Origin of the sequence: Micromonospora sp. WMMD754 (genome assembly GCF_049315235.1) — a bacterium.
Classification (GTDB): domain Bacteria; phylum Actinomycetota; class Actinomycetes; order Mycobacteriales; family Micromonosporaceae; genus Micromonospora; species Micromonospora sediminicola.
Window position 1 is genome coordinate 343,280 of record NZ_CP186058.1, and the last position, 55,389, is coordinate 398,668.

The 55,389-nt window shown below is 73.0% G+C and carries 53 protein-coding genes, 1 tRNA gene, 1 other RNA gene and 2 pseudogenes (2 of these 57 only partly in view); 19 read left to right on the top strand and 38 right to left on the bottom strand.

Annotation, left to right across the window (positions count from 1 at the left end; translation table 11 throughout):
• From ACN27B_RS01520 to ACN27B_RS01530, 3 genes are all read right to left on the bottom strand, one after another.
• Positions 1-1,080, bottom strand: the 5' portion of a protein-coding gene (locus ACN27B_RS01520) for an RNB domain-containing ribonuclease (protein ID WP_422743147.1). It extends 357 nt beyond the left edge of the window; only the first 1,080 of its 1,437 coding nucleotides appear in the window; its start codon is at positions 1,078-1,080; its stop codon lies beyond the left edge, outside the window.
• A gap of 83 nt (positions 1,081-1,163) precedes the next feature.
• Complete coding sequence (locus ACN27B_RS01525; protein WP_422743149.1) at positions 1,164-1,847, bottom strand: histone; 684 nt, start codon at positions 1,845-1,847, stop codon at positions 1,164-1,166.
• Positions 1,848-1,924: 77 nt separating this feature from the next.
• Complete coding sequence (locus ACN27B_RS01530) at positions 1,925-2,128, bottom strand: hypothetical protein (protein WP_099164976.1); 204 nt, start codon at positions 2,126-2,128, stop codon at positions 1,925-1,927.
• Positions 2,129-2,495: 367 nt separating this feature from the next.
• Between ACN27B_RS01530 and ACN27B_RS01535 the strand changes: the two genes are divergently transcribed.
• Together ACN27B_RS01535 and ACN27B_RS01540 are read left to right on the top strand one after the other, a co-directional pair.
• A complete protein-coding gene (locus tag ACN27B_RS01535; RefSeq protein WP_091572826.1) occupies positions 2,496-2,867 on the top strand; it encodes a hypothetical protein in 372 nt (123 codons plus the stop codon).
• Entirely contained in the window at positions 2,864-3,349 is a 486-nt protein-coding gene (locus ACN27B_RS01540) for a roadblock/LC7 domain-containing protein (protein ID WP_422743151.1), read from the top strand. Before ACN27B_RS01535 ends, ACN27B_RS01540 begins: the two co-directional genes overlap by 4 nt.
• A gap of 197 nt (positions 3,350-3,546) precedes the next feature.
• Here ACN27B_RS01540 and ACN27B_RS01545 read toward each other — a convergent pair whose 3' ends face one another.
• A complete protein-coding gene (locus ACN27B_RS01545; protein WP_422743153.1) occupies positions 3,547-4,470 on the bottom strand; it encodes a hypothetical protein in 924 nt (307 codons plus the stop codon).
• Positions 4,471-4,571: 101 nt separating this feature from the next.
• On the opposite strand from ACN27B_RS01545, the gene ACN27B_RS01550 reads away from it, so the two are divergent.
• The gene (locus ACN27B_RS01550; protein WP_422743155.1) at positions 4,572-4,847 is read left to right on the top strand and encodes a hypothetical protein; all 276 of its coding nucleotides are present in this window, start codon (positions 4,572-4,574) and stop codon (positions 4,845-4,847) included.
• Positions 4,848-5,188: 341 nt separating this feature from the next.
• Here ACN27B_RS01550 and ACN27B_RS01555 read toward each other — a convergent pair whose 3' ends face one another.
• Positions 5,189-5,659 carry an Lrp/AsnC family transcriptional regulator gene (locus tag ACN27B_RS01555; RefSeq protein WP_422743157.1) on the bottom strand — a complete coding sequence of 157 codons (471 nt, stop codon included), beginning with the start codon at positions 5,657-5,659 and terminating at the stop codon, positions 5,189-5,191.
• 95 nt (positions 5,660-5,754) lie between these two features.
• Here ACN27B_RS01555 and ACN27B_RS01560 point away from each other — a divergent pair, with 95 nt between their 5' ends.
• Complete coding sequence (locus tag ACN27B_RS01560) at positions 5,755-6,687, top strand: SMP-30/gluconolactonase/LRE family protein (RefSeq protein ID WP_422746153.1); 933 nt, start codon at positions 5,755-5,757, stop codon at positions 6,685-6,687.
• Positions 6,688-7,217: 530 nt separating this feature from the next.
• Entirely contained in the window at positions 7,218-8,111 is an 894-nt protein-coding gene (locus tag ACN27B_RS01565) for an IS5 family transposase (protein WP_422743159.1), read from the top strand.
• A gap of 19 nt (positions 8,112-8,130) precedes the next feature.
• Here ACN27B_RS01565 and ACN27B_RS01570 read toward each other — a convergent pair whose 3' ends face one another.
• From ACN27B_RS01570 to rnpB, 3 genes are all read right to left on the bottom strand, one after another.
• Positions 8,131-8,325 carry a helix-turn-helix transcriptional regulator gene (locus ACN27B_RS01570; RefSeq protein ID WP_028189453.1) on the bottom strand — a complete coding sequence of 65 codons (195 nt, stop codon included), beginning with the start codon at positions 8,323-8,325 and terminating at the stop codon, positions 8,131-8,133.
• A gap of 718 nt (positions 8,326-9,043) precedes the next feature.
• Positions 9,044-10,213, bottom strand: coding sequence for a hypothetical protein (locus ACN27B_RS01575; protein WP_422743161.1), 1,170 nt, complete (start codon positions 10,211-10,213; stop codon positions 9,044-9,046).
• A gap of 897 nt (positions 10,214-11,110) precedes the next feature.
• Positions 11,111-11,519, bottom strand: an RNA gene (gene rnpB, locus ACN27B_RS01580) — RNase P RNA component class A.
• Positions 11,520-11,715: 196 nt separating this feature from the next.
• On the opposite strand from rnpB, the gene ACN27B_RS01585 reads away from it, so the two are divergent.
• Positions 11,716-12,477 (top strand): sulfite exporter TauE/SafE family protein, encoded by a 762-nt coding sequence (locus tag ACN27B_RS01585; protein ID WP_099164170.1) that lies wholly within the window; start codon positions 11,716-11,718, stop codon positions 12,475-12,477.
• Between the two features lie 7 nt (positions 12,478-12,484).
• On the opposite strand, the gene ACN27B_RS01590 is transcribed toward ACN27B_RS01585, so the two are convergent.
• Positions 12,485-13,708 carry an MFS transporter gene (locus ACN27B_RS01590; protein ID WP_422743163.1) on the bottom strand — a complete coding sequence of 408 codons (1,224 nt, stop codon included), beginning with the start codon at positions 13,706-13,708 and terminating at the stop codon, positions 12,485-12,487.
• A 57-nt stretch (positions 13,709-13,765) separates the two neighbouring features.
• Here ACN27B_RS01590 and ACN27B_RS01595 point away from each other — a divergent pair, with 57 nt between their 5' ends.
• On the top strand, positions 13,766-14,233 hold the full coding sequence (locus tag ACN27B_RS01595; protein WP_091572765.1) for a MarR family winged helix-turn-helix transcriptional regulator: 468 nt from the start codon (positions 13,766-13,768) through the stop codon (positions 14,231-14,233).
• A 59-nt stretch (positions 14,234-14,292) separates the two neighbouring features.
• On the opposite strand, the gene mctP is transcribed toward ACN27B_RS01595, so the two are convergent.
• The 7 genes from mctP to ACN27B_RS01630 form a co-directional block, all read right to left on the bottom strand.
• The gene (gene mctP, locus ACN27B_RS01600; protein WP_099164168.1) at positions 14,293-15,945 is read right to left on the bottom strand and encodes a monocarboxylate uptake permease MctP; all 1,653 of its coding nucleotides are present in this window, start codon (positions 15,943-15,945) and stop codon (positions 14,293-14,295) included.
• Complete coding sequence (locus tag ACN27B_RS01605) at positions 15,945-16,190, bottom strand: DUF3311 domain-containing protein (protein WP_091572757.1); 246 nt, start codon at positions 16,188-16,190, stop codon at positions 15,945-15,947. The genes mctP and ACN27B_RS01605 overlap by 1 nt, the downstream gene beginning before the upstream one ends.
• Positions 16,191-16,324: 134 nt before the next feature.
• Positions 16,325-17,473, bottom strand: coding sequence for a bifunctional RNase H/acid phosphatase (locus tag ACN27B_RS01610; protein WP_099164167.1), 1,149 nt, complete (start codon positions 17,471-17,473; stop codon positions 16,325-16,327).
• Between the two features lie 5 nt (positions 17,474-17,478).
• Positions 17,479-18,216 carry a zinc ribbon domain-containing protein gene (locus ACN27B_RS01615; protein ID WP_099164166.1) on the bottom strand — a complete coding sequence of 246 codons (738 nt, stop codon included), beginning with the start codon at positions 18,214-18,216 and terminating at the stop codon, positions 17,479-17,481.
• Complete coding sequence (locus ACN27B_RS01620) at positions 18,213-19,079, bottom strand: Nif3-like dinuclear metal center hexameric protein (protein ID WP_422743167.1); 867 nt, start codon at positions 19,077-19,079, stop codon at positions 18,213-18,215. Before ACN27B_RS01620 ends, ACN27B_RS01615 begins: the two co-directional genes overlap by 4 nt.
• Before the next feature lie 89 nt (positions 19,080-19,168).
• Positions 19,169-19,750, bottom strand: coding sequence for a flavoprotein (locus ACN27B_RS01625; protein WP_099164164.1), 582 nt, complete (start codon positions 19,748-19,750; stop codon positions 19,169-19,171).
• A 16-nt stretch (positions 19,751-19,766) separates the two neighbouring features.
• A complete protein-coding gene (locus ACN27B_RS01630; protein WP_099164163.1) occupies positions 19,767-20,999 on the bottom strand; it encodes a helix-turn-helix domain-containing protein in 1,233 nt (410 codons plus the stop codon).
• Between the two features lie 217 nt (positions 21,000-21,216).
• Between ACN27B_RS01630 and ACN27B_RS01635 the strand changes: the two genes are divergently transcribed.
• Positions 21,217-21,888, top strand: a complete 672-nt coding sequence (locus ACN27B_RS01635; RefSeq protein WP_091572730.1) for a bifunctional DNA primase/polymerase — start codon at positions 21,217-21,219, stop codon at positions 21,886-21,888.
• Between the two features lie 265 nt (positions 21,889-22,153).
• Here ACN27B_RS01635 and ACN27B_RS01640 read toward each other — a convergent pair whose 3' ends face one another.
• From ACN27B_RS01640 to ACN27B_RS01660, 5 genes are read right to left on the bottom strand one after another with little or no spacing between them, the layout of a single operon-like run.
• On the bottom strand, positions 22,154-22,879 hold the full coding sequence (locus tag ACN27B_RS01640; protein WP_396823781.1) for an FAD:protein FMN transferase: 726 nt from the start codon (positions 22,877-22,879) through the stop codon (positions 22,154-22,156).
• 47 nt (positions 22,880-22,926) lie between these two features.
• Positions 22,927-23,526, bottom strand: a complete 600-nt coding sequence (locus ACN27B_RS01645; protein ID WP_422743170.1) for an FMN-binding protein — start codon at positions 23,524-23,526, stop codon at positions 22,927-22,929.
• 10 nt (positions 23,527-23,536) lie between these two features.
• A complete protein-coding gene (locus ACN27B_RS01650; RefSeq protein WP_422743172.1) occupies positions 23,537-24,952 on the bottom strand; it encodes a ferredoxin reductase family protein in 1,416 nt (471 codons plus the stop codon).
• A complete protein-coding gene (locus ACN27B_RS01655) occupies positions 24,949-26,322 on the bottom strand; it encodes a DUF1501 domain-containing protein (protein ID WP_253866784.1) in 1,374 nt (457 codons plus the stop codon). Before ACN27B_RS01655 ends, ACN27B_RS01650 begins: the two co-directional genes overlap by 4 nt.
• Before the next feature lie 14 nt (positions 26,323-26,336).
• Positions 26,337-28,424 carry a DUF1800 domain-containing protein gene (locus ACN27B_RS01660; RefSeq protein ID WP_422743174.1) on the bottom strand — a complete coding sequence of 696 codons (2,088 nt, stop codon included), beginning with the start codon at positions 28,422-28,424 and terminating at the stop codon, positions 26,337-26,339.
• A 573-nt stretch (positions 28,425-28,997) separates the two neighbouring features.
• Here ACN27B_RS01660 and ACN27B_RS01665 point away from each other — a divergent pair.
• Positions 28,998-29,255, top strand: coding sequence for a DUF3040 domain-containing protein (locus tag ACN27B_RS01665; protein ID WP_091572710.1), 258 nt, complete (start codon positions 28,998-29,000; stop codon positions 29,253-29,255).
• A 51-nt stretch (positions 29,256-29,306) separates the two neighbouring features.
• On the opposite strand, the gene ACN27B_RS01670 is transcribed toward ACN27B_RS01665, so the two are convergent.
• Positions 29,307-30,314: an SWIM zinc finger family protein gene (locus tag ACN27B_RS01670; protein ID WP_422743176.1), complete on the bottom strand. Its 1,008-nt coding sequence runs from the start codon at positions 30,312-30,314 to the stop codon at positions 29,307-29,309.
• The gene (locus tag ACN27B_RS01675) at positions 30,311-33,571 is read right to left on the bottom strand and encodes an SNF2-related protein (protein ID WP_422743178.1); all 3,261 of its coding nucleotides are present in this window, start codon (positions 33,569-33,571) and stop codon (positions 30,311-30,313) included. Before ACN27B_RS01675 ends, ACN27B_RS01670 begins: the two co-directional genes overlap by 4 nt.
• A gap of 65 nt (positions 33,572-33,636) precedes the next feature.
• Here ACN27B_RS01675 and ACN27B_RS01680 point away from each other — a divergent pair, with 65 nt between their 5' ends.
• Positions 33,637-34,497 (top strand): carbohydrate kinase family protein, encoded by an 861-nt coding sequence (locus tag ACN27B_RS01680; protein WP_422743180.1) that lies wholly within the window; start codon positions 33,637-33,639, stop codon positions 34,495-34,497.
• 3 nt (positions 34,498-34,500) lie between these two features.
• Here the strand turns inward: ACN27B_RS01680 and ACN27B_RS01685 are convergent, their stop codons facing one another.
• On the bottom strand, positions 34,501-35,022 hold the full coding sequence (locus ACN27B_RS01685) for a DinB family protein (protein ID WP_098746787.1): 522 nt from the start codon (positions 35,020-35,022) through the stop codon (positions 34,501-34,503).
• 83 nt (positions 35,023-35,105) lie between these two features.
• Between ACN27B_RS01685 and ACN27B_RS01690 the strand changes: the two genes are divergently transcribed.
• Positions 35,106-35,312: a hypothetical protein gene (locus ACN27B_RS01690; RefSeq protein WP_099164155.1), complete on the top strand. Its 207-nt coding sequence runs from the start codon at positions 35,106-35,108 to the stop codon at positions 35,310-35,312.
• A 10-nt stretch (positions 35,313-35,322) separates the two neighbouring features.
• Here the strand turns inward: ACN27B_RS01690 and ACN27B_RS01695 are convergent, their stop codons facing one another.
• Together ACN27B_RS01695 and ACN27B_RS01700 are read right to left on the bottom strand one after the other, a co-directional pair.
• Positions 35,323-36,468, bottom strand: coding sequence for a polysaccharide pyruvyl transferase family protein (locus tag ACN27B_RS01695; protein WP_099164154.1), 1,146 nt, complete (start codon positions 36,466-36,468; stop codon positions 35,323-35,325).
• 92 nt (positions 36,469-36,560) lie between these two features.
• Positions 36,561-37,139, bottom strand: coding sequence for a TetR/AcrR family transcriptional regulator (locus ACN27B_RS01700; RefSeq protein WP_099164153.1), 579 nt, complete (start codon positions 37,137-37,139; stop codon positions 36,561-36,563).
• Between the two features lie 64 nt (positions 37,140-37,203).
• Here ACN27B_RS01700 and ACN27B_RS01705 point away from each other — a divergent pair, with 64 nt between their 5' ends.
• The 4 genes from ACN27B_RS01705 to ACN27B_RS01720 all read left to right on the top strand — a co-directional run bounded on the left by ACN27B_RS01705 (position 37,204) and on the right by ACN27B_RS01720 (position 40,960).
• A complete protein-coding gene (locus ACN27B_RS01705) occupies positions 37,204-37,800 on the top strand; it encodes a dihydrofolate reductase family protein (protein ID WP_172967947.1) in 597 nt (198 codons plus the stop codon).
• Positions 37,801-37,923: 123 nt separating this feature from the next.
• Positions 37,924-38,871: a phosphotransferase gene (locus ACN27B_RS01710; RefSeq protein WP_099164151.1), complete on the top strand. Its 948-nt coding sequence runs from the start codon at positions 37,924-37,926 to the stop codon at positions 38,869-38,871.
• A 108-nt stretch (positions 38,872-38,979) separates the two neighbouring features.
• Positions 38,980-39,459, top strand: coding sequence for a MarR family winged helix-turn-helix transcriptional regulator (locus ACN27B_RS01715; RefSeq protein WP_422743184.1), 480 nt, complete (start codon positions 38,980-38,982; stop codon positions 39,457-39,459).
• 73 nt (positions 39,460-39,532) lie between these two features.
• Positions 39,533-40,960 carry an MFS transporter gene (locus tag ACN27B_RS01720; protein ID WP_422743186.1) on the top strand — a complete coding sequence of 476 codons (1,428 nt, stop codon included), beginning with the start codon at positions 39,533-39,535 and terminating at the stop codon, positions 40,958-40,960.
• Between the two features lie 23 nt (positions 40,961-40,983).
• Here ACN27B_RS01720 and ACN27B_RS01725 read toward each other — a convergent pair whose 3' ends face one another.
• The 3 genes from ACN27B_RS01725 to ACN27B_RS01735 all read right to left on the bottom strand — a co-directional run bounded on the left by ACN27B_RS01725 (position 40,984) and on the right by ACN27B_RS01735 (position 44,168).
• Positions 40,984-41,781 (bottom strand): alpha/beta fold hydrolase, encoded by a 798-nt coding sequence (locus ACN27B_RS01725; protein WP_099164148.1) that lies wholly within the window; start codon positions 41,779-41,781, stop codon positions 40,984-40,986.
• Between the two features lie 82 nt (positions 41,782-41,863).
• Positions 41,864-43,354 carry an NCS2 family permease gene (locus ACN27B_RS01730; RefSeq protein WP_422743188.1) on the bottom strand — a complete coding sequence of 497 codons (1,491 nt, stop codon included), beginning with the start codon at positions 43,352-43,354 and terminating at the stop codon, positions 41,864-41,866.
• Between the two features lie 229 nt (positions 43,355-43,583).
• On the bottom strand, positions 43,584-44,168 hold the full coding sequence (locus ACN27B_RS01735; protein ID WP_099164146.1) for a helix-turn-helix domain-containing protein: 585 nt from the start codon (positions 44,166-44,168) through the stop codon (positions 43,584-43,586).
• Positions 44,169-44,247: 79 nt separating this feature from the next.
• Here ACN27B_RS01735 and ACN27B_RS01740 point away from each other — a divergent pair, with 79 nt between their 5' ends.
• Together ACN27B_RS01740 and ACN27B_RS01745 are read left to right on the top strand one after the other, a co-directional pair.
• Entirely contained in the window at positions 44,248-45,234 is a 987-nt protein-coding gene (locus ACN27B_RS01740; RefSeq protein WP_422743191.1) for an NAD(P)/FAD-dependent oxidoreductase, read from the top strand.
• 58 nt (positions 45,235-45,292) lie between these two features.
• The gene (locus ACN27B_RS01745; protein WP_099164145.1) at positions 45,293-47,140 is read left to right on the top strand and encodes a glycoside hydrolase family 15 protein; all 1,848 of its coding nucleotides are present in this window, start codon (positions 45,293-45,295) and stop codon (positions 47,138-47,140) included.
• Positions 47,141-47,147: 7 nt separating this feature from the next.
• Here ACN27B_RS01745 and ACN27B_RS01750 read toward each other — a convergent pair whose 3' ends face one another.
• Positions 47,148-47,483 (bottom strand): glyoxalase superfamily protein, encoded by a 336-nt coding sequence (locus tag ACN27B_RS01750; RefSeq protein ID WP_099164144.1) that lies wholly within the window; start codon positions 47,481-47,483, stop codon positions 47,148-47,150.
• 153 nt (positions 47,484-47,636) lie between these two features.
• Between ACN27B_RS01750 and ACN27B_RS01755 the strand changes: the two genes are divergently transcribed.
• Positions 47,637-48,140, top strand: coding sequence for a hypothetical protein (locus ACN27B_RS01755; RefSeq protein ID WP_422743193.1), 504 nt, complete (start codon positions 47,637-47,639; stop codon positions 48,138-48,140).
• 69 nt (positions 48,141-48,209) lie between these two features.
• Here the strand turns inward: ACN27B_RS01755 and ACN27B_RS01760 are convergent, their stop codons facing one another.
• The 8 genes and pseudogenes from ACN27B_RS01760 to ACN27B_RS01795 form a co-directional block, all read right to left on the bottom strand.
• Positions 48,210-48,797, bottom strand: coding sequence for a hypothetical protein (locus tag ACN27B_RS01760; protein WP_422743195.1), 588 nt, complete (start codon positions 48,795-48,797; stop codon positions 48,210-48,212).
• Between the two features lie 121 nt (positions 48,798-48,918).
• Positions 48,919-48,993, bottom strand: a tRNA-Val gene (locus tag ACN27B_RS01765).
• 79 nt (positions 48,994-49,072) lie between these two features.
• Complete coding sequence (locus ACN27B_RS01770; protein ID WP_091572632.1) at positions 49,073-49,540, bottom strand: peroxiredoxin; 468 nt, start codon at positions 49,538-49,540, stop codon at positions 49,073-49,075.
• Between the two features lie 43 nt (positions 49,541-49,583).
• Positions 49,584-50,021, bottom strand: a complete 438-nt coding sequence (locus ACN27B_RS01775) for a DUF3052 domain-containing protein (RefSeq protein WP_091572628.1) — start codon at positions 50,019-50,021, stop codon at positions 49,584-49,586.
• 111 nt (positions 50,022-50,132) lie between these two features.
• Positions 50,133-52,073: pseudogene (locus ACN27B_RS01780) on the bottom strand (thiamine pyrophosphate-dependent enzyme); the annotation flags it as partial.
• Positions 52,074-52,508: 435 nt separating this feature from the next.
• Positions 52,509-52,856 (bottom strand): annotated as a pseudogene (locus ACN27B_RS01785) (transketolase); the annotation flags it as partial.
• A 51-nt stretch (positions 52,857-52,907) separates the two neighbouring features.
• Complete coding sequence (locus tag ACN27B_RS01790) at positions 52,908-53,369, bottom strand: MarR family winged helix-turn-helix transcriptional regulator (protein ID WP_099164140.1); 462 nt, start codon at positions 53,367-53,369, stop codon at positions 52,908-52,910.
• A 21-nt stretch (positions 53,370-53,390) separates the two neighbouring features.
• Positions 53,391-54,812, bottom strand: a complete 1,422-nt coding sequence (locus ACN27B_RS01795; RefSeq protein WP_157779184.1) for an MFS transporter — start codon at positions 54,810-54,812, stop codon at positions 53,391-53,393.
• 87 nt (positions 54,813-54,899) lie between these two features.
• Between ACN27B_RS01795 and ACN27B_RS01800 the strand changes: the two genes are divergently transcribed.
• A protein-coding gene (locus tag ACN27B_RS01800) for an AraC family transcriptional regulator (RefSeq protein WP_098746803.1) crosses the window boundary here: on the top strand, positions 54,900-55,389 show its 5' portion. Its footprint extends 281 nt past the window's final position; only the first 490 of its 771 coding nucleotides appear in the window; the start codon lies at positions 54,900-54,902; its stop codon lies off the right edge, out of view.

Consider the following 55,389-nt stretch of genomic DNA (forward strand, 5'->3'; position numbering starts at 1 on the left):
CAGGGCCAGGCACGCCTCGGTGGCGTAGCGGTCGGCGAGCCGGCGCAGCGGCGCGGTGACGTGCGCGTACGCGGCGGCCACCCCGCCGTGCTCGGGCTGCTCGGGCACCGCGCCGTCGAAGGCGGTGTACGCGGCCCCGCGCATCAGCTCGGCGGCCTGGTCGACGAAGGCGGCGGCCCGGGGTCGCGACGCGTCCAGCCCGGCGAGCACCTGACCGACCGGGACACCGTCCGGCCACGGCACGCCGAGCGGGCCGGCGGCGGTCCGTAGCCGCTCGACCGCCTCCGCGCGGGGACGCGGCATCGTCCGCAGCAGCCCGATCCGGCCGGCGAGCATGATGTCGGCGGCGGCCATGCCGGTCAGCAGCGAGATCTGGGCGTTGTGTTCCTCCATCGCCCCGGGACCGCGCAGCACCAGCCGCCAGCCGTCGCCGTCGGGCTCGACGTCCTGCTCGGGCAGCGGCAGGTTGATCGCGCCCCGGTGCAGACCACGGGTGGTGAGCAGGGCCCCGATCTCGGGCAGCAGGGCGATCGGCTCGGGCAGCCGGCCGGCGTCGGCGTCGCGTTGCACCCCGCCGTAGTCGAGTTTCGCCCGGCTGCGCACCAGGGCACGTTCCAGGGTGACCGCGACCGTGCCACCGTCGGCGTCCAGGTCGATGGTCCAGAGCACCGCGGCCCGGTCGGCGTCGGGCAGCAGGCTGGCCGCCCCCTCGCTGAGCGTGTGCGGGTGCAGCGGCACGTTGCCGTCCGGCAGGTAGACCGTCTGGCCCCGGCGCCACGTCTCCGCCTCCAGCTCACCGCCGGGGCGTACGTGGGTGAACACGTCGGCGATCGCGTACCGCACGCGGTAGCCGCCGCCGGGACGGCGGGCGAGGTGCATCGCCTGGTCGAGGTCGCGCGAGGTCGCCGGGTCGACCGTGACGAACGGGACGTCGGTGCGGTCGGCGACGGCCGGCGGCGGCGCGGCCGCCGCCGTGTCGGCCTCGCGCTGCGCCGCGGCCGGGAAGCTCTCGGGCAGTCCCAGCTCGCGGCGCAGCGCGCCGAAGTCGATGCGGGGCGCCAGTACGCGTCGGATCACCACGCGGTCAATCCTGACAGCGTCCCGCACGTTCCGCTCACCGGCGCGACGGCGTCAGCTCCCGCCGCGCGGGTGAGCGGTCGGGGTCAGGCCCGGCGGGCCGGGGCCTTGCGGGCGGTGGTGGTCCGCTTGGCCGTGGTGGTCTTGCGGGCCGGCGCCTTCTTGGCCGCCGTGGTCTTCTTGGCCGCGGTGGTCTTGCGCGCGGTGGTGGTCTTCTTCGCCGGGGCCTTCTTGGCCGCCGTCTTGCGCGCCGCGGGGCGCGTCGAGGCGGTGGTCTTCTTGGCCGGCGCCTTCTTCGCCGCGGTGGTCTTCTTGGCGGCGGTGGTCTTCTTCGCCGGCGCCTTCTTCGCGGTGGTCGTCCGGGCGGTGGTCGTCTTCCGGGCCGCCGTGGTCTTCTTCGCCGCCGCCGTGGTCTTCTTCGCGGGCGCCTTCTTCGCCACCGTCTTCTTCGCGGTGGCCTTCTTGGCCGGCGCGCTCTTGGCGGTGGTCTTCGTGGCCGGCGCCGTCCGACCGGCGGTCTTCTTGGCCGCGGTCTTCTTGGCGGTCGTCCTGGCCGCCGTGGCCCTGGTGGCGGGCGCCTTGCGCGCCGCCGACACGACCTTCTTGGCGGCGGCCTTCTTCGCCACCGCCTTCTTCGCCGGCGTCCGTCCGGCGCCGGCGCCCGAGGCGTTCGGCGACGCCTTGGTGACCGTCGTCGTCCTGCCCGCGGTGGTCCTCTTCGCGGTCGTCCGTTTCGCGGCCGGGCGGGTGGCCTGCTGTGCTTCGGCCATCTCGGTTCCCTTTCCTGGGGACGTGCTCTCGCCCTCGCGGAGCACGGATCACCTCGACGCGGGCCCTCCCGCGCCGTCTAGCGGCCCTCCCCGGCCCAACGGGCGTCCTCGGCATCCCACGCTTCGTTACGCTCCCGCACCTGCTGCAGGGCGTTCTCCGCGTCGGAGGCTGAGGCGTACGGTCCGAGAACGTGCTTCGCGGGGCACACGTCGGCATCGGTCTCGACCCGGTGGTGTCGCGTGCACCAGTAGTAGTGCCCACCACTTCCGTCGTCGCTCATGCGATCACTGTGCACCGGGAACCGCCCGGCCGCCACCGGAACGCCACAAATAGTCGTCGCCCTCTCCACATTAGACCTGGTCGTGGCGGTCGCGACGGGGAACTGCGGAAGACGGGGTACGCGGGACGACACGTCCCCGCTCTAGCAGCAGGAGGCAGGATCGACCATCCGACGGTGAGTCCCACTTACGGGACCGGCGGCCGAGCCGGGGGCTCCGCTTCGGTGGATCATCGCCCGAGCCGGTGCCGGGCGGACGGCGTTGTGCAAGCCTCGACGGAGCATATTCGCGGGAGACGTCGGCTGTCAGCCCCGCCGGACACCGCGAGCGGGCCCGCCGGCGCATCCCGTCAGACCTGGGGAGAGAACCGTGGGCAATCTTGACGTCGCGTTGAAGAACGCGATGAGCATCGACGGGGCGATCGGAGCCGCGCTCGTCGACTACACCAGTGGCATGACCCTCGGCGTGGCCGGAGGCACCGGCGAGATCGACCTGACCGTCGCCGCCGCCGGCAACACCGACGTGGTCCGGGCCAAGCTGCGCACCATCGAGATGCTGAAGCTCGACGACGAGATCGAGGACATCCTCATCACGCTCGGCAGCCAGTACCACCTGATCCGACCGCTGAGCAACCGCACCGGCAAGGGGCTGTTCCTCTACCTGATGGTGAGCAAGAGCCGGGCCAACCTCGCGATGGCCCGGCACCAGCTGCGCGTGATCGAGGAGACCCTGGAGCTGTGAGTCGGGTGGACGACCTCCCCCGCCGTACGCCGGCCCGGGCCGGCGCCCTGCCACCCCCGCGCACGCTGCCGCCCTCGCTGGCCGGCAACCCGGCCCTGCCGTACCCGGCCATCGGGCAGGAGCTGTCGGCGCTGCGGCTGCAGATCCCCGGGGTGCACGGCTGTGTCCTCGGCGGCGTCGACGGGCTGCTCGTCACGCACAACCTGCAGAACGGCGCCGACCCGGACGACCTGGCGGCGCTGGCCGCCACCATGTTCGGGCTGGGCCGGCAGGTCGGGTCCCGGCTGGGTCAGGGCGACTTCCAGCAGTCCACCGTACGCAACGAGGGCGGCTATCTCAGCGTCTACGCGGTGAGCCCGCAGGCCCTGCTCGCGGTGGTCGGCACGGACAGCATCAACGTGGCGCGGCTGCACCTGCACGCCCCGACCACCGCGGCCCGCCTGGGCGACCTGCTCGACGGCGTCGTCCCGACCACCTCCTGACCGCCTCCGGTCGCGCCGGTCCCCCGGGGCCGGCGCGGCCGTACCCGTGACGGTCCTGCCGCCGACCTCGATCAGGGACCCGTCGGCGTTGCCGCCGTCCTTCTCCGACGGCGCCCCGGCGGCCGACGGTCGGCACAACCACCGGCCCGGACCGGACCTCGGTTCTCGCCGCCTTTCGAGCTGATATCACGAACGACTCAGGCCGCGACCCGTGTCCGCGGGGCCACGTCACCCGCCGGCGTCCGGTGGCGGGCGGCCATCCCCCGGCAGCGGGCGAGCAGGGCCAACGTGACCAGCACCAGCGCGAAGCCGGCGAACTCGTGGTCGAGCAGCCAGAAGAACTGCACCACGACCAGGTGCAGCACCAGAGCGGACATCAGCGCCCCGAGCGCGCGCACCCGCCGGCCCGCCGCCCAGAGGCCCAGCCCGACGGCGGTGACGAGCAACGCGGCGACCGCCGCCGCCACGTGGGTGCCGCGCCACGGCCCCGGCTCACGGGACAACAGCACCAGCGGCCGGCCCAGCGAGAACACGGCGAGCAGCCCGACCGCCACCACGGTGGCACGGTCCCACGCGGGTGTCCCAGTCCTTCCTGACATCAGCTCGACCGGGGTACGCAGACGGTCCGGCCAGCGGAACGCCGGGCGGCGGACGCCTCCCGCCGCCACCGCGTACGCCAGGGCCTGGGCCGCGTTGGCCCGCCGTTCCCGCTCGGTGGGCGGCCGACGGCCCACCACGAGGACCACGAACAGGCACGCGCCGAGAAGCGTGGCGTGGATCAGCGCGGCGACCGGCTCGTAGAAGTAGTCGTGGTCCCGGGTGACGAACTTCCCCACCTCGTCGATGAACAGCCCGAAGCCCACGCCGGCGAGCACGGACGCGGCGGTGCGCACCGCCCGGCCCAGGAAGAGCATCGGGAGCAGGTGCGCGACGAGCATGCCGAGCCCACCCCAGAGCAGGTGCGCCACGTGCAGGTCGCCGGAACCGACCTGCGGGAAGCCGGTGGCCGCCAGGTAGAGCCGGGTCACCGCGACGGTGAGCACGGCGGCGACCAGGAAGAGCCGGAACCGGCGTACGCCGTCGGCGTCCCGCAGCGGGCGGCGCGGTCGGGGCAGGCTCATGCCTCCGATCCTGCGCGGCGGGCACGGCGACCGACATCCGGAACCGCACCCATGATCCCCCTAGGGAGGGGTGACGCGCCGGGGTCGTCATGCTGTCTCCCATGGGCCACCGTGACGACCGGGAGTCCGACGTGCGCCGGCTCCTCGACGAACTCTGCGTCAAGCTGGGCTTCTGCCTGCCACCGGAGGAGAGGCGCCGACTCCGCGAGTCGCCTCCGGCTGGCGTGGACGGCTTCACCGACGAGGTGCTCGCGGCCGAGGGGATGAGCGGCAGCGAGCACCCGGACCTCCGTCGCCAGGTACGGGCGGTCGTCGAGCGGCACACCGGCCGATGGAGGGGAACGGGCGACCACGCCCCCGAAGGCCGGGACCTCTGACCAGCTCGTGGTCGCCCAGCGGCGCGGCACACCCGGCGGAGACGGCCGTCCCGTCGTCGGCCGTGTTGTCAGACGTCCAACTCGAACCCGCTCGCCGCGCCGTCCGTGACGATCAGCCGGAGCAAGGTCATCTCCGAGGCCTGAACCCGTAGGTGGTCCGGGCAAGATCCAGAAGGTCGTCAGGCGCGCGGCCCGCGCGGATGACGTTGGGCGTCCGGGGCCCAGGCCGACGGCGGCACGCGCGCGAGCAGACCTCCGCCCGCGCAGACCTGGCCGAGGCGGCGATGTGCGCGCGTCCGATCGTCGAATGAGCGGGGTGCCGCTCGGCCAGGGCGCTGCGACTACTCCTGGCGGTCGGGGCCCTGGTCGTGGACGTTTACCGGACGTTCGAAGAACGACTCCAGTACGACGATGGTCTGAGTGCTGGTAACCCCGTCGATCGCGAAGATGCGCCTCAGTACGGCTTGCAGATCCTCGGTAGTGGCGGTGCGGATCTTCACCAGTGCGCTCGCCGAGCCGGCGATGATGTGCGCCTCCTGAATCTCGGGTATGGCCGCGAGCGCGTGACGAGTCGCCGCGTCGCCCATCCACGCATCGGCGCCGAGCATCACGAAGGCGAGCACGCCACGGCCGACGACGGCAGGGTCGACGTCCACGGTGGTGCGCCGGATCACGCCTCGCTCGCGCAGCTTGCGTACGCGTTCGTGCGCCGATCCGGCGGACAGGCCAACCGCCTCACCCAAGGCCGCATAGGACTGGGTCGCGTCGCGCTGCAACCGGGCCAACAGGGCGCGATCAATACCGTCAATCATCAGGCGCCTATCATGATTTGGAACACGTACCGCTTGACCATACCACGTTCGGCAACCAGGCTCTTGGTCAGAACTTCGTTCGGAATGGAGATCGCATGTCTGACAGTGTCCCTGCTGAATTCCGGCTGCTCGATGAGAAGTTCCGGTACCTCGACGGTGACTTCGTCATCGAGGTCCTGCATGGTGGCGCCCGCAAGACAGAGGGCCCGGCATACTTCGCGGCCGGCCGCTATCTGGTGTGGAGCGACATCCCCAACGATCGGCTGCTGCGCTGGGACGAGACCACCGGCGAGGTCGGCGTGTTCCGCCAGCCCTCGGGCTACGCCAATGGCAACACCATCGACCGGCAGGGCCGGCTGATCACCTGCGAGCAGGGGAACCGGCGGGTGACCCGCACCGAGCACGACGGCACGGTCACCGTGCTGGCAGACCGCTACGACGGCAAGCAGCTCAACAGCCCCAATGACGTCGTGGTGCGGGCCGACGGCACGATCTGGTTCACCGACCCGATCTACGGCATCTACAGCGACTACGAGGGAAACAGGGCCGAGCCCGAGTTCGGTGGCTCGTGCTACGTGTTCCGGCTCGACCCCGCCACCGGGGACCTGCGCGTCGTCGCCGACGACTTCTGCCGCCCCAACGGCCTGGCCTTCTCAGCGGACGAGCAGCAGCTGTTCATCGCCGACACCCGGCAGGAACCCAGCCACATCCGTGTCTTCGACGTAACCGCCGATGGGGCTCTCAGCGGTGGCGAGATCTTCGCCGAGTGTGACAACGGGCGCTTCGACGGCCTGCGCGTCGACGACGACGGCCGGCTGTGGGCCGCGGCGTGGGACGGCGTGCACTGCTTCGACCCCGACGGCACCCTCATCGGGAAGTTGCTCCTGCCCGAACCGGTCGCCAATCTCACCTTCGGTGGACCGAAACGCAACCAGCTGTACATCACCGCCGGTCGCTCCGTCTACACGCTGCGGGTCACCTTCAACGGCGCCCGCTACCCGGGACCCGCCGACAGCGAAGAGCGGTGAGCCGCGACGTGCACACCCACCGGGAACAGCGCACCGACGCGGCGTCTGGAGCACGGTATCGCCGCGAACTGCGCGTAGACCCGCACCGCGACACGGAGGTACGAGGCGAGGACCTTGATGCTCTTCTCCCCCGCGTCGAGGAGCGCCGAGGCGTAGAAGTGGCGCAGCGACGGAGGACACAAAGCGCGAAGCGCCACCGCCCGGCTCTGAGCTGGTGGGCGACGGACGCTGCCACGCCCCCGATAGCGGTGGTCAAGCATCAGGTGGGCCGCGACTGTCAAGCCCGTCCCGTGACGGGACAGAGTGCCTGGTCGAGCCGATCGCTGTGATCCGACAGCTGATGTGCGACACAGCTCTGCCGGGTGATGTGCGACGGTCCAACAACCTAGGGACCGGTGCAAGACGGGCTTAGGGCGCGTTTCATAAGTCGGGTGCGCCGGGGCGAGGTCACGGCGTGGCGGTGATCGATAACTGAAGAGGTCTCCGGTACTTGGTACAACGACCAAGAAGCACCATGCACCGGAGACCTCGTGGCCACCCTAGCGGTGACGAGGCGGCACGACCTGACCGACGCTCAATGGGCGGCTCTCGCCCCGCTGCTGCCTGCGCGCTCGACCAGGGGACGTCCGCCGAAATGGACAAGACGGCAGCTCATCGACGGGATCCGTTGGCGGATTCGGATCGGATCGCCATGGCGGGACGTCCCGGCCGAGTACGCGCCCTGGCCCACCATCTACGGCCTGTTCCGCCGCTGGCAACGTGACGGAACCTGGGACAGGATCCTGGCCGAGTTGCAGGCCGTGGCGGACGCGGCCGGTCGCATCGACTGGGACGTCAGCATCGACTCGACGACCAGCCGCGCCCATCAGCACGCCGCTGGCGCCCGCCGCGACGGGGACCTGCAGAAAGAACCACCCGGCGGCGTGCACGACGAACCCGCCGATCACGCCTTGGGCCGCTCCCGCGGCGGGCTGACCACCAAGACCCACCTCGCCTGCGAGCAAGGCCAGAAAGTCCTGGCCCTGACCCTGACTGCAGGCCAACGCGGGGACAGCCCACAGTTCATCCCCGTCCTGCGCAAGATCCGCATCGCCCGGATCGGCGGTGGGCATCCCCGCACCCGCCCGGACCTGGTCCTGGCCGACATGGCCTACACCTCGAAAGGTAACCGGGGCCACCTACGCTCCCGCGGCATCAAAGCCTGCATCCCGAGCAAAACCGACCAGGACGCCCACCGCAAAGCCCGAGGATCAAAGGGCGGCCGCCCGCCCGGGTTCGACCCGGCCGTCTACCGCCAACGCCACGCCGTCGAGTGCGGCATCAACCGCCTCAAACGCCAGCGCGGCGTCGCTACCCGATACGACAAGTTGGCCGTCCGCTTCCAGGCCGTCCTGACCATCGCCATCATCAACGAGTGGCTCTGACGGCATTATGAAACGCGCCCTAGTCCAGGTCCCCACGCTTGGCGGCGATCCACGCTTCAACGTCCTCGGCGAGCCAGACGTTGCCCATCTGGAGCGTGGCCACGGGCTCGGGGAAGTCGCGCCGGTTGGTGATCTGGTAGACGCGCTGTCGGGAGACGCCGCCGAGCATGGTTCGGATCTCGCCCGAACCGACCAACCGCAGCTTCTTACCCATGACGCTGACGCTAGGCATCCGCCGACTAGGCACGTACCAAGTTGATGGATGCCTAGTTCATGCATGCCCTAGTCGCTTACCCTTGATGCATGACTAGGTCCAAGTGGTTCCAGCGCCCTGATCATCCGGTCGACTACGTAGCCGGCGAGCCGGTCTCGTCCACGCGCAACTTCGGGTCACAGCGATGGATTGGCCGCGCTGCCGTCAAACCGCCGGAGCCACCCGCAATGCCGAAGACCGGTGCCTGGCGCTCGTCGAGGGCCCTCAAGCGCCGCAACCAGAGGTGAATCATGCTGGTCCCACAGCAGCAGCCGGAGCCTCCGTTCAGGGTCCTGATGGCCGGCTACGTCGTCGATTTCCACCACCGCTCCGCCTGTTCGAAGTGCGCCGACGACGGGTGCCCCCGCCTGGTCGCGGCCGGTGAGACGCTACGCGCGTGGCGGGATAGGAAAAGATCAAATGAAGGCCGGTGATGTGCTCAGCCTAACCCGCACAGCGGGCCCTCAATTTGTGAAGCCAATCCTTGTACGTCTCATAAGAATACGCACAGATATTCACACCTACGACGGCTGGAGATGGATAGAAGGATACGAGTTGGACAAGTGCGGCAACGCCGTCGCACGGCGGGAGCTGTTCGTATTTTCAGCAGGCGTGGTTCTATCTTCCAAGCGCGTAGCTCCGCAGCCCGAAGGGCGCCACAAGGGGGCCAGACAGCGCACTACTTAACGATCAATTTGATCAAGCCTGAGAAGTCTCCACCATTAACGGCGGCATAGAAGGCCAAAGCCACAGCGCCCATTGCGGCGACCGCATTCACTGCCTTGGTAGGCCCGTCAACTAAGTCCAAAACGGCAACAAGTCGATTTATCGACCAACCCGTGCTTCTTGAGGCGAGCAGGTCTTCCTCATCAGACCCTCGCGCAAGTTCATCAACCGCCACGCCTGCCGCGTTCAAAAGCCCTGGATCTCTCGGTTCGGCGAGGCAACTGACTACAAGCTCCAAGGTCGCGCGCATGTCCACTAAGCGACTGGAATCAGGCGGCACAGGTTTGACCAAAATCCGACGAATGGATGCACTCAGCCCGTCCAGTACGCGCGACAGCGGATGCGGCGCTGCCAGCTGACGCAATTCGGGGGCAACCGCAATCGCGGAGGAGTGCATTTGCTGAGCGAGCGCAGCCAAGCCATAGCGCCAGTCCCCCAACGGATCAGGTATGGGCGAGTACTCGCCGTACGATCCCTTGCCCTCACTCGTTCGAGAGGTCTCGCCAAGCAACGCTATCAAGGCCCGCGTGGGCTCCATCTGCCGCCTGACCGTTCGAACCTTAGCCAAAACAACGAGGAAGTAGGCAGCAATGCCAGACCCAACGACACACCAAGAAGCCACGGGAGGAAGGCCGCCAAAGATATCTGCGTTGATTTTCTCCAGGCCTTCACTCTGAGTTGAAATGACACTTAAGAATGACGTAGAAAATAGATAGGTGAAAAAGAACGGCGCCAACCCAAGCAAATAGTAAGAATAGATTGCAATCGAAGATTCCAAGAACGACTGGCTGCTAATTCTCCCACCAGACTTAGAAATTCTTCTCAGCTCTCGCGAGTGCGGAGATGTGGCAATTTTGCTAGCGCCGGAAGCGACGACCGAGAACCCGAATATTGCTGCCGTAGTTGCCGTCGTCGCGATTAGACTAGCTGCCACGTTCTGAACATAGCCTTGCTGATCCGACCCAGCAGCCATCCGCACAAACCCAAAGCCAATTGCATAAGGGACGCCGAAGGCAACGACTGCGAAGAATGCGCCGATTAGACCGAGCCACAGGAAACGTCCGAGGTTGACCCAGACCGCAGCCGCAGGGGGGCCCAGGTTGGCCTCTCGCCAGGAGACCAACTTCCGAACTAAAAATCTCTTAAGATGCTCAGTCGCCAGACGCCCCCTGCCATGCCCGCTAATCCTTTCCAGAAGGTACCTGATAATGGTTCGGACCGCAGGCCGAATTGGATTTAGCCGGTAAGGCTTTGATACAAGAAGCGGAAGCCGGGGAGACAACTTTGCGGGCACCGACACCCGAATTCTCATCATAAAGTAAAACGACAATCGAATCGCGATGTATGGAGCAACGAGACTCAGGTAAAGTCCACTCAGAATCCACAACACGGAACGGCTCCTACGCATGATCGGCCCTGCTCAATCTTGCAGAGGCTGTCAAGGCGCAGCGTCAGGACAGTGTCAAGATGCGGTGGCTGCTGAATCGTTCTGTAGTAGATCAAGGCACCGCGCTCCGCGCGGTGCGGGGCGGCAAGCCCGGCCGGCGGCGAGCCGCCCCGGCCGCCTACGGCGCCGGGGCGGTGAGCCACCGACAGCCGCCGGGACACCGCCCCATAGAGGCCAGGAGGCAACCCAGCGCGGCCGTGACGGAAGCCGGCGGGGCCGCTCTGGTGGGCTGGTTGGGGCTTCCGTCTGCCGCGCCAGTCCAACCCCGGGACTGGCTTGCCACCGGGTCACCGGGTCGCGGCACCAGCTCCACCGCCAGGACGTGCCCGACCCTCCCCCACAGCCGCCGGCCCCGCTCCCGAACGATCGAGCGCCGGCCCCTCAGACGGCCCACAGCGGCACAGCCAACCCCACTCGGGAAGAGGTCAACTGAGCCGGCGCTCAGGGCGTCTCCAGGGCGTCAGGGCGTCGTCAGGGCGTCAAACGCCGGCCAAAGTTGACCAACGACGACCATAGACGCCCGGACATAGAACCAGCTCAGAGCCTTGATCAGGTCTCTGAGCTAGTGGGCGACGGACGAGTCGACCTGTACGCCGGATTCTGTGCCCGGCGCGTCCGAGGACGCGCCGGCGGCGGCCATCCATCTAGGCCTGCCGTCGCCGGCAGGCTCCAGCGGCCTACCCGCAGACATCGGACGGGCAGCCCTCAAGCGTCTGCGCGGGTCGTCATCTTGCGGTGACGGCCCTTTCTTGGCCTTGCTCCGGGTGGGGTTTACCGAGCCACCCCGGTCACCCGGGGTGCTGGTGGGCTCTTACCCCACCGTTTCACCCTTACCGTCCCGTGACGGGCCGGCGGTCTGTTTTCTGTGGCACTGTCCCGCGGGTCACCCCGGGTTGCCGTTAGCAACCACCCTGCCCTGTGGAGTCCGGACGTTCCTCGGCGACGGGCCGGAGCCCGTCGACGCGACCGCCCGGTCGACTCGTCCGTCGCGCTCTCATCCTAACGACGCACCCGTCACGCGCATTTCCGACCCGGGCGCGACGGCGGACCGCGAGTTCGCCGAGGTGGCGACAGCGCGGGGCCGGGGACCCAGCCGCGGGACCCGGCCGGGACCTGGCGCAACCCGAGCCCGAACCAGGCAGGCGACCCGGTCCCGGGCGTACTAGCCTCTGGGGATCATGGATCTCTCGGACGCCGCGCTGCTGCTCGCCGCTGGCCTCGCCGCGGGCACGGTGAACGCGGTCGCCGGCGGCGGCTCGCTGATCACGTTCCCGGCGCTGATCGCGAGCGGCCTGCCGCCGGTACCGGCCAACGTCACCAACTCCGTGTCCGTCTTCCCGGGCTACCTGGCCAGCGTGGCGGGCAGCCGGGCGGACCTGCCGCGCGGGCGGGCCCTGTGGTCGCTGCTGCCGACCGCGGCGGTGGGCACCGTGGTCGGTTGCGTACTGCTGCTGGCCACCCCGGCCCGCGCGTTCGAGCTGGTGGTGCCGTTCCTGGTGCTGGGCGCGACGGCGGTGCTGGCGTTCCAGGACCCGCTGCGCCGGCTGGTGGGCCATCCGGCGCAGCTGAGCCCGCGCCGCCGTACGGTCACCGTGCAGGTCATGGTCGCGGTCGGCAGTGTGTACGGCGGCTACTTCGGCGCGGCGCTCGGGGTGATGCTGGTGGCCGGGTTGGCCCTGGTGCTGGACGCCACGCTGGCCCGGGTGACGGCGGTGAAGAACCTGCTCTCGGCCGTGGTGGGGCTGACCACGCTGGTGGTGTTCGCCCTGTTCGGCCCGGTGAACTGGGTGGCCGTCGCGGTGGTCGCGCCGGCCACCCTGGTCGGGGGGTACGCGGGCGCCCGGCTGGCCCGCCGGCTTCCGGCGGTGGTGCTGAAGACGGTCATCGTGCTGTTCGGCACGACCATCGGCCTCTACCTGCTGTGGCGCGCGCTGACCTGACGATCGGTCAGTACGCCTCCCCCACCGGCTCCTCCGGGGCGTGCTCGGCGGTGCGGGCGGCCCGGTTCCACACCACCCGCTCGCCGTAGCCGGCGGCCATCAGGTGGCCGAAGCCGAGGTAGACGAGCACGCCGACGGCGAGCACCCCGAAGCCGACCCAGAACGGCAGCGCCAGGCCGTGCTCGGCCAGCTTGCCGGAGATGATCGGGGCGGGCGCCGCGGCGCCCCAGCGGACCAGGTTGAACGCGCCGGTGGCGATGCGGCGGTCGGCGGAGCCGAGGCCGAGCGCCAGGTCGGTGAGGTTGGCGTTGGCCAGGCCCATGAACAGGCCGGCGACGACCAGGACGACGAGCGACATGGCGGTGCCGGTGGAGGTGGCGAACAGCACCATGCAGGCCAGCAGGCCGACGATGGCCACGCCGACGGTCTGCACCGCGCCGATGCGGTGGGCCAGCCGGTGCCCGATCAGCAGGATGCCGGCGGCGAGGCCGAGGCCCCAGCCGGTGAACGCCAGGCCCAGCGGGATGACGTCGAGGCGCAGGAACAGCGGTGTGTAGCCGAGCACCACGAAGAAGACGAAGTTGTACGCGGCGGTGACCACGCAGAGCGTGATGAACGCCGGCCGGCGGTAGGTGGCGAAGATCTGGCCCACGCGTACCGGAGCCTGCTTGGTTGTGGGTTCGCGGAGCTTGCGGGCGGCGACGCCGAGCGCGAGCACCATGAACACGCCGCAGACGAAGAACGGCAGCCGCCAGCTCACCTCGCCGAGCAGGCCGCCGATGAGCGGGCCGACGGCGAAGCCGAGGCCGAGCGCGGTCTCGAAGAGGCCGACCACCCACTCCCGGTCGTTGGCGAGGTTGACCAGCACCACCATGGCGGTGGCGAAGAACATCGCGTTGCCCAGGCCCCAGACGCCGCGCAGCACGGAGAGCTGGACGATGTCGTTGCTGAACGAGGCGAGAATGGCGGCCAGGCCGACCACCGAGACGCCGGTGATCAGCACCGGTTTGAAGCCGAACTTTCCGCTGGCCAGAGTGGCCGGGATCATGCCGACGGCCATGACCGCGATGTACGCGGTGAAGAGCAGCTCGACCTGCCAGGCGGTGACGCCGATCGCCTCGCCGATGGCGGGCAGGATCGGGTCCACCACGGCGATGCCGGCGATGGCGAGGAACGCCACGAGCGTGGTGGCGTAGATGGCACTGCGGTTGGGCTCGGATCGGCGATCCACTCCGCAACCTCCCCAGATAGCTGTATCGTACAGGTAATTTTCTTGTATCATACAGCTATGAGCGACGACGCCCACGCGAAAGAGGTCACACTCGGCCGGATCGAAACCGAGGTCGCGCTGCTGATGCGACTGGGCGAGGCCACCCGGCGGGGCACCGGCACCATGGAGCACCGGCTGCTCGACCGCGCCGCGTACGTGATCCTGCGCCACCTCGACCAGGCCGGGCCGCAGAACGTCTCGGCGCTGGCCGCCCGGCTCAACCTGGACGGGTCCACGGTCACCCGGCAGGTCTCCGCGCTCCAGCGCGACGGCCTGATCGCGCGTACCCCCGACCCGGCCGACGGGCGGGGCACGGTGATCTCCGCGACGGCGGCCGGGCTGCAGCGGATGGCGGCCGTGCGGGCCGCCCGCACCCGGCTCTACGGCGAGATGCTGGCCTCCTGGTCCGAGGCGGACCGGGACACCCTGGCGGAGCTGCTGCACCGCCTCAACGAGGCGCTCGACGCGCGCAACCGCCGCCGCTGAGGCGGTTGTTAAGAGGGGCCCCCTCCTCTACCGAATGCGTTAAGAGGGGGCCCCTCCTTTCATGCGACCGGCTCGCGCGCGGCGTCGGCGCTGTCGGCGGAGGTGGTGACCCGCGGGTCCCCCTCGTCGGCGAAGTAGTCGTCCGGCGTGGTGCCGTCCGGCCCGTCGGCCACCTTCGCGGCCCGCAGCACCAGCGTGCCCAGCGCGGCCACCACCAGGTTCACCAGCACCGCGACGATCCCCACGTAGATCGTCTTCTTGGTGTCGAAGCCGAACTCGGAGAGCGGGAACGCCGAACCGGCGAAGTGCTTCTTCCCGGTCGCCGGGTTGCCGATCTGGTAGAGCATCCACATGCCCAGGCCCATGCCGGCCACCCAGCCGGCGATCAGCGCGCCCCGGTGGAACCAGCGGGTGTAGAGGCCCAGCGCCACCGCCGGCAGCGTCTGCAGGATGATCACGCCGCCGATGAGCTGGAGGTCGATGGAGAACTGCGGGTCGAGGAAGACGATGCAGGCCACCGCGCCGACCTTCACCACCAGCGAGGTGATCTTCGAGACGTTGGCCTCCTGGGCCGGCGTCGCGTCCCGCTTCAGGTACTCCTTGTAGATGTTGCGGGTGAACAGGTTGGCCGCCGCGATCGACATGATCGCCGCCGGCACCAGCGCGCCGATGCCGATGGCCGCGTACGCCACGCCGGCGAACCAGTCCGGGAACTGCTGGTCGAACAGCAGCGGCACCACCGTGTTGCCGTCGACGCTGCCCTCCTTCGCGCCCGGCAACGGCTTCACGTTCGCCGCGATGGCCATGTAGCCGAGCAGCGCGATCAGCCCGAGCAGCAGGCTGTAGGCCGGCAGCGCGGACATGTTCCGCTTGATCACATCCCGGTTCCGGCTGGCCAGCACGCCGGTGATGCTGTGCGGGTAGAGGAAGAGCGCCAGCGCCGAGCCGAACGCCAGCGTCACGTACTGGAGCTGGTTGTTGGCGTTGAGCAGGATGCCGTCGTTCGGATTCGGTGAGGCGGCGAACTTCGCGTCCGCGGCGTCGAAGATGCTGCCCCAGCCGCCCAGCTTGTAGGGCAGGTAGACGACCGCCACCAGGATCACCACGTAGATCAGCGAGTCCTTGACGAAGGCGATCAGCGCCGGCGCGCGCAGCCCGGACTGGTAGGTGTAGGCGGCCAGGATGGCGAACGCGATGATGATCGGCAGGTGCCGGGCCAGCGCGCTGTCGCCGGTGACGCCCATGGTCTTGAGCACCGCCTCGATGCCGACCAGTTGCAGCGCGATGTACGGCATGGTGGCGACGATGCCGGTGATCGCCACCAGCAGCGCCAGGATCGGCGAGCCGAACCGGTTGCGCACGAAGTCGGCCGGGGTGACGAAGCCGTGCCGGTGCGAGACCGACCAGAGCCGGCAGAGCACCAGGAACACCAGCGGATAGATCACGATCGTGTACGGCACGGCGAAGAAGCCGGCCGCGCCCGCCCCGAAGATCAGCGCCGGCACCGCCACGAACGTGTACGCGGTGTAGAGGTCACCGCCGACCAGGAACCAGGTGATCCAGCCGCCGAAGCTGCGCCCGCCCAGACCCCACTCGTCGAGGTGGGCCATGTCCTGCGGTCGCCGCCACCGGGCCGCCACGAAACCCATGGCGCTGACCAGGAGGAACAGCAGCGAGAAGACGATGATCTCGGTGAGGTGGTCGCGCCACATCAGCGGTCACCCCGCTTCTTCTTGGTCATCTGGTAGACCAGCGTGGTGGTGCCGACGCCCAGCAGGATCCAGGCCAGTTGCAGCCAGTAGAAGCGCGGGAACCCGAACAGCCGGGGCGAGTCCGCGTTGAAGAAGGCCGGGATCAGCGGCACCACGATCGGGATGAAGAGCAACCAGTTCCAGGGACTCTTGTCCTTCGCCCTGGATCGCGCCGTGTCCAGCGCCTCCGGTTCCGGTGTGGCCATGTGACACCCTCCGGGCAGTCGTAGCGGGCCATGTGACGGCCGGAGGCTACGACCCTGTGAGCGCGGTCACGTTCGACAGACCGACGCCGATGCGCCGAGCGGCCGCCGGCGTGCGCCGAACGGCCGCCCGGGGCTCAGAGGTTCCGCAGGTGCGCGGTGTCGTTGACGAGGCGGACGGCGACGCCGCCGTCCGGGTAGAGGTCCAGGACCGAGACGCCCGCCGTGTCCAGGTAGAGCCGGTGCAGGAACGCGTCGCCGGCGGCGAGGGCGTCGCGCAGCACCAGCTTGATCGGCGAGACGTGGGAGACGACCACCACGGTCTCCCCCGGGTACGCCGACCGCAGCCGGTCCACCGCGCGCCCGGTCCGCTCTGCGACCTCGGCGAACGACTCACCCTGCGGCGGAGCGACCCGGGTCGAGGCGAGCCAGGCGTCCAGTTCGCCCGGCCAGCCCTGGCGCACCTCGGCGAACGTGCGTCCCTCCCAGATCCCGAAGTCGCACTCGATCAGGTCGTCATCGGTGCGTACCGGTGGTTCGCCGACCCGCGCGGCGACCGCCTCGGCGGTGGCCACGCACCGGGACAGCGGCGAGCTGACCACGGCCGCGACCGACGGCGCCAGCTCGGCCACCCGGGCGGCGGTGGCCCGGGCCTGCGCCCGGCCGCGCTCGGTCAGCGGCACGTCGCCCCGGCCGGAGTAGCGCTTCTGCACGGTGCGCTCGGTCTCCCCGTGCCGCACCAGGATCAGCCGGGTGCCCTCCTCGGTCGGGCGGGGCTCCCACGAGGCGGGCGTGGTGGCCGGGTCGGTGCCGGTGGCCCGGGCCACCGTCGCCGCGGGCGGCGGGGTGGCCGCGGACCCCGCCGGAGCGCCGGCGGCCGCCGCGTCCATCGCCGCGTTGGCCAGGGCGTCCGCGTGCCGGTTGCGCTCGCGGGGCACCCAGACGAAGCGTACGGCTGCGAACCGGCCGACCAGCCCGGCGGCCTGGGCCGCGAGCGGGCGCAGCCCGGGGTGCTTGATCTGCCAGCGGCCGCACATCTGCTCGACCACGAGCTTGGAGTCCATCCGCGCCTCGACCTCGACCGCGCCCAGCTCGGCGGCGGCCTCCAGCCCGGCGATCAGGCCCCGGTACTCGGCCACGTTGTTCGTCGCCGTGCCGATCGACTCGGACCGCTCGGCCAGCACCTCGCCGGTCGCCGGGTCCCGGACCACCGCGCCGTAGCCGGCCGGCCCCGGGTTGCCCCGGGAGCCGCCGTCGGCCTCGATCACCACCGCGCGCACCGCCACGGCGACTACAGCCCCGACTCGTTCGTCCGGACCATGATCCGGCGGCACTCCTCGCAGCGGACCACGTCGTCCGGGTCGGCCTTGCGGATGCGGGCCAGGTCGGCGCCGGAGAGCTCCAGCCGGCAGCCGCCGCAGCGGCCCCCGGTGAGCAGCGCCGCGCCCAGCCCGGTGTCCTCGCGGATCTTGTCGTAGAGGGTGACCAGGTCCGCCGGCAGGTCACCGGCGAGCGGCTGGCGGGAGGTGCGCTTGAACTCCTCCTCCTTGGCGATCTCGGCCAGCGCGTCGTCGCGGCGCTGCTCGGCCGCGGCCCGGCGCTCCCGGGCGTCGGCGATCCGGCCCTCGATGCCGTCGAGCACGCCCTGCGCGGTCTCCCGCTGCTCCATCAGCTCCAGCTCGGCGTCCTCCAGGTCGCTCTGCCGGCGGTTGAGCGAGACCAGCTCGTGCTGGAGCGCCTCCAGCTCCCGGGCCGGACCGCTGCCCGAGGCCAGCCGGGCCTCGTCCTTGCTCTTGCGCGCCCGCACCTGGTCGACGTCCTTCTCCAGCCGGGCGATGTCCCGGTCCAGGTCGTCGACCGCCACCTGGGCGCGGACCCGCTCGTCCTCCAGCGCGGACAGCTCCCGCGCGAGCGCCTCCAGCTCGGCCCGCTCCGGCAGGCTCCGGCGGCGGTGCGCGAGCTGGGCCAGGGTGGTGTCGATCGCCTGCAGGTCGAGCAGGCGACGCTGCACCTTCGGGTCAGCCTTCACGGTCGGGGCTCCTTGTCGTCCGGTCGGGGCGCGGCGGCGTGCACGGTCCACGGGTCGGTGTCCAGGTCGGACACCACGGCCTCGACGCCCAGCTCGTCCCGCAGGTGGGCGGCCAGGTCGTCCAGCCAGGGTCGTTCGGTCGCCCAGTGGGCGGCGTCCAGCAGGGCCGGCCCACCGGCGGCGAGGTGCTCACCGGCCGGGTGGTGACGCAGGTCCGCGGTGAGGAACGCGTCCACCCCGGCCGCGGTCGCCTCGGCGAGGAAGCTGTCCCCCGAGCCACCGCTGACGGCGAGGGTACGAACCATACGCCCGGGATCACCCGCGGCGCGAACTCCCCAGGCGGTGACCGGGAGCACGTCGGCGGCCCGCCGGGTCAGCTCGGCGAGGGTCGTCGGGGCGGGCAGCTCGCCGATGCGGCCGATGCCCCGGCCGGGGCCGTCGGCGGGCGAGCCGGGGCGGGGCCGGTGCAGCGGGCGCAACCCGGTCAGCCCGAACCGGGCGGCCAGGGCGTCGGACACGCCGGGGGCGGCCACGTCGGCGTTGGTGTGCGCCACGTACAGGGCGACGTCGGCCTTGATCAACCGGTGCACGATCCGGCCCTTGTACGTGGTCGCGGCCACCGAGGAGACGCCGCGCAGCAGCAGCGGGTGGTGCGCGACGATCATGTCGGCGCCGGCGGCGAGCGCCTCGTCCACCGTCTCCGGGACCACGTCGACCACGCAGGCGACGCGGCGTACCGGGTGGTCGGGCTCGCCCAGCACCAGGCCGACCCGGTCCCACTCCTCGGCCCAGGCCGGCGGGTAGCGGCGGTCCAGGGCGGCCACCACGTCGGCGACGGTGGGCGGCGATCCGGTTGTGCTCACGGCCGGCCAGCTTACCGGCGTCCGGCCGGGGACACGCCCACCGCGGTGGCGCGGGGCCGTCGGACGTCGACGGGCCCCGCGCCCACCCGTCAGCCGACCGGGGCGACCGGCCGCGCCGCGCCGTCCAGGGCGGCCAGGCCGGCGTCCCAGGGGAAGGCGTCCAGGTGCCGCTCACCGGTGCCCGGCGGGTGCAGGCGGACGACGTGCTCGCCGAACACCACCCGGACGCCCCACTCGCGGAGGCGGGCCAGGCTCGCCCGGAACGCCGGGTGCCCGGCCATCGCCTCGTTGGTGTACGGGACGGCCGCGATCGGCACCCCGAGGCCCTGCGCCTCGACCAGCAGGCCGAGCGCCAGCGTGTCGGTGATGCCCACCGCCCACTTGTTGACCGTGTTGACCGTCGCCGGACAGACCAGGATCGCGTCGGCCGGGGGCAGCACGTCCGGGTCGCCCGGGTTCTTGTAGTGCGTCCGGACCGGGTGACCGGTCTGCCGGGCCAGCGCCGTCCGGTCGACGAACTTCGCGCCGTCCGGCGTGGTGACCACACAGACCGTCCAGCCGTCTCGCTGGGCGAGGTCGACCAGCCGGCCGACGTGACGGGCCAGCGGCGAGCCGCAGGCGATGACGTAGAGCACCCGGCGGTGCCCGTTGCTGGTGTGCGGACCGCTCATCCGACCCGACCCGCGCTCATACTCCTACTCCCATGTGCTCAGCCAACTCCGCGATGGGCGGAGGCGGCGCACCCCGTGTGCGACGGAGCACGTCCGACATCACCTCGTGGGCGATGGGCCGGCAACGGATCTCGGAGGGCGCGAGCCGGTCGCCCCGCAGCAGCATGTCGCCGGCGTTGGCGACGTCGCCGATCTGGGCGTAGCCCCGGGCCAGGTCGAGCAGGTGGTGCGCGCGCCGCTCGGGCAGCAGCGCGTTGAACGCGGGCTCGGCCAGCCGGTGGTGCGTCTCCACCGCCCGGCCGCCGTCGCCCAGCTCGACGGCCGCGGCGGCCCGGTGCAGCTCCAGGTTGGTCGGGCCGAACGACGTCCAGTAGTGGTTGTGGTCGGCGCCGAGCAGGGTGGCCGCCTCCCCCGCGCCGGTGAGCAGGTCGTCGACCGTCGCCGAGTCGCCGATCCGGGCGGCGGCCATCGCGCCCTGGAGCAGCAGCATGCCGTAGACGGACAGGCGCTCGGGCCGGACGTCGTTGTCGCCGCCGGGGGCGAGCCGGTTGGCGATCCGCACGTTGAGCTCGAGCGCCGGGCGGGGGCGGCCCATCGCGACGAGGGCGTTGCAGACCCGGGTGGTGGCGATGCCGGCGAGCAGCGGGTCGTCGGCCCGCTGCGCCACCGCCATGGACCGGTCGGCGGCCAGCCAGGCCAGGTCGCACTCGCCGAGCTTGCGCAGCACCGAGGAGGCGATCTGGTAGACCTGCCCGAGCAGGTGGGCGGCCTCCCGGGCCTGGTCGCCGCCGCCGCCGTAGCCGGCGTCGGCCGCCTGGGCGTCGCGCAGCAGCTTGGGCAGCGCGCGGGTGAGCATGCCGTAGCGGCCGTACTGGTAGGTGAGCCAGGCGTGGTTGACCGCCTTGTGCATGTCGGCCAGCGGCGGCGGGTAGGGCGCGGCGTCGAAGTAGGCGCTCATCGAGTCGTACCGCTCCAGGGCGGTGCGGATCTCCTCGACCTCGACCTGGTCGATGCAGTTGAGCGCGTCGGTGCGCCGCTCCGGGTCCTTGCCGTGCAGCAGTTGCACGTCGATCTGGAGGATGTCGGCGATCTCGTAGAGGACCGAGAACTTGTCCAGCCGGCGGACGCCGCGCTCCACCTTGTCCACCCAGCTCTTGGACTTGCCGAGCCGGTCGGCGAAGACCTGCTGGGACATCTTGCGGCGACTCCGCCAGTACGCCACCCGCCGGCCTATGGGTAGTTCGTCCATCCCTGCTCCCTCCCCCTCACGGCGCCGGCCGGTCCCCCCACGTCCATCAGGTTTGCCCTGGTCGCACAGGTTGTGCGTCAGCCGTCCAGCCAATTCTCGTAGTTTTCGTGCAAGTTGCACCGGCCGTTCGTCAGCTCAACGAGCGTGGGTTACGGCAGTGACGGCTTTCGACGTGTGGCATGTGGACGGTTCGGCGGGGCGAGAGGGGATGGCACACATGTGGGGGAACGTCCGACCGCGCGTCGCTCACCTGTCGCCGCTGGAGCGGGTCCGGCTGCGCCGGGTCGCCGTCCGGTACGCGCTGCACGGTTGGCCGGTCACCCCGGGGGCCTGCCTGGCCAACAGCCGCTTCGTCTGCGGGCGGGCCGGCTGTCCCACAGTGGGCTGCCACCCCGCCCTGGAGGACTGGGAGCGCGCGGCCAGCGCCGACCCGGCCCGGGTGGCCACCTGGTGGCGGGACCGCCCGCACGGGGTGCTGCTGCCCACCGGACACGCGTTCGACGTGCTGGAGGTCGCCGCCCACCTCGGCCGGCGGGTGCTGGACACGGTCGCCACCCACCCGGCCGGTCTCGGCGTACGGGGGCCGGTGCTGGTCACCCCGACCGGCCGCTGGATGTTCCTGGTCCGCCCCGGCGACCCGCTCCGGCCGGAGCTGGAGCACTGCTTCCACGTGGTGCGGCACGGCCCCGGCTCGTGGATCCCGGCGCCGCCGACCCGGCTGCCGGAGGGGACCGTGCGCTGGGCGGTCGCGCCGGAGCAGGCCCGATGGCAGCTCCCCGACTCCTACCTGGTGCAGAACGCGCTGATCGCCGCGTTACGGGCCGCCGGGGTGACGCTCACCCCGGACCTGCTCCCCGGCCACCTCCCCCTGCCCCGCCGAGGCCGCTGAGCCGGGACAACTGCCCGACAGCGACCTCCCCGGCACCGCACTCGTTGAGCCTGCCGAGGGCGCGCACGCGCCAGAGCGGGGGTTTGACGATGTCCAGGGACGACGCGGCCCGCCACACCGGCGGCACCGAGCCACCGCGGCACCGCCGCCGCCCCCACCCGTGGGGCTTCACCCGCCCCCGGGGCGCCCGCCCCGGCCGCCCCCGACCGCCGGGCTCCCGCCCCGCCATCCTCCACCGCCCCCTCCGCTGACCGCCCCGTCCCCGTCAGGGGGTCACCGGGAGGGTGCGGGAGTGGAGGAGGCGGGCGGTGTCGGTGACCACGGCGTGCTGCCAGGGGGTCGGTAGGCGGTCCAGCCAGGCGATGCCGGGGTCGCCCATGGCGACGGCGGCGGTGGCGTAGGCGTCCGCCAGCCCCAGGTCCGGGCCGACCACCGTGACCGAGCGCAGTCCGACCGCGGGCGTCCCCCGGCGCGGGTCCACCACGTGGTGACCGCGCTCGTAGACCCCGGACGTGGCGACCGCCAGGTCGGTGCCGGTCAGCACCAGGCAGGTCGCCGCCGGGTCCCAGGGATGCCGCACGCCGATCCGCCACGGCTCACCGGTGGCCGTGTGGCCGCGTACCCGCACGTCGCCGCCGGCGTTCACGCAGTGGTTCGGGGCGCCGGCGGCCAGCAGCCGGTCCGACGCCACCTGCGCCGCCCAGCCCTTGACGTAGCCGGAGGGGTCCAGCCGCCCGGTCGCGTACGCGTCGAAGAAGCCGTCCGTGGCGGACCACAGGTCGGCGCAGCACTCGAGCACGGCCCGCAGGTGGTCGGAGGCGTCGGCCAGCGCCAACTCACCCCGGTCCAGCCGGCACACCTCGCTGTCGTCCCGGTAGGTGCTGAACCGCGCGTCCACCTCGCGCAGCCAGTCGAACGTGTCCTCGGCCAGCTCGTGCAGGACGGCGGCGGGCAGTTCGTCGGCCAGGTCGAGGCTGATCGCCGTACCCATGATCTGCTCGACCCGGCGCAGCCCGGGCCGACCGGCGGCGGTCAAGGCTAGGCCTTGTCGATCGCGGCCTGCAGCGACTGCTTGTAGGCGGTGCTGGTGTAGGTGGCGCCGGAGACGGTGCTCAGGTTCGCGCTCTGCTTCGCCACCACCTCGCCCGAGCTGCCGCTGTAGCGGGCCTGCACGTCGTCGCTGCGCTGGCCGGACTGCCCGCCCAGCGGCATGCCGATCGCGGTGGCGTCGACGATCCGGCTGCCGCTCAACGTGATCCGGACCTGGAGCGAGCCGTACTCGTAGCTGACCGACGGGCCGGTCACCGTGCGGGTGGTCGGCTTCGGCGGCGCCTTCGTGGTGGTCTTCGGCGCGGCCGGGGCGCTGCTGGTCCGGGTGCCGCCCCGGCTGGCCGGCTTCCGGTCGGCGGAGGGCTTGGCGCTGGGCTTCGCCGACGCGCTCGGCGCGGCCGAGGGCGTCACCCCGCCGGGCGCGGTGGGGGTCGGCCCGCCGGGCGCGGGCGAGCCGCCCGGGGCGGCCGGGGCCAGCGCGGCCGGCAGGTCCTGAGCGGCCTGCCCGGTGCCCGGCGCGCCCTTGAGCACCACCAGCGCGGTGGTGCCGGCGGCCAGGCCGGTGATCGCGAGGAGCGCGCGACGCATGGTGCTTCTCCTACAGCTCGAACGCGGTGAGGTGGATCTGGCGGCGGGGCACGCCGGCGGCGCGCAGCGCCCTGACGGCCTCGTCGACCAGGCCGCCGGGGCCGCACAGGTAGACGTCGCGCCGGGTCAGGTCGGGCACCAGCCGGCGCAGGCCCTCGGGGTTCATCACCTGCCGGGGGCCGGGGTCGTCACGGCGGCCGATCACGTACCAGACCGAGGTCTGCCGGGCCTGGGCCAGCCAGTCCAGCTCCTGGTGCAGCAGCACGTCGGCCGGGGTGCGGGCGCGGTAGATCAACGCCGCGCCGGGCGGCAGCTCCTCCAGCATCGCCCGCAGCGGCGCGATGCCGCTGCCCCCGGCGATGAGCAGGGCCCGCTCGCGGGTGCGGTGCGCGGCGGTGAACGTGCCGGACGGGCCCTCGGCCCACACCCGGGTGCCCGGGGTGAGGTCGCGCAGCTCGGCGGTGTGGCCGCCGACGACCTTCACGGTGAGCCGCAGCCAGCGGCCGTTGGCCGCCGCCGAGACGGAGAACGGGTGCGACTGCCACCAGCAGCCGGGGTTGAGGAACCGCCAGCGGAAGTACTGGCCGCCGAGCATGTCGATCTGGTTGAGCCGGTGCCCGGTCAGGTAGATCGAGACGGTGTCCGGGCTCTCCGCCACCACGTCGGCCACCCGCAGCCGGTGCCGCAGGTTGAACACCAGCGGCGCGATCATCCGGCCCCACACCAGCGCGGCCACCACCAGCAGGTACGCGGCGATCCAGCCGGTGCGCACCGGCCCGGGCTCGTAGAGCTGGGCGCCGTTGCTGAACTGGTGCGCGTACCCGAGCAGCAGCGTGAGGTAGCTGGTCAGGTGCAGCACGTACCAGAGCTCGTAGGGCAGCCGGCGGCGTACGCCGCGCACCGCGGTGACCCCGACCGCGACCATGACGCCGGCGGCCACGAACGCGGAGACCATGTCCTCGTAGTCGGTCAGCAGCGCGCCGACCTCGCCGAGGACCGAGTTCTTCTCCTGCCGGGCGTAGCCCACCACCAGCAGCGCCATGTGGGTGAGCACCGCCACCAGGAGGGTGGCGCCGAGGTCCCGGTGCAGCCGGGAGATCCGCTCCCCGCCGAGCGTGCGTTCCAGCACGCCGAGCCGGCTCATCATCAGCACCTGCGCCAGCAGCAGGTAGCCGGCGACCAGGCCGGTGACCCGACCGCCGGCGGTGAGCACGTCGGCGGTGTCGGTCAGCGAGCCGGCCGGGGTGTCCAGCCACCACGGCAGGACCGCGGCGGCCAGGCCGAGCCAGAACACCACCGCCAGCGCACGCCGGCCGCCGGGCCCGCGGCGCGGCCGGCCCGGCGGTACGGGAGCAGCCGGACGGCCGCCGTACGGGGCGGAGTGCCCGGTACGGCGGCCGGCGGCGCGGGTGTCCTGATACGTCACGCGTACATCTTGATCGGGGTGAACTTCTGCCGGGGGAAGACCTTGTCCACCTCGGCGGTGGTCAGGCCGAACCGGCCCTGCGCCACCGACCCGTAGACGTTGAACATGTTGTTGTACTCCGGCACGTCGCCGCTGTCCAGCTTGTCCAAGCCGTTCCAGGCGCCGAGCAGCGACCCGGCGAGCTTGCGCCCGGACAGCACGGTGACCACGCCGCCGTGCCCGTGGTCGGTGCCGCCGCCGTTCGAGCCGACCCGGCGGCCGAACTCGCTGGACACCATGATCGTCACGTCCGACGCCCGGTCGCCCAGGTCGGTGAAGAACGCGGCCATGGCGTTGGCCAGCTCGTTGAGCCGCCGCCAGAGCTGGCCGCCCTCGCGGGTGCCCTGGTTCTCGTGGGTGTCGTAGCCACCCATGCCGACGGTGGCCACCCGCACGTTCGCCCCGCCCTTGATGAGCTGGGCGAGCTGCTTGAACGCGTTCCCGACACCCTGGTACTCGACCCCGGGGGCGGCGGCGTACGGCTTCGCGGCGAGCTTCTGGGCGGTGGCCAGCGCGCCCATCCCCTCGATGACCGACTCCTCCACCGGGTGGTTGATCCCGGTGAACAGGCCACGGATCGCCTTCTCGGTGGCGGCGCGGTACTTGTCGTCGCCGTTGAGCCGCAGCTCCCCCACGCTGTTGAGGGAGATCGCGCCGTTCACGCCGACCAGCGAGCGGGGCAGCGTGCTGCCGATGCCGACGCTGCGGAACGCGGTGCCCTTGCCGAGCGTGTCGACCAGGCTGTCCAGCCAGCCCCGGCCACCGGTCTCACCGGGCAGGCCGCCCAGGTTGCAGGCGTCGGCGGCCTGGAAGTGGCTGCGGGACAGCCGCGGGTCGGAGACCGCCGGCACGAAGCCGAGCTGGCCCGCCTTGAGCCACTTCTCCAGCGGGGCGAACGCGCTGGTCAGCTTGAAGCCGCGGCCCAGGGCCAGCGAGTCGTTGCCGAGCAGCAGGTCGGGCCGGGCCTTGGCGAGCACCGGGTCGTCGGCCGGCGCGACCAGGCTGAGCCCGTCCAGCCCGCCGTAGAGGAAGACGTGGATCAGGGTGCCGGTCTTGGTCGCCGCGAACGACGCCGAGGTGGTGACGAACTGCGCGGTGGCCAGTGCGGTCGCGGTGGCCGCGGCGCCGGCGACGAAGGTACGCCGGGTGACGCCCCGGCCGTCCTGCTGGGCCTCCTCGACCTCCTCCAGGCGGCGGTACCGGTCGGCCTCGGCCGCGTTCTCGGCCGCGACGATGTCGGCCTCGGCGCGCAGCAGCGCCTCGGCCGGGTTGTCGGCCAGCCGCCGCAGGTCGGGGCATTCGGGGTGCAGGGGGTACGGGTTCACGGTCATCTCCATCGAATGCCTCACCGGAGGTGGTGCTGGGGGGACGCGAGGATCGTCCGCGCGACCGCGGCGATGGCCCCGTTGAAGGTGGCGTCGACCTTGGTGCTCTCGGTGACCCCGGCCACGGCGAGCACGAGCTTCTTCTCCTTGGCGCTCAGCTTCTGGTGCACGAGCTTCTGCGCCAGCGCGTCCACGTACGCCCCGGCGGTCGCCGGCGGCTTCGCCACCAGCTTCTCCGGCTTGACGTAGGTGAACTGCTTGCGCCAGCCACCGAGCAGGTCGCCGGCCTCGTTCCAGCCGTCGATCATGGTGCCGGCCGAGGTCCACGCCAGGTAGACGTCGGCGTAGCCGTCGGGGGTGGGCTTGCCCATCGGGTACTGGCCCAGCTCACGCATCTTGTCCTGGATCTGCCGCAGGCCCTGAGCGAACGGCGTACGCCGCTTGTCGCCCTCGAACCCGGCGGTCGCGTCCGGGCCCACGCCCAGCGACCGGTACGTGGCGACCAGGTACTCCATCGGCCGGCGCACCTTCTGGCCGACGGCGGCCCAGAACTCCGACGAGCTGAACAGCGTCGCCAGCACCGGGCGGATGTTGCCCTTGTTGGTGGTGTACGCCTTCGCCAGCCGGTCCACGATCGACTTCGGCGGGGTGTCGGAGACGAACCGGGTGGCCAGGTTCTGGGCCACGTACTTCGCGGTCGACGGGTGCAGCGCGATGTACCGGATGTACGAGTCGATCACCTTGTCGGCGACCTTCGGGTCGCTCGAGTTGTTGGCGTGGCTGAACCCGAGGATCTTCACCTTGCCGACGTAGTGCCGGTCGGCGAAGAACATGTACTTGCCGTCGGCGACGCCGCGCCCGGTCTGCAGCATCGCGGCCTGCCGCACGTCCTTCTCGGTGTAGCCGCCGTCGACGCCGACCGAGTACAGCTCCAGGTTCTCCCGGGCCAGGTTCTCGTTGATCGCGTCCTTGCGCGAGTCGACCTGGTTCAGGTAGAGCAGCAGCGCCGGGTGCTTGTTCGCGGCGACCAGCATGTCCGGGTAGCTGCCCAGCGCGTGCTTGCGGATGACGTCGCGGTCGAACGCGTTGCGGTAGTTCTCGCCGCCGTCGAAGTCGGCCGCCACGTGCAGGAAGTCGTTCCAGAAGTCGACCATCACCTCGAAGAGCTGGCGGTCGGACCAGATCTGCCGGGCGATGGTGGCGTCCACCGTCTCCCGGGCCGGGTCGACGCCGCGCTCGTTGAGCTGCTCGCGCTGGTCCCGCAGCTGGGTCGGGCTCAGCTTGAGCGAGGGCAGCTCGGCCAGCTTCAGCTCGCCCTTGGTCGGGGCGATCTTCTCCGGCTCCAACTGCTGGCGCAGCCAGTCGTCGATGCCGAGCCGCTTGATGTCGGCGATCACCTTGGGCGTCGGACCGAAGGTGGTCCGGCGGGCCAGGTGGGTGATCGGGTCCTTGGCGAGCACCGTCTTCACGGTCACCTCGGTCGCCTCGGCGGCGGCCGCCGGGCTGCCGAACAGGCGGCCACCGGCCGGGGCGTTGCGCTTGAGCGCCGCACCGGCCCGCGAGCCCATGTAGCTCTCGTTCTGCTCGGTGTAGGTCCGCACGGTGCTGGGCTGCTGGCCGCTGGGCCGGGCCGTGGTGCCGTCGGTGGTCACCGTGCCGGTGGCGTCACCCGCCGCCTCGTCGGTGAACAGGCCACGGATCTGCGGGGACAGGGCCAGGGCGGCGCCGCCGGCGACCACCGCCGCGCCGCCCAGGGTCGCCAGGGCGCGGCGCCGGCCGCTTCGCGGCGCGTCCGCACCGTCGTCGTCCAGGCTGGGCAGTCCCGGTCCGGGCGGCGGGCCGTACCCGCCGGCGGGCTGGGCGTAGCCGCCGGGCGCGGGCTGGGCGTAACCGCCGGCGGCGGGCTGGGCGTAGCCGCCGGTCGCGTGGCCGGCGGGGGCGAAGCCGTTCGGCCCGACCCACTGCGGGCCCGCGCCGGACTGCGGGGCGGGGTGCCCGCCGGCGTACGGCGCGGCGGAGTCTCGGTACCCGTCCGGATGGGGGTGCTGGTATCCGTCCCAGCCGCGGTCGTCCCGGGGTCGACGCGGTGGCACGTTCAGGTCGGCCATGTACCTATCCCGTTTTCTTCGAGCGCCGGCACGCCGGCCACCCGGGGGTTGGGTGGCGGAGGGGCGGCGACGGTTGCCGGAGAGTTGCTACGGGAAAGTAGCCAGCGCTCCCCGGCCGCTCAAGGCGCGCCGAAAGCGCCCGAGCGCGCACTTAAGACGGTGCTCAGGCCGTCTGCACGGGGCCGGGCACCGGAAAGCCGACCGCCGACCGTCCGGAGCAGGGGCTACCCGGGCACCGACCGCCCGGACGTGACGTTTCGACCCGCCGTGACGCTGCCGGCCGCGTTCACCACCTCACGCAAACTTAAGGTAGGGATAAGCCTGCGCTGAGGTCCCGGACATCCGGACTGCTGGACAGCCGGACGACGATTCCTGGGCGATATACCGCCTGGTCATGTTTATGACTCAGCGGTATATCGCACTCCGCGGCGTCGTCGTCCGGCCGCGACCGGCCACCGGGCCGTGTGTGCACTCGTGTCCGGCTCGTCGAAACAGCAGCAGCGGCGGCGCGTGACCGCCCTTCGATCCGGGTATGCCGCCGAACCGCTGAAGCCGTGAGGGGAAGGCACCGCCATGCTCAGCCAAGAGGATCAGCGCAGGTTCGAACAGATCACCCGCCAGCTGCGGGAGAGCGATCCGCGGTTCTTCGCCCGGTTGGACAACCGGGTCAAGGGCCGCCGGGGCCGGTACATGATGCTGCTGACGATCGTGCTGTGGGCCTCGCTGCCGGCGATGACCGTGCTGGCCGGGAGGTTGGCCGGTGCGATCTGCGCGGTGGTGCTGGTCGCCAACGCCGCCCTGATGTGGCGGTTCCGCCGCCGCCTGCTGTGAGCGTAAGGAAGGGCCCCCGCTTAACGCCTCCGGTAGAGGAGGGGCCCCCGCTTAACGCTCCGACGCGGCTTCGCCGCGACCGAACTCCCTGGGCGACGCGGCTTCGCCGCGACCGAACTCCCTGGGGGACGCGGCTTCGCCGCGACCGAACTCCCGGTACGCACGCCGCAGCCGTTCGGCCAGGCCCGGCCCGCCGATCCCGGCGCCCGGCGGGCCGAGCTGGCGCAGCAGCAGCTCCGGCCCGGTGGCCAGGGTGGGCGGTTGGTCCGGCAACGGTGTCGGCGACAGCCAGAACCGGGCCAGTTCCTCGTCCGGCTCGACGGCCGGCAGCCCGGCCATCGCGCGGGCGGCTCCGAGGACCGGCACCGCGCCACCGACGTCCGGCGTGCCGGCGTCCGGCATGAGGGCGTCCGGCGTGCCGGCGTCCGACGGGGTGTCGGCGGGGTGCGCCCCGCGCAGCGACCGCAGCCGGTCGAGCAGGTCGGCCCGGGGCCGGCCGCGCCAGTGCAGCAGCTGGAACGGGTCCGCGTCGAACGCCTCGGCCAGCAGGTAGAACGTGGCCGCCAGGTGCTTGCACGGCACCGCGAAGTCGGGGCAGCCGCAGCGCTGCGCCAACTCGCCCACCCGCTCGGGGAACAACGGCGCGCCCGCCTCGGCGAACACCCCCTCCAACTCGCCCGGCAGGTCGCCGGCGAGAAGGCGGGCGCTGAAGAACGCCTGCCCGGCCAGCTCCGCCTCGATCCGCCGCCACACCTCCTCCGGATGGGCGGCCAGCCCGATCCGCACCGGGTACGGCGTCGGCCGGGACCCCTGCACCTCGGCGGTGACCTCGCCGGGTGAGACGTCCAGCCGGAGCACCTGCCCCCGGCGTGCGTACGCCCGGCCCCGGGTGAGCCGGGAGCCGAGCGCGAACGACTCCAGCACCTCCAGGAAGCGGCGCGACCACCAGGACTGCCCGATCGCGCCCCGGGTGCTGCGGGCCCGCAGGCCGCCCTCGACCCGCAGCGGCGGCCCGTACTCGTCGAACCGGCGGGCCGGCCGGTCGTCCGGTGTGGTCACTCGACCACCGCCCCGGACTCCAACGTGAACAGCTCCCGCAGCGTCGCGGTGGACAGCTCGGTGACCCACTGCTCCCCGCTGCCCACCACCGACCGCGCCAGGCTGCGCTTGTCGGCGATCATCGCGGCCACCTTCTCCTCCACCGTGCCGGCGCAGACGAACTTGCGGACCTGGACGCGGCGGCGCTGTCCGATGCGGAACGCCCGGTCGGTGGCCTGGTCCTCGACCGCCGGGTTCCACCACCGGTCCACGTGCACCACGTGGTTGGCGGCGGTCAGCGTCAGGCCGGTGCCGCCGGCCTTGAGGGAGAGCACGAACAGCGGTGGCCCGTCCGGGGACTGGAACCGGGTCACCATGGCGTCCCGTTCGGCCTTGCCGACGCCGCCGTGCAGCAGCAGCACCTCCCTGCCGGTACGCGCCGACAGGTGCCCGCGCAGCATGCCGCCGAACTCGGCGTACTGGGTGAACAGCAGCGCCTTCTCCCCCGCCCCGAGCACCTCGTCGACGATCTCGTCGAGGCGTTCCAGCTTGCCGGAGCGGCCGACCAGCGCGGACCCGTCGTGCAGCAGCTGGGCGGGATGGTTGCAGACCTGCTTGAGCCGGGTCATGGTGGCCAGCACCAGACCCCGGCGCTCGATCCCGTCGCTGGACTCGATCTTCGCCATCATGTCGTCGACCACGGCCCGGTAGAGGGCGGCCTGCTCGGCGGTGAGGTTGCAGACCACCTCCATCTCCAGCTTCTCCGGCAGGTCCGTGATGATCGACGGGTCGGTCTTGAGCCGGCGCAGCACGAACGGGCCGGTGATCCGGCGCAGTCGCTCGGCCACCTCGGCGTCGCCGTGCCGCTCGATCGGCTCGGCGAAGCGCTTGCGGAACGTCGCCGCCGGGCCGAGCAGCCCCGGATTCGCGAACTGCATGATGGACCAGAGGTCGGCGAGCCGGTTCTCCACCGGCGTGCCGGTGACCGCGACCCGGTGCCGCGCGGGCAGCGACCGGACAGCCTCGGCCTGCCGGGTCGCGGCGTTCTTGATCGCCTGCGCCTCGTCCACCACCACCCGGTGCCAGTCGACGCCGGCCAGCTCGAACGCGTCCCGGGCGGCCGCCGAGTACGTGGTGAGCACCAGGTCCGACTCCCGCACGGCGGCGGCGAAGCCGTCGCCCCGGGCACGTTCGGCGCCGTGGTGCACGTGCACCCGCAGCCCGGGCGCGAACTTCGCCGCCTCCCGCTGCCAGTTGCCGACCAGCGACATCGGACAGACCAGCAGCGTAGGCCCGGCCTCCGGCGGGTCGCCGGCGAGCAGCGCGAGCAGCTGCACGGTCTTGCCCAGGCCCATGTCGTCGGCGAGGATCCCGCCGAGCCCGAGCGACTGGAGGAAGGCCAGCCAGGCCAGCCCGCGCCGCTGGTACGGCCGCAGCGTCCCGGCGAAGCCCGGCGGCGGGTCGGCCGGGGTGAGCCGCCGCTCCGCCTCGCCGGCCAGCAGCTCGCCCAGCGCCCCGTCGGCGACCACGTCGAGCACCGGCAGCTCACCGGCCCGGTCGTCGCCGGAGAGCCCCATTCGCAGCAGGTCCGCCACGGTCAGCTCGCCGGAGGAACGGAGCAGCCGGAGCCCGGCCTCCAGGCGCTGCGCGTCCAACTCGACCCACCGGCCGCGCAGCCGGACCAGCGGCGACTTCAGGTCGGCCAGCGAGGCCAGTTCCTCGGCGGTCAACGGCTGGTCGCCGAGCGCCAGCTCCCAGCGGTAGTCGACGAGCGCGTCCAGCCCGAGGCCGCCGGCGGTGGTGGCCACCGCGCCGGGAGCGGTGCGGCTGCGCGCCCGCAGCCGCGCGCCGAGCCGGGACGAGGAACGCCGCCACCAGGACGGCAGCAGCACCCCGAAACCGGCCGCGTGCAGCACCGGCGCGCCCTCGCGCAGGAACCGGTGCGCGCCCTCGGCGTCCAGCTCCATTCCCTCGGGGGCGGCGGAGCGCAGCGCGGCCTCCAGCTCCGGCCAGAGGCGGCTGGCCCGGCCCAGCTCGGCCAGCAGCGTCTCCTGCGGGTCCACGCCCCGTGCGGCGAGCGCGGGCGCGGGTCGCTGCCAGATGTGCCCGGCGTCGACCACCAGCCCCGGCTCGTCGGCCGGGTGCAGGCCGAACTCCACCCGCCAGGTGGCACCCTCGACCAGTTCGGCGACCGGATCGACGGCCGGTTCGACGAGGCGGAACGTGCCCCGTACCGCGCCGCCGGCGGCGTCGCGCTGCCACGCGTCCAGCTCGGCCCGCAGGGTCTCCAGCGCGGCCGGCTCGGCGGGAAAGGCGCGCTGCGGGCCGGTGAGCGCGGCCAGCCAGCGCGGCACCGGCCCGCCGGGGCGCATCGCCCGGTGCAGCCGGGTGTCGGCCAGGGCCACCCGGGCGGCGGCGTCGACCAGGGCGTCCAGCGCCTCCGCGACCAGCTCCCCCGGTCCCGCGCCGGCTGCGGTGGGCGCGCCTGTCGTCACCGGGGCGACCACGGGCGCACCCGCGGCCTCCGGCTGCCACTCGCGGGCCGCCCGCGCCGCCGGGGGCAGGGCCAGTGCCAGGTCGCGGGCCCACGCCGCGTCGGTGCCGGTGAGCAGCGGCCGCCAGACCGCGAGCGCGGTCGCCACGTCGGTCTCGGCCACCACCCGCAGCCCTCGCCCGCCCCCGGTCCGGGCCGCCGCCGACGGCTGCCGTCCGGGCGCCGACCCGTCCGGGCCCGCGAGCGCCGTCGACAGCGGCCCGCCGGGAACCGCGCCGCCCGGCCCGTCGGCCCGTCGGCCGGACGCCGGCCGCCCACCCCCGGGGTACGCGTCGACGACGCCGGGCAGCACCCGACCCCGCGTCACCAGGTCGGCGGCGAAGTCGGCCAGCTCACCCAGGTGGCGCAGGCTCGCCCCGACCGGGTGCGGCCACCCCGCGCGCAGCAGCGCGAACGCGTCGTCCGGGGCGTACGCCAGGGCGGGCACCCGCCAGCCGGCGCGGGTGACCGGACCGCGGCCCGGGTCCTCGACGGCGGCCCGGACCAGCTCGGGCGAGTCGACCGGCGAGCCGGCGCGGGTGGGCAGGCCGAGCAGGACGGAGACCGGCTCGCCCGGCGGCCCGTCGAGCGCGGCGGCGAGCGTGGCGTGGTCGGCGGCGAACGGGTGCGGTCGTTCGCGCGGCACGCGGCCGGGTCGGCGGGGCGCCCGGGCCGGCAGCGTGCCGTCCTCGGCCCACAGGGCGAGCCCGGCACCGGGCAGCCACAGCCCGTGGATGACCAGCACGTGCTTTCCCCCTCGACGACGCCCGGGGCCAGGATAGGCGGCCGGTCGGCGTTATCGTCGGCGCCATGGTCGACCTCCTCGTGATCGGCGGGCTCGGCGTGGACGTCCGCGCCCGGGTGCCCGCCCTGCCGCTGCCCGCCGCCGACTCGCTGACCGTGCCCCCGGTCGAGCTGCGGATCGGCAACACCGGCGCCGGGGTGGCCCTGGCCGCGCACGCGCTCGGTCTCCGGGTGACGCTCGTCGACGTGCTGGGCACCGACCCGGCCGGCGACGTGGTCCGGGCGGCGCTGGCCCGTACCTCGGTGCGGACCGTGCTGGTCGACGCGCCCGCCGGCACCCGCCGTTCGGTGAACCTGGTCGACCCGGCGGGCCGGCGGATGTCGCTCTACGACCCGCGGCCCTGGTCCGGTCCGGCGCCGTTCCCGCAGGCGGAGCTGGCGGCGCTGGTCGTCGGCGCGGCCCACGTACACGTGTCGATCATGGACTGGGCCCGGGACGCGCTGCCGGTGCTGCGCGCCGCCACCTCCCTCTCCACCGACCTGCACGACTGGGACGGCGACAACGACTACCACCGGCCCTTCGCCGAGGCCGCCGACCTGGTCTTCGTCAGCGACGTCAAGCTGGGCGAGCGGGCCGGCAAGGAGGCGGCCGCGCTGGCGCCGCGCACGGTCCTGGTCACCGGTGGCTCCGCCGGCGCGACGCTGTACGCCCCGGACGCCCCGCCGGCACACGTGCCCGCGGCCGAGCCGCCGGCGCCGGTGGTGGACACCAACGGCGCCGGAGACGCCTTCGCCGCCGGCCTGATCGCGGCCCGGCTGCGCGGCGCCGCCCCGCTCGACGCGGCCCGCTACGCCGCCCGGGTGGCCGCCGCGGCGTGCACGCACGACGGGATGGAGTATCCGGACGGGTTGCTCCCGAGGCGCTGAGCCTCAGATCGCGCCGGTCTCGCCGTCGGTCAGCTCGCGCAGGATGTCGGCGTGGCCGGCGTGCCGGGCGGTCTCCTCGATCAGGTGGACCAGCACCCAGCGCAGCGACACCTCGCCGAGCTGCGGGTGCGGCACCACGTGGTCGAGGTCGAACCGGGCGGCGATGGCCCGGGACCGGTCGCAGGCCGCCTCGTAGGCCACGGTGAGCGCCTCGACCGTGTCGGCCGGGCCGAGCGTGAAGCTGGCGTCGGCCTCCTCCTGCGAGGTCAGGTAGACGTCGCCCGGCTCGGGGGCGAACAACCGGCCGAACCAGTTGCCCTCGACCAGGGTCAGGTGCTTGAGCAGCCCGGCCAGGGTGGTCAGCGAGGGCACCAGGCGCCGGCGGGCGTCGGCGTCGGCGAGGCCGCGTGCCTTGCGCAGCACGGTGGCGCGGTGGAAGTCGAGGAACGCGTCGAGGATCGCCCGTTCGTCGCCCGTGCGGGCGAGGACCGGACCGAGTGCCGGGTCGATCGTCGAGTTCGCCATTCCCGGACCCTAGTCGCCACCGTGGCCCGCCCGCTGCCCCGTGATCCGCTGCGCGTCCCGGCCGGCCGGGGCAGGATGGGCGCATGGCTTCCTCGGTGCACATCCCCCTGGTGGGCGGCACGGCCGACGGCGAGACCGTCACGGTCGAGCTGGACAGCAACGGCCGCCCGCCGCTGACCCACCACCACCTCGGGCCGGGCGGGTTGGCGGAGGCGCAGATCTACGAGCTGGAGTCGGGTGACCGGCCGGACCACGAGTGGGTCTACACCTGGCGCGGCCCGGCGGTCTGACCGGACCCGGTCAGACCGCGGGGGTCAACGCCCGGGCCCGGATGCTGTCCAGCACGCTGCGGGTCACCTGCGAGGTGCCCCGCGCCTGGTCGCACACCTCGGCCACCCGCCGGGCGGTCTCGTCGGCCCGGGCCGCCCGCTCGTCCCACAGCCGGTCCACCTCGGCCAGCAACGGGCCCTCCACCTCCCGCTCCACGCCACGCAGCGCCGGCACGCCGAGCCGCTGGGCCAGGTCGAAGACCTTGCCGGCGTACGGCAGCGGCAGGAACGGCGTGTTCATCATGGCGGCGAAGATCAGGAAGTGCAGCCGCATGCCGACCGCCAGGTCGAAGTGGCGCATCAGGCCGAGGATCTGCGCCGGCCGGTAGTCGCCGTGCAGGATCCGGCCCCGGTCGGCGGCGATCATGTGCGACAGCACCCCGTGCGAGTGCCGGATGTCGTCGCGCTCCATCGGCACGAAGAGCACGTACGCGTCGATCCGGTGCACCAGGAAGTCGCCGATCTGGGCGAGCAGCCGGTGGTAGCCGTCGACGTCGAGCCGTTCCGCGGCGCGCCCCGGTTCCCGCACGCTCAGGCCGACGAGCCGGGAACCGGCCGGCACGCCCTCCTCGCGCAGCCACTGCGCCGGGAACTCCTCGGGTTCCAGCAGGAACGCCGGGTCGGCGGTCACGGTGATCGGGTTGACCAGGCCGGCCTCCTCCAGCACCATCCGCGACTCCTGGTCGCGGACGGTCACCTCGACCGCCTGCGCCAGCGTCTCGCGCACCATGCCGGTGTCCATGCCGTCGGTGAGCGGGCCGACGCCGACCGCGTAGGTGAGCAGGGGCAGCCCGCGTTCCTGGGCGACCCGGACCACCCGCAGGTAGCGCCGGGCCTCCTTGTCGTAGAGGATGCCACCGCCGCCCAGGATGAGCAGGTCGAGCTGGTTGAGCACCTGGGAGGAGTCGACCCGGCTGACGCCCTCCCACGGCACCGCCTCGACGTCGGGGTGCGCCAGCGCGGTGTGCGCCGGGTTGCGGGAGAAGACGATGATCCGCGCGTTCGGCTCGTGCTGGCGCAGGTCGGCCAGGAGACCCGTGAGGATCGCCTCGTCGCCGAGGTTGCGACCGCCGTACGAACCGAGCACGCCGATGGTCAGTCCGGTGCGATCCGGCATCCGTTGCTCCTTCCCGGGGAACGTCCCGGCCCGCGTTCCCGCTGGCCGGGCCGGCATAACTTGCCGGGTCGGCGCTGGGCCGGCGACGGCGCTCAGTCGGGTGCGGCTCCCACCAGACGGGAGACGAGGGTGGAGACCACCTGGTCGGGGTCGAATCCGGCGTCGATCGAGGTGGTGAGCAGGTCGAGCAGGAGCCCGTCGACGGCGTAGTGCAGCAGCGCGATCTCGTACGCCCCGCCGGGCAGGCCGGCGGCGACGTGGAAGGCGACGTCGTCGGCGTACCCCCGGCGGAGCACGCCGCCGAGCGCGGCCCGCAGCTCGGGCCGGCGGGCCGCCTCCAGCCGCAGTTCGATCAGGGCCCGGGTGAGGTCGGGCTCGCGGGTGGTGCGCGCGACGATGTCGCGCAGGTAGTCGGTCATCAGCGCGAGCGACGGCTCCCGGCGCCCCAGGTCGGCCAGCACCGCCGGGTCGGGCGCGATCCGGTCGAAGATCCGTTCGGCCAGGCCGGCGAGCAGCGCCGCCCGGGACGGGAAGTAGTTGGAGGTCGTGCCGGTGGGCACGCCCGCCTCGGCGTCGACCGCCCGGTGGGTCAGTCCGCGCGCGCCGGCGGCGGCGAGGACCGTCAGGCCGGCGTCGGCGAGCTGGGTACGGCGTTGCGGGTTCCTGGCCACGCGAAGACAGTAGCAACAACCACGACAGGTGTTGTACATTCGTCGCCGAACCACGACAGCCGTCGTGGAATCCCCGGACATCGGAGTCGGTTTGCGTAAGCTCGTGTACTTCGTCGCCAGCACCCTCGACGGCTTCATCGCCGCCCCCGACGGGTCCTTCGACTTCCTTCCGCTGGAGCCCGACGTCGCTCCCTACCTGGTCTCCGAGTGGCCGCAGACGCTGCCCACGTTCGCCCACGCCCAGCTCGGCGTGGACTCGCCGCCCGCCGGCCGCTTCGACACCGTCCTGATGGGACGCGCGACCTACGAGCCCGGCCTGACGCTCGGCTTCCCCAGCCCCTACGACCACCTGACGCAGTACGTCTTCAGCCGCTCCCTCGCCCCGGCCGACCATCCGGACGTGCGGATCGTCGCCGGTGACCCGGTGCCGTTCGTCCGCGAGCTGAAGGCGCGGCCCGGGGCCGACATCTGGCTCTGCGGCGGCGGGCAGCTCGCCGGCCAACTCCTGGACGAGGTCGACGAGCTGGTGGTCAAGCTCAACCCGGTCGTCGTCGGCAGCGGCATCCCGCTGGTCGACCGGGGCTTCGACCCGCGCCGGTTCACGCTCACTTCCACGCGCCCCTTCGACAGCGGCGTGGTGGTGCTGCGCTACACGCGGTAAGGAGGGGCCCCTTGTTAACGCATCCGGTAGAGGAGGGGCCCCTTCTTAACAGGGGGTGTTAAGAAGGGGCCCCTCCTTGCAATCCGGTTGCCGCGGCGGGCGGCGACACGTCACCGTGGGGCGGTGACCGGCCCGAGCAAGACCCGACTCCACTGGCGCGAACTCCCGGCCCACGTCCGCACAGCGATCGAGGCCATTCTCGACGACCGGGTGGTGGCGGCGGAGTCGCAGCCGGGCGGCTTCTCCCCCGGCACCGCCGACCGCATCCGCACCGCGCGCGGCGGCCGGGCCTTCGTCAAGGCGGTCAGCCCGGCGCAGAACGACCGCAGCCCCGACATGCACCGCGCCGAGGCCCGGATCGCCGCCGCCCTGCCCGCCGACGCGCCGACACCCCGCCTGCTCGGCAGCCACGACGACGGTGACTGGATCGCGCTGGTCTTCGCCGACGTCGAGGGCCGGCACCCGGTCACCCCGTGGGACGCCGGCGAGCTGGACGCCGCGCTGTCCACGCTGGAGGCGATGGCCGTGGCGCTCACCCCGGCCCCCGCCGCCGCGACCGCCACCGCCACCGAGCGGCTCGTGACCGACTTCGGCGGCTGGCGGCGGATCGCCGAGGACCCGCCCGCCGACCTGGATCCGTGGGCCCGGGCCCACCTGTCCGACCTGTGCGCCGCCGCCGACCACGGCCTCACCGCGCTGACCGGCGACACGCTCTGCCACCTCGACGTACGCGCCGACAACCTGCTGCTCGGCCCGGACGGCACGGTGACGGTCGTCGACTGGCCCTGGGCCTGTCGCGGCCCGGCCTGGCTGGACACCCTGCTCACCGTGGTCAACGTCCAGGTGTACGGCGGGCACGACCCGGACGAGCTGCTGGCCACCCGCCCGCTGACCGCGCACGTCGACCCGACCGACCTGACCGGCGTCCTGGCCGGGCTCACCGGGTTCTTCCTCGACGGCGCCCGTCAACCGCCGCCGCCCGGCATCCCGACCGTCCGGGCGTTCCAGCGGTTGCAGGGCGACGCGCTGCTGCCCTGGCTGGCCCGCCGGCTGGACGGGCCGGCGCGCTGACGCGGGCCGCGCCGTCCACCGGCTGCCACACGACTCCGCCGGCCCCCACCACGGGCGCGCCGTTCCGTGCCGGATCATCCGGCACGGAACCGTCGGTACGCTGGTGTCATGACCGCCATGGGCCCGACGCGTACCACCCCGGACCTGTCCTTCCTGCTCGACCACACCAGCCACGTGCTGCGCACCCGGATGGCCGCGGCCCTGGCCGAGATCGGGTTGACCGCCCGGATGCACTGCGTGCTGGTGCACGCGCTGCCCGAGGAGCGCACCCAGATCCAGCTCGCCGAGATCGGCGACATGGACAAGACCACCATGGTGGTGACGGTGGACGCGCTGGAGCAGGCCGGGCTGGCCGTCCGCCGCCCGTCGAGCACCGACCGGCGGGCGCGGATCATCGCGGTGACCGAGGAGGGCGCCCGGGTGGCCGAGCGCAGTCAGGAGATCGTCGACCGGGTGCACGCCGAGGCGTTGGCCAGCCTGCCCGACGACGAGCGGGAGGTCCTCGTCCGCGCGCTGGAGAGCCTGGCCGCCGACCACCTGGCCACCCCGGCGCAGAATCCCCGACCGGTACGCCGCGCACGCCAGTAGTTCTTTAAAAGATTGTCTGTAACGGAACTATCCGTTACGGTCCTCCTGTCGCCCCTTCCGACAGGAGGACCCCATGTCTCGCGGCCTCGCCCTCGGCGTGCTCGCCACCGGCGCTCTGATGACCATCCTCGACGGCAGCATCGTCACCATCGCGATGCCTGCCATCCAGCGCGACCTGGACTTCACCCCGACGAGCCTCAGCTGGGTGGTCAACGCCTACCTGATCGCGTTCGGCAGTCTGCTCCTGCTCGCCGGCCGCCTCGGTGACCTGCTCGGCCGCCGCGCGATGTTCCTGGCCGGCACCGCGCTGTTCACCGCGGCCTCGGCGCTGGCCGGCGTGGCCGGCTCCCCCGCCGTGCTGGTCGCCGCCCGGTTCCTGCAGGGCGTCGGCAGCGCGGCGGCGACCGCGGTGAGCCTCGGCATCCTGGTCACGCTCTTCCCCGGCACCGCCGAGCGGGCCCGGGCGATCGCCCTGTTCAGCTTCACCGGCGCCGCCGGCGCGGCCATCGGTCAGGTCGCCGGCGGCCTGATCACCGACGCGTTCGGCTGGCACTGGATCTTCCTGATCAACCTGCCGATCGGCCTGGTCACGATCGCGCTCGCCGCCCGCACGCTGCCGGCCGACCGAGGCATCGGGCTCACCGCCGGCGCCGACGTGGCCGGCGCGCTGCTGGTCACCGCCGGCCTGGTGACCGGCATCTACGCGGTGGTCACGATCGAGCGGTACGGGGCGACGTCCGCCCGCACCCTCGGCCTGGGCGCCCTCGCGGTCGCCCTGCTCGCCGGCTTCGTGCTGCGGCAGGCGACCGCGCGCCGGCCGCTGATGCCGCTGCGGATCCTCCGCTCCCGCGGCGTCGCCGTGGCGAACGTGGTCCAGGTCCTCACCGTCGCCGCGACGTTCGCGTTCCAGGTCCTGGTCACGCTCTACCTCCAGCAGGTGCTCGGCTACGACGCCACCCGCACCGGGCTGGCCCTGCTGCCGGCGGCGGTGACGATCGGCGCGGTGTCGCTCGGCGTCTCCGCCCGGCTCAACGGGCGCTTCGGCGAGCGGGCCGTGCTGGTGGCCGGGCTCGTCCTGCTCGTCGCCATGTTCGCGCTGCTGGCCCGGGTGCCGGCGGACGGGAGTTACCTCGTCGACGTGCTGCCGGTGATGCTGCTCGCCGCCGGGTTCGGTCTGGTGCTGCCGGCGCTGACCGCGCTGGGCATGTCGGCCGCCCGCGCCGAGGACGCCGGTCTGGCCTCCGGGCTGTTCAACACCACCCAGCAGCTCGGCATGGCGCTCGGCGTCGCGGTGCTGTCCACCCTGGCCGCCGCCCGCACCACCGACCGGGTCGCGCACGGCGACGACCGGGTCACCGCGCTGACCAGCGGCTTCCACCTCGCGTTCGCGGTCGGCGCCGGGCTCGTCGTGGTCGCCGTCGTCCTCGCGTACGCGCTGCTGCGCCCGCGGGTGACGGCGGGCGCAGCCCCGGCGGAGAACGCGGACGCGCTCGCCGCCTGACCCGCCCCGGCGTGCCGCGCCGCTCAGCCGGGGGCACGGACGGTGTGGGTGAGGAAGGGCAGCACCGCCGCCGGCAGTGCCGGCGACGCGACCACCTCCCGGTGGGTGAGCCCGGGCAGCACGGCCAGCCGGGACGCGGGACGCTCGGATCCGTCGCCGCCCGGGTCGCGGTGCCCGCCGCCGAGCAGGCCGTAGAACTCGGCCACGTGGCTCGTGGGGATCGCGTCGGCGTCGGCGAAGACCAGCAGCACCGGCATCGGCAGCGCGGCCACCTCGGCCGACCAGTCGTAGTCGCGGCGCAGCAGGTCGCCGCTCTTGGCCCAGAGCGTGGGCCAGTCCTGCGGTCGGGGCGCGACCCGCGCGTACCGCTCGTACGCCGGGGTGCCGCGCATGCGCTCGGCGGCCCGCTCGTCGTGGGCGGACATGGCGGCCAGCGCCTCCGGGTACCAGCCGCGCCGCCGGCACGGCGCGGAGACCACGACCAGGCGGCGGACCAGGGTGGGGTGCTGGATCGCGGTGCGCAGCGCCACTCCGCCGCCGAGCGAGTAGCCGAGCAGGTCGACGGCGGGCAGGTCGAGCCGGCGCAGCAGGGCGGCCAGGTCGTCGGCCATCGACTCGTGGCGCAGCGGCCGGTCCGCGTCGGGGGTCCGGCCGTGCCCCTGGAGGTCGACCGCGATCAGCCGCCGGCGCGCGGCCAACGCGGGCCGGACCGGCGCGAACGTCTCGGTCGAGCCGTAGCCGCCGTGCAGGAGCACCAGCGGCCGGCCGGCGCCGTGCACCTCGTACCAGACCTGCCGCCCGCCCACGTCCGCATAACCCACCGGCTGATCGTGCCGCCGCGGGGCCGCGCTCCGGGTGCGTTTGCGGTCGCCGGGACGACCGGAAACGCACCCGACGGCGCGGTCAGCTGACGCCGGTGACGGCCTTGACCAGGTTGATGCCGAAGTAGATCACGAACGCCACGGCGACCGCCCAGAGCAGCGGGTGGATCTCGCGGGCCCGGCCCTGCGCCACCCGGATCGCCACCCAGCTGACGAAGCCGGCGCCGATGCCGTTGGTGATCGAGTAGGTGAACGGCATCAGCGTCATGGTGAGGAACGCCGGCACGGCGACGCCGAGGTCGGTGAAGTCGATGTCCTTGACCTGGCGGATCATCAGCGCGCCGACCACCACCAGCGCCGGGCCGGCGGCCTCGCTGGGCACCAGCGACACCAGCGGGGTGAGCAGCAGCGCGCCGAGGAAGAGCACGCCGGTGACCACGCTGGTCAGGCCGGTGCGGCCGCCGTCGGCGATGCCGGAGGACGACTCCACGTACGTGGTGGCCGACGACGCGCTGCCGGCGCCACCGGCGACGGCGGCGACCCCGTCGACGAAGAGCACCTTGCCCAGGCGGGGCATGTCGGTGCCGTCCTCGGTGGCGAGGTTCGCCTGCTTGGCGAGCCCGACCGTGGTGCCCATGACGTCGAAGAAGTCGGCCAGCACCAGCGTGAAGACCAGCAGCAGCGCGGTCATCAGGCCGACGTTGGCGAACGCGCCGAACGAGACGTTGCCGAGCAGGTGCAGGTCGGGCTTCTGGATCAGCGGGTCGGGCAGGGTCGGCACGTTGAGCCGCCAGCCCTCCGGGTTGGGCTTGCCGTCGACGAACGCCGGTCCCGGCTTGGCCAGCGCGTTCACGATCACCGCGACCACCGTGGTGACCACGATGCCGACCAGCACGCCGGCCTTGACCTTGCGGGCGACCAGGATGCCGGTGACCAGCAGGCCGACCAGGAAGACCACGGTGGTCCAGCCGCGCAGCGTGCCGTCGCCGCCGAGCTGCACCGGAACCGTGGTGCCGGCCGCGTCCGGCACGCGCCGGACCAGGCCGCCGTCGACGAACCCGATCATGGCGATGAACAGGCCGATGCCGGCGGCGATGGCGGCCTTCAGCTCGGCCGGGATGGCCCGGAAGACGGCCTTGCGGAAGCCGGTGAGCACCAGCACGGTGATGATCAGGCCCTCGACGACCACCAGGCCCATCGCCTCGGCCCAGGACATCTGCGAGGCCACCGCGTACGCCACGAACGCGTTCAGCCCGAGGCCGGTGGCGACGGCGAACGGCACCCGGCCGACGACGCCCATCATGATCGTCATGACGGCGGCCACCAGGGCGGTGACGCCGGCGACCGGGGCGATGCCGAGCAGGTTGCCGTCGGCGTCCGGCGCGGTGCCGATGATCAGGGGGTTGAGCACCACGATGTACGCCATCGTGGCGAACGTCGTGAGCCCGGCGAGCACCTCACGCCGCACGGTCGAGCCGCGGTGGGTGATCTCGAAGTATCGGTCGAGGCGACCCCGCGGGGCGGGTTCGGTCGGCTCCACCGGGGCAGCATGATCCTGCGTCGTCACGCTCATGGCGTGGCTTACTCCGTTCCGGGTTGGCCCGCCGGTCGTGCCGGACGGGCGGTGGGGGTGCAGCCGTCCCGGTGCGGTTGGCCCGGAGAACGTCGGGACGGCTGGGCTCCACGGACGCCGTGAAGCACTACGAAGCCGCGTCCCGGGTCCCGGGAGCGACTTCGCGCCGCCACCCTAACCGCCGGGTAACCCCGGTCGACCTGCTGCTGAGCGCGCGGCGTGGGCAGGATCACTCGCGGGCACGGGGACGGGCGCGCAGGTGGGCGCGCTCACCCTGGCTGCCGAAGAGGCTGAGGAACTCCACACCCTCGGCGTCGGCGCGACCGAACCAGTGCGGCACCCGGGTGTCGAACTCGGCCGCCTCACCCGGTTCGAGCACCAGGTCGTGCTCGCCTAGCACCAGGCGCAGCCGCCCGTTGAGGACGTAGACCCACTCGTACCCCTCGTGGGTCTTCGGCTCGGGCACGGCCCGGCCGCCGGCCGGGATGATCAGCTTGTACGCCTGGATACCGCCGGGCCGGCGGGTGAGCGGCAGCATGGTCATCCCGAACGCGGCGACCGGCCGCAGGTGGATGCGCGGGTCGCCGGTGGGCGGCGCGTCGACCAGCTCGTCGAGGGTGACGCCGTGCGCCCGGGCGAGCGGGAGCAGCAGCTCCAGTGTGGGCCGGCGGCCACCGGACTCCAGCCGGGACAGGGTGCTCACCGAGATGCCGGTGGCGGCGGAGAGGTCGGCGAGCGTGGTCTCCCGCTCGCGGCGCAACGCGCGCAACCGGGGGCCGACCGCGTCGAGCGCGCCGTTGAGGTCGTCGTCCATTCCGCCAGTTTGCCAGATCGGCAACGGAGTTTGCAGATTTGGCGGCGACGGCCGCAGGCTGGTCGCGGAGGTGGTCGAGATGACCGAGGTACGGACGGACGGCTACGAGGTACTGGTGATCGGCGGCGGCGCGGCCGGCCTGAGCGGCGCGCTGATGCTCGCCCGGGCCCGACGGTCGGTGCTGGTGGTCGACGCGGGCAGCCCGCGCAACGCCCCGGCCGACGGGGTGCACGCGCTGCTGGCCCGCGACGGCATGTCGCCGGCCGAGCTGCTGGCACGCGGCCGGGACGAGGTGCGCGGCTACGGCGGGCACCTGCTCACCGGCGAGGTCGAGGCGGCGGCCCGCGACGACGACGGGTTCGACGTGACGCTGGCCGACGGCCGCCGGGTGCGCGCCGCCCACCTGCTGGTCACCACCGGCCTGGTGGACGAGCTGCCGGAGGTGCCGGGCCTGCGCGAGCGCTGGGGCCGGGACGTGGTGCACTGCCCCTACTGCCACGGCTGGGAGGTGCGCGACCAGGCGATCGGAGTGCTGGGCAGCGGCCCGCTGTCGGTGCACCAGGCGCTGCTGTTCCGGCAGTGGAGCGACGACGTGGTCTATCTCCGCCACACCGCGCCGCCGCTCACCGACGAGCAGGCCGAGCAGCTCGCCGCGCGCGGCGTGCCGGTGGTCGAGGGCGAGGTCGCGGCCGTCGAGGTCGCCGGGGACCGGCTGACCGGGGTACGCCTGCGCGACGGCCGTACGGTCGCCCGCGAGGTGCTGACCGTCGCGCCCCGGATGGTGGCGCGGGCCGGGTTCCTGACCGGGTTGGGCCTGCGGCCGGCACCGCACGCGAGCGGGGCGGGCGAGCACCTGCCGGCCGACCCGACGGGGCGTACCGAGGTTCCCGGGGTGTGGGTCGCGGGCAACGTGACCGACCTGTCCGCCCAGGTCGGCGCCGCCGCCGCGGACGGCGCCCGGACCGCCGCGATGATCAACGCGGACCTCGTGGCCGAGGAGACCCGCCGGGCCGTCGAGGCGTACCGGCGCACGCGGGCGGGTGGGCTCACCGCGAATCCCGCCTAACCCGACAATTCTTCCCCTAGGTTGAAGGCGCAGGAGGCAGTCGAGACCGGGGGGCGACGTGGAGAGCTATCCGGCGATCGAGGATCACGGGCTCATCGGGGACCTGCAGACCGCCGCGCTGGTGACCTGTGACGGGACCGTCGACTGGTTCTGCGCGCCGCGCTTCGACTCGCCGAGCATCTTCGCCGCGCTGCTGGACAAGGAGAAGGGCGGCTACTTCCGGATCGCCCCGCACGAGGTCCGGTACGTGACCAAGCAGCTCTACCTCCCCGGCACGCCGATCCTGATCACCCGGTTCATCAGCGCCGACGGCGTCGCCGAGGTGATGGACTTCATGCCGGTCACCGGCGAGCGGGCCACCGACTCGCACCGCCTGGTCCGCATCGTCAACATGGTGCGGGGCAGCATGCGGTTCAGGGTGGAGTGCCGGCCCCGGTTCGACTACGCGCGGGAGAAGCACCAACTGGAGCGGCACCGCAACGGCTACGTCTTCCGCGGCCGCACGGAGTCGCTCACCTTCCACCCGGTCGACCCGGTGCGGCGGCTCATCTCCCAGACCGGCGACGTGCACCTCGACGACGGCGACCTGGTCGCGTACGGCACGTTGAACGAGGGTGACACCGGTGGGGTGGTGCTGGAGACGGGCGGCATCGAGCCGCGCATCATCCCGCCCGAAGAGGTCCAGGGCATGTTCGAGTGGACCCGGGACTACTGGCGGCGCTGGGTCGAACGTTCCCGCTACACCGGCCGCTGGCGGGAGATGGTCGAGCGTTCGGCCATCACGCTGAAGCTCATGACGTACGCGCCGACCGGCGCGATGATCGCCGCGCCCACCGCCGCGCTGCCGGAGCTGGTCGGCGGCACCCGCAACTGGGACTACCGCTACACCTGGGTACGCGACACGTCGTTCTCGGTGCACGCGCTGCTCGGCCTCGGTTTCACCGAGGAGGTCAGCCGGTACATGGACTGGCTGGACGAGCGCATCCGCGAGGCCGGCGACCACCAGGACCCGCTGAAGATCATGTATCGGGTGGACGGCTCCTCCGACCTGCACGAGGAGGTGCTCGAGCACCTGGAGGGCTACCGCGGCTCCCGGCCGGTGCGGATCGGCAACGGTGCCGCCGACCAGCTCCAGCTGGACATCCACGGCGAGGCGCTCTACGCCATGCACCTCGCCGACGAGCAGGGCATCCGGGTGTCGCACCAGGTGTGGAAGAGCACCGTCCGGCTCGTCGACTGGCTGTGCCACAACTGGGACCAGCCTGACGCCGGCATCTGGGAGAGCCGCCACCACCCCCGCAACTACACCTTCGGGCGGGTGATGTCCTGGGTGGCGCTGGACCGGGCGATCCGGCTGGCCACCCGCACCGGCCGCCCCGGCGACATGTCCTGCTGGGTCGAGCAGCGCAACCGGATCTACAACCAGGTCATGGCCCGCGGTTACCACCGGGAACGCGGCAGCTTCGTGCAGGCGTACGACGAGAACGTGCTGGACGCCGCGCTGCTGGCCATGCCGGCGGTCGGCTTCGTCACGCCCAGCGACCCGCTGTGGCAGTCCACACTGGCGTCGATCGAGCGGGACCTGGTCTCCGACAGCCTGGTCCACCGCTACGACCCGGTGCACTCCCCGGACGGTCTTCCCGGCCACGAGGGCACGTTCAACATGTGCACCTTCTGGTATGTCGAGGCGCTGGCCCGGTCCGGCCGCCTGGACGACGCCCGGCTCACCTTCGAGAAGATGTTCACCTTCAGCAACCACCTCGGCCTGTACGCCGAGGAGATCGCCGCGACCGGTGAGCAGATCGGCAACTACCCGCAGGCGTTCAGCCACCTGTCCCTGATCAACTCCGCGCTGGCGCTGAACGACCTGCTCGACGTCGAGGCCGAGGCCCGCCGCCGCCAGTGACCGTCACTCAGGACGGCACGGTCCCGACCCGGATGCGGTTGCCGTCCGGGTCGGTGACCTCGAAGTCCCGCCCCCAGTCCTGGCTCCGCACCTCGACCCCGCCGCAGGCCGCCGCCGCCGCGTCCACGTCGTCCACGTAGAGGTAGAGCAGCGTCCCGGGCCGGGCGTCACCGGCGTGCTCGGACAGGTGGATCTCCATGCCGGGCCGGCCGATGCCGACGTAGCGCGGCAGGTCCGGCGCGAACCGGTGCTCCCACAGGCGGGCGAAGCCGAGACGGGCGTACCAGGTCGCGGCGGCGTCGGCGTCGCGGACCCGCAGGATCGGCGCCAGTCGCTCGGTCATCCCGCGATTGTGCCAGCCCGGAGGAGCATGGTGTTGTGGTCGATATACCGCTGAGTCATGAATATGACCAGCAGTCATATCGCTCTCCGGGGCATGTGGCTCCGGGCCGCCGCCGCAGGTGTCGATCGCGACCGATGCGGGCACCACCGTCGGATGGCGGAGGGGCGGGGGGCCGGCGTGGAGCCGGTGGTGCTGTTCGCGTCGCGGTGGTGGCCGGCGGTGCTCGTCCCGCTCGGGATCCTGGCGACGACGATCGCGATCGGCTTCCGGCTGCACACCGCTTCGGTGCTCACCTGGAGCGGACTGACGGCGGCCACCGTGGTCGCGGCGTGGTACCAGCGCGACGGGGCGCTGCTCGCCGACGACCTAGGACTGCTGGTCCGGCACCGGGGACAGGCCATCCGCAGCTACCGGTGGTCCGAGATCCGCGAGGCCGGGATCGCCCGGCCCGGCTTCGCCCGGCTCGCGCTCGCCGTGTTCCCGGAGGGCGGTCCGTGGGACGTGCCAGGGCCGAACAACGCGGTCATGGTCGGGCGGGTCTGGCAGTTGCGGGCGCCGGACCCGGAGACACGGGACCGGGTGGAGGCGCTTCTGCGCTCCCACGGCGTCCGGATCAGTGACCCGTCGGGGCGGCCCGACGGCTCTCGTAAGGGCTGATACGGTCACCGGCCCTTACGAGAGCCAGCGGGGGCACGGTCGGATCGGCCGCGAGGATGTCCCGAGCCCTTACGGGAGATCGGGGCGGACGATGAGTGTCACGTCGCTGCTGGTGGCGATCGCCAGGGTGCGGCCGGACGGGGAGAAGCCGGCGGCGCGCAGTTCGGAGTAGTCGGCATGGAGGACGTGCCACCAGGACGTGCCCGGTGGGCCCTTGCAGGCACCGCCGTCGGCGGACAGCAGGACACGATGGTTCGGCCACTCGGGCGCCACCACGTCGACGGTCCACCCGTCGCCGGTCGTGGCGTGCAGGCCGCCGCCGAACAACCCGGCGACGCGTACCCGCGTTCCCACCAGCACGCCGATGCCCGGACAGGCCAGGTCCGGCCCGGACGGTGACGCGTCGTCGGGGTCGGGGTCACGGTCCCGGGCGATCGTCGCACCCGTTGTCGCGTCGATCAGGCCGAAGCCGTCCATCGAGACGACCATCAGCAGGTCGACGCCGGTCTGCGGGTGGACACCGAAGCCGACGCCCTGCAGCCCGCCCACCGGTATGCACCGGCGCGTCCGGTCGAGGTGCCGCCATGGCTCCGGCGGCGCGACGACCGGAGCGGCGAGAAACCTCGCCCGCAGCCGCTGTTGGTGGTCCGAGAGCATCCCGTTGTCCTCCGATGCCGGCGGAACCAACTGGCGCCCCGGCCTCGCCGGCAGGCCCTTGGGAAAATCGACAGGCGGCCCTTCATGACCGCCACTGCTGCCACCGTCCGCCGGTGGTGTGTGGTGGGCGCGGCAGGTTTCGAACCTGCGACCCCTCGCTTGTAAGGCGAGTGCTCTCCCACTGAGCTACGCGCCCGGAACGCCCGAACGGCGGGCCGGAGCGGCAAGCTTACCTGCCGGCCTCCGGCCCGGTCGAACGACGTGCCCGGGGTGGATCAGGCGGCGACGGCCTCGGCCAGCGCCTTGCGCCAGCCCTGCTGGTCGCGCGCCTCGCCGGGCATGTTCATCTCGGCGAACCGGACCACGCCGGCCTTGTCGATGACGAACGTGCCCCGGTTGGCGATGCCGGCGACCTCGTTGAACACGCCGTACGCCTGGGCGACCGCGCCGTGCGGCCAGAAGTCGGCCAGCAGCGGGAACTGGTAGCCCTCCCGGTCGGCCCAGATCTTGTGGGCGTAGACCGAGTCGACGCTGACGGTCAGCACCTGGACGTCGTCGTTCACGTACTCGTTGAGGTTGTCCCGCACCTCGCACAGCTCGCCCTGGCAGATGCCGGTGAAGGCGAGCGGGTAGAAGACCAGCAGCACGGTCTTGCGACCGCGGAGGTCGGAGAGCCGGACCTCCTGGTTGTTCTGGTCCTTGAGCAGGAAGTCCGGCGCCTCGGCGCCAACCTCGATGGGCATGCGCGCTCCCTCGGGATCGGGTCTGGAAATGATCAGGGAGACCCTACTTCTTGCTCTTCGACCCGCGCCGCAGCACGAGGCGGGCACCGCTCCAGTCGCGGCCGGCGTTGATGGTGGAGGTCTGCTGGAGGCCGGCGGTCTGCGCGCTCTCCGCGACCTCGCTCGGCTCGACGTGGCCGTCCCGGCCCGCCTTGGGCGTCAGGAGCCAGACCACCCCGTTGTCCGCCAGCGGCCCGAGGGCGTCGACGAGCAGCTCGAAGAGGTCACCGTCGCCGTCGCGGTGCCAGACCAGAACCGCGTCGACCACCTCGTCGGTGTCCTCGTCGACAAGCTCTCCACAGCGGTCGGTCAGGGCGTCCCGGAGATCGGTGTCGACGTCGTCGTCGTAGCCCATCTCCATGACGACCATGCCCGGTTCGATCCCGAACCGGTCCGCCAGGCTGCGTACCCCGTCGGCGGCCTGACCAGCGGTCGCGCTCACTGTCGCGTGCCTCCTCATCTCATGCCTGCTCGTGGCGTCGTGCGACGCCGTCGCGCCCAGTCCACACAGTTGCGGCTCGCCGCGCAAGTGGCGCACCGGGTGGAACGGAATTTACCGTGCCAGCAGCGTACGGGCACCCTGGGTGATGGCCTCCTCCGAGACCAGAACCTGACGGGCAGCCGGACCTAATGGTACAAACGAGTCAAGTGCCGCCACCCGACGCGCCGCCCCCACGTACCCGGTGTCGACCAGCGCGGCCAGCACCCCCTCGCCCACCCCGCCGGAGCGCCGCGTCTCGTCCACCACCAGCACCCGGCCGGTCGCGGAGGCCTCCCGGATGATGTCCGCCACCGGCAGCGGGGCGAGCCAGCGCAGGTCCACCACCCGGGTGCCGATCCCCTCGTCGGCCAGCCTGGCCGCGGCGCGCAGCGACATCCGCACGCCGTTACCGAAGGTGATGACGGTGAGGTCCTCGGCCGAGCCGACCCCGTACACCCGGGCCCGGCCGACCGGCACGTGCCGGCCGGCCCAGGCGCCCGGCTCGGCGTACTCGGCGGTCCACTCGCCGTCGCCCTCGGCGTAGAGGTCGCGGGCGTGGTAGAGCGCGATCGGCTCCAGGAAGACGCACACGCTGCCGTCCACCCGCGCCGCCGCCAGGCAGGTCCGCAGCATCGGCGCGGCGTCCTCCGGCCGGGCCGGCACCGCGATCACCAGCCCCGGCACGTCGCGCAGCACCGCCACCGAGTTGTCGTTGTGGAAGTGCCCGCCGAAGCCCTCCTGGTAGGCCAGGCCGGCCACCCGCACCACCATCGGGTTGCGGAACGCGCCCCGGGAGAAGAAGCGCATGCTGGCCGCCTCGCCCCGCAGCTGGTCCTCGGCGTTGTGCAGGTACGCCAGGTACTGGATCTCCGGCACCGGCAGCATGCCGGCCAGCCCGGCGCCCAGCCCGAGCCCGAGGATCGAGGTCTCGTCGAGCAGCGTGTCGAACACCCGGGCCGCGCCGAACCGATCCCGCAGCCCCTTGGTGACCCCGTACACCCCGCCCTTGACGGCGACGTCCTCGCCGAAGACGGCCATCCCGGGGTCGTCGAGCATGCCGTCGGCCAACGCCGCGTTGATGCTCTGCGCCAGCGTCAGCGGCCCGGTCAGCTCCGGCGGCTTGCCGCCGAACGCCTCCGCGCGGGCGGCGGCGCCCGGACCCACCGCCCGGGCCGCCGCCTCGGCGACCGCCCGGGACACCCGCGCCGGCCGGCGCGGCGCCAACTCCGCCACCACCTCGACCGGGGAGGCCAGCTTCGGCTCGTCGAGCACCTCCTCGGCGATCCGGCGCAGCTGCCAGCCCCGCTCGTCGTACCGGGCGAGCAGGTCCCCGCCGCCGGCGTACCCGGCCTCCACCAGCCGCCGCGCGGTGGCCAGCAGCGGGTCCCGGGCCGCGTCGGCGGCGATCTCGGCGGGACTGCGGTACGCGGTCTCCGCGTCCGCGCCGGCGTGGCCCATCAACCGGACCGTGTCCAGGTGCAGCACGGCGGGCCGGCGGTGCCGGCGCACCCAGTCCGCCGCCTCGGCCGCCACCCGGTGGCTCTCCACCACGTCCGTCCCGTCGGCGGCGAAGTAGCGGATGCCGGGCCGGGACCGCAGCGTGGCCGCCACCCATCCCTCGGGCGAGCGCACGCTGATGCCGAGCCCGTTGTCCTCGCACACGAACAGGACCGGGACCCGCAGGTCGGAGTGGTCGTACCAGCCGGCGGTGTTGAACGCGGCGGTGGCGCTGGCGTGGTTGACCGAGGCGTCGCCGAACGAGCAGACCACCACCGCGTCCGCCGGCCAGGACGTCGCCTCCGGCTCGCCGTCGGCGCGCGGGCCGCCCCGGCGCGGCCGCTCCAGCGCCAGTGCCAGGCCGACCGCCCGGGGCAGGTGCGAGGCGATGGTGGAGGTGGTCGGCACGACCGCGAGGTCGGCCCGGCCGAAGACCTTGTGCCGGCCGCCGGCGATCGGCTCCGCGGCCGAGGCGGCCATTCCGCGCAGCACGTCGCGCGCCGCGTCCGCGTAGGCGTCGTCGGGGGCCGGCGGGGGCAGATCGGGTACGTCGGCCGTCGCGTCGCCGTCCGCGTCCACGGTCACGCCGCCCCTCGCGTCACCACCCCCGGCCGGCGTCACGCCGACCGTCGCGTCGCCGTCCGCGTCCACGGTCACGCCGGCTCCGGGCGGGAGCCGCACCGCCTCGGCCGACGGTTCGCTCCCCTCGACACCCGGCCGACCGCCCCGCTCATCCCGCAGACGGGTGCCGGCCGCCGGATCCGGATCGTGGAGGGACGTGGCCCCCAGGGAGGCACTGTCGTTCCCAGATCCGGACATTTCCCGCGATTCGGGAAGCTCATCCCGGGAACCGGGCGACGTGGAGTCGGGCGAGCCGTCGGGGAGGGGCGCCGCCGAATCGTCGGACGGCGGTGCGTCGGGGAGCGGGGGCGGCGGGCCGGGCGGGAAGTCGCCGGCCGCCTGGGCGGCCCGCAGGCAGTAGAACGCGCCGGAGCGGTAGTGCAGCAACGCCGGGTCGGTCGGCCGGAGCGCGGCGGCGACCGCGGCGTTGCCCTCGTGACCCGCCGAGCCGATCGTGTAGTACCCCTCGCCGAAGCCGCGCAGCCAGCGCCCGGCCAGGTCGAGCAGCCGGCTGGTGAGCTGCGCGTCGAACAGGGCCAACAGCTGGGCCCCGGTCAGCGGCCCGCCGTCGGGCAGCGGCTCGGCCAGGTCACGCCGCCGCTCCGGCGCGCCGAGCGCGGCCAGGTCGGTGCGGAGCCGGTCGTCGAGATCGTGCGGGGTGGTCACGTCGGACAGCATTACCGACTCCGGGCCGCCGCGCCCAGTCGGACACGTTCCGCCCGGTGTGGCTCAGACCTCGCCGCACTCCTCGGGGCAGCCGCCGTCGGAGACCTTCCAGACCAGCTCGCGCAGGGCGGCCAGCTCGGCGGTGGTCAGCCCGTCGAGGAGTCGGGAGTCCGACATCACCCGCCCCACCCGCTCGCGGACCTCGCGTCCGTGCCCGGTGACCACCAGCGTCTTCTGCCGCCGGTCGGCGGGGTCGACCCGCCGCTCGACCAGCCCGGCCTGCTCCAGCCGGTCGGCCAGACCGGTGACGTTGGACCGGTCGCAGCCCAACTGCTCGGCGAGGTCGCGGGCCGGCAGCGGATGGTCCGGGTCCAGCTCGTGCAGGGCCCGGGCGGCCGCCGGGGTGAGCCCCAGCGCGGCGACCGCCTCGTCCTGGTGGTGCCGCAGCGCGGCGGCGACGTGCAGGATCCGGCGCACCGTGTCCCCGGCCAGGCCGGGTCGATCGTCGGGGGACGGCGACTCCATGCCCCGATCATACGTGACCGATCAACAATTGACATGCTCCACTATATGTTCCGGCGCGACCGGTCGGGCCGGCCGGAGCGCCCGCCGGGCGGCCACCGCGCCGGCCAGCAGCAACCCGGCGGTGACGACCGCCGGCGGCAGGGCCAGCGCGGCCCCCCGCAGGGCGGCCGCGGTCAGCGCCAGGTGGACGCCGCCGACCACGGTCACCCCGAGCACGGCGGCGAGCAGCGTGCCGGTGGAGACGAGCGCGGACAGGGCGGCCGCCGCGCCCGCCGGCACCGCGTCGGTGAGCCGGGTGACCAGCGGGCTGAACGCCGCCGCGTGCGCTGCGCCGCCGAGCAGCAGCAACGCGCCGCCGGCCACCCAGGGCCAGCCCCGGGCGGAGAGCGCGGCGAGGAGCACCGCCACCGCGGCCAGCACCGGCGGCCCGGCCACCGGCAGGACCGCGCGGGTCGCCTCCGGCAGTCGTGCGACCGCCAGACCGCACAGGGCGAAACCCGCGGCGTACGGGAGGAACGCCAGCCCGGCGGCGAGCGGGCTGAGGCCCAGCGCGTCCTGCGCCCGCACTGTGAACACGAACAGGAAGCCCGCGTAGCAGCCCATCACCACGCAGCAGGCGAGCAGTCCGGCCGGGACGCCGGGATGGCGCAGCACCGTCACGTCCAGCAGCGGGGCGTCGCCCCGACGGGCCCGCCTCCGCTCGTACCCGAGGAAGAGCCGCAGCCCGACGGCGCCGGCGGCGACCGCGGCGACGCGGATCCCGATGGGCGTGTCCAGCACCAGCGGCAGCACGAGGGTGAGCATCGCCGCGGCCAGCAGCGCCGCGCCGGTCAGGTCGAGCGGCTCCCGCCGGGGCGGCGCGGCCGGTGGCCCGGCCAGCACCCGCCGGCCGACGATCTGGAGAGCCACCCCGACCGGCACGTTGACCAGGAACGCCAGCCGCCAGGTGAGGCCGCCGAGGTCGAGCGTGACGAGGAGCCCGCCGAGGACCTGACCGGCGGCGACGCCGAGAGCGAGCACCATCGAGTACGCCCCGATCGCGCGCGCCCGGGCCGCGTCCGGCAGCGCGGCCCGGATCAGCGCGAGCACCTGCGGCACCATCAGCGCGCCCGCCGCGCCCTGGGCCACCCGGGCGAGCACCAGCGTGACCGGCGTCGGGGCCAGGCCGCAGGCCAGCGAGGCGAGCGTGAAGCCGGCCAGGCCGAACAGGAAGACCCGGGGGCCGCCGTGCCGGGCGCCGAGGCGGGCGCCGACCACCACCAGCACGGCGAAGGTGAGCGTGTAGCCGGCCAGCACGAGCTGCTGGACGGCGGCGGAGCCACCCAGGTCGGCCCGGATCGCCGGCGCGGCCACGGCCGTGATCGAGGTGTCCATGGAGGCCATCGCCTGCCCGGTGAGCAGCACCACGAGCAGGGCGGCGGGTCGGCGGTGCGAAGTGGTCACGCCGGCCACCCTGCCGGGCCGGCCGTCCCCGGTCTTGTCGATCCTTGCGGGGCGTTTCCGTCGTCGCGGCGGCCTACGCTGACCCGCATGCGTACCGCCACCCGGCTGCTGGCCCGACCGGACTTCCGGGTCACCGTGGTGCGCTGCCGGGACGACCACCGCGGCTGGTCCACGCCCGAGCCGGCCGACGCGTACGGCCTGGTGCTGGCCCGGCGGGGCGCCTTCCGGCGGGCCGGTCGCCACGGGGCCACGTGGGTCGGGTCGACGGTGGCCTACCTGACGGTCCCGGGCGAGGAGGAGCGGTTCGCGCACCCGGCCGGCGGCGACGAGTGCACGTCGGTGCACCTGTCGGAGCGGCTGTGGCGGGAGCTGTTCGACGACCGGCCGGCGCCGGGCACGGTGCACGTCGACGGCCGACTGGACCTGGCCCACCGGCTCCTGCTGCGGGACGCCGCCGATCCCGACCACGCCGCCGCCGAGCGGCTGGTACGGCTGGTCGGGCGTGCCGTCACGCCGGTCGCCGGCGGCGGCGGGCCGGGCCGGCGGCTGGTGGAGCGGGCCCGGGCGGCGCTGCACG

Coding starts and splice junctions, on each gene's coding strand:
- ACN27B_RS01525 (WP_422743149.1), bottom strand. CDS start 1,847: ATGGCCGAAGCACAGCAGGCCACCCGCCCGGCCGCGAAACGGACGACC.
- ACN27B_RS01530 (WP_099164976.1), bottom strand. CDS start 2,128: ATGAGCGACGACGGAAGTGGTGGGCACTACTACTGGTGCACGCGACAC.
- ACN27B_RS01545 (WP_422743153.1), bottom strand. CDS start 4,470: ATGAGCCTGCCCCGACCGCGCCGCCCGCTGCGGGACGCCGACGGCGTA.
- ACN27B_RS01550 (WP_422743155.1), top strand. CDS start 4,572: ATGGGCCACCGTGACGACCGGGAGTCCGACGTGCGCCGGCTCCTCGAC.
- ACN27B_RS01555 (WP_422743157.1), bottom strand. CDS start 5,659: ATGATTGACGGTATTGATCGCGCCCTGTTGGCCCGGTTGCAGCGCGAC.
- ACN27B_RS01560 (WP_422746153.1), top strand. CDS start 5,755: ATGTCTGACAGTGTCCCTGCTGAATTCCGGCTGCTCGATGAGAAGTTC.
- ACN27B_RS01570 (WP_028189453.1), bottom strand. CDS start 8,325: ATGGGTAAGAAGCTGCGGTTGGTCGGTTCGGGCGAGATCCGAACCATG.
- ACN27B_RS01585 (WP_099164170.1), top strand. CDS start 11,716: ATGGATCTCTCGGACGCCGCGCTGCTGCTCGCCGCTGGCCTCGCCGCG.
- ACN27B_RS01595 (WP_091572765.1), top strand. CDS start 13,766: ATGAGCGACGACGCCCACGCGAAAGAGGTCACACTCGGCCGGATCGAA.
- mctP (WP_099164168.1), bottom strand. CDS start 15,945: ATGTGGCGCGACCACCTCACCGAGATCATCGTCTTCTCGCTGCTGTTC.
- ACN27B_RS01605 (WP_091572757.1), bottom strand. CDS start 16,190: ATGGCCACACCGGAACCGGAGGCGCTGGACACGGCGCGATCCAGGGCG.
- ACN27B_RS01625 (WP_099164164.1), bottom strand. CDS start 19,750: ATGAGCGGTCCGCACACCAGCAACGGGCACCGCCGGGTGCTCTACGTC.
- ACN27B_RS01630 (WP_099164163.1), bottom strand. CDS start 20,999: ATGGACGAACTACCCATAGGCCGGCGGGTGGCGTACTGGCGGAGTCGC.
- ACN27B_RS01635 (WP_091572730.1), top strand. CDS start 21,217: ATGTGGGGGAACGTCCGACCGCGCGTCGCTCACCTGTCGCCGCTGGAG.
- ACN27B_RS01640 (WP_396823781.1), bottom strand. CDS start 22,879: ATGGGTACGGCGATCAGCCTCGACCTGGCCGACGAACTGCCCGCCGCC.
- ACN27B_RS01645 (WP_422743170.1), bottom strand. CDS start 23,526: ATGCGTCGCGCGCTCCTCGCGATCACCGGCCTGGCCGCCGGCACCACC.
- ACN27B_RS01655 (WP_253866784.1), bottom strand. CDS start 26,322: ATGACCGTGAACCCGTACCCCCTGCACCCCGAATGCCCCGACCTGCGG.
- ACN27B_RS01660 (WP_422743174.1), bottom strand. CDS start 28,424: ATGGCCGACCTGAACGTGCCACCGCGTCGACCCCGGGACGACCGCGGC.
- ACN27B_RS01665 (WP_091572710.1), top strand. CDS start 28,998: ATGCTCAGCCAAGAGGATCAGCGCAGGTTCGAACAGATCACCCGCCAG.
- ACN27B_RS01680 (WP_422743180.1), top strand. CDS start 33,637: ATGGTCGACCTCCTCGTGATCGGCGGGCTCGGCGTGGACGTCCGCGCC.
- ACN27B_RS01685 (WP_098746787.1), bottom strand. CDS start 35,022: ATGGCGAACTCGACGATCGACCCGGCACTCGGTCCGGTCCTCGCCCGC.
- ACN27B_RS01690 (WP_099164155.1), top strand. CDS start 35,106: ATGGCTTCCTCGGTGCACATCCCCCTGGTGGGCGGCACGGCCGACGGC.
- ACN27B_RS01695 (WP_099164154.1), bottom strand. CDS start 36,468: ATGCCGGATCGCACCGGACTGACCATCGGCGTGCTCGGTTCGTACGGC.
- ACN27B_RS01715 (WP_422743184.1), top strand. CDS start 38,980: ATGACCGCCATGGGCCCGACGCGTACCACCCCGGACCTGTCCTTCCTG.
- ACN27B_RS01720 (WP_422743186.1), top strand. CDS start 39,533: ATGTCTCGCGGCCTCGCCCTCGGCGTGCTCGCCACCGGCGCTCTGATG.
- ACN27B_RS01730 (WP_422743188.1), bottom strand. CDS start 43,354: ATGAGCGTGACGACGCAGGATCATGCTGCCCCGGTGGAGCCGACCGAA.
- ACN27B_RS01735 (WP_099164146.1), bottom strand. CDS start 44,168: ATGGACGACGACCTCAACGGCGCGCTCGACGCGGTCGGCCCCCGGTTG.
- ACN27B_RS01740 (WP_422743191.1), top strand. CDS start 44,248: ATGACCGAGGTACGGACGGACGGCTACGAGGTACTGGTGATCGGCGGC.
- ACN27B_RS01750 (WP_099164144.1), bottom strand. CDS start 47,483: ATGACCGAGCGACTGGCGCCGATCCTGCGGGTCCGCGACGCCGACGCC.
- ACN27B_RS01755 (WP_422743193.1), top strand. CDS start 47,637: ATGGCGGAGGGGCGGGGGGCCGGCGTGGAGCCGGTGGTGCTGTTCGCG.
- ACN27B_RS01760 (WP_422743195.1), bottom strand. CDS start 48,797: ATGCTCTCGGACCACCAACAGCGGCTGCGGGCGAGGTTTCTCGCCGCT.
- ACN27B_RS01770 (WP_091572632.1), bottom strand. CDS start 49,540: ATGCCCATCGAGGTTGGCGCCGAGGCGCCGGACTTCCTGCTCAAGGAC.
- ACN27B_RS01790 (WP_099164140.1), bottom strand. CDS start 53,369: ATGGAGTCGCCGTCCCCCGACGATCGACCCGGCCTGGCCGGGGACACG.